Source organism: Nocardia sp. NPDC005978, assembly GCF_040614455.1.
Classification (GTDB): domain Bacteria; phylum Actinomycetota; class Actinomycetes; order Mycobacteriales; family Mycobacteriaceae; genus Nocardia.
Window position 1 is genome coordinate 1 of the sequence record NZ_JBEXUS010000073.1, and the last position, 40480, is coordinate 40480.

General features: G+C 69.3%; 38 protein-coding genes. 13 read left to right on the forward strand and 25 right to left on the reverse strand.

What is annotated here, in order from left to right; all coding sequences use genetic code 11:
• Positions 1-118 precede the first annotated feature (118 nt).
• From ABZ319_RS27430 to ABZ319_RS27440, 3 genes are all read right to left on the reverse strand, one after another.
• On the reverse strand, positions 119-529 hold the full coding sequence (locus ABZ319_RS27430; protein WP_354989372.1) for an RNHCP domain-containing protein: 411 nt from the start codon (positions 527-529) through the stop codon (positions 119-121).
• Between the two features lie 9 nt (positions 530-538).
• Positions 539-919, reverse strand: coding sequence for an RNHCP domain-containing protein (locus ABZ319_RS27435; protein WP_354989373.1), 381 nt, complete (start codon positions 917-919; stop codon positions 539-541).
• A 292-nt stretch (positions 920-1211) separates the two neighbouring features.
• Positions 1212-1556: an Lsr2 family protein gene (locus ABZ319_RS27440; RefSeq protein WP_354989374.1), complete on the reverse strand. Its 345-nt coding sequence runs from the start codon at positions 1554-1556 to the stop codon at positions 1212-1214.
• Between the two features lie 287 nt (positions 1557-1843).
• Here ABZ319_RS27440 and ABZ319_RS27445 point away from each other — a divergent pair, with 287 nt between their 5' ends.
• On the forward strand, positions 1844-2875 hold the full coding sequence (locus ABZ319_RS27445; RefSeq protein ID WP_354989375.1) for a fused (3R)-hydroxyacyl-ACP dehydratase subunits HadA/HadB: 1032 nt from the start codon (positions 1844-1846) through the stop codon (positions 2873-2875).
• A 173-nt stretch (positions 2876-3048) separates the two neighbouring features.
• Positions 3049-3381 (forward strand): DUF1330 domain-containing protein, encoded by a 333-nt coding sequence (locus tag ABZ319_RS27450; protein WP_354989376.1) that lies wholly within the window; start codon positions 3049-3051, stop codon positions 3379-3381.
• 70 nt (positions 3382-3451) lie between these two features.
• Here the strand turns inward: ABZ319_RS27450 and ABZ319_RS27455 are convergent, their stop codons facing one another.
• From ABZ319_RS27455 to ABZ319_RS27480, 6 genes are all read right to left on the reverse strand, one after another.
• Positions 3452-4321: a Bax inhibitor-1/YccA family protein gene (locus tag ABZ319_RS27455; protein WP_354989377.1), complete on the reverse strand. Its 870-nt coding sequence runs from the start codon at positions 4319-4321 to the stop codon at positions 3452-3454.
• Between the two features lie 155 nt (positions 4322-4476).
• Complete coding sequence (locus ABZ319_RS27460; RefSeq protein ID WP_354989407.1) at positions 4477-5403, reverse strand: LLM class F420-dependent oxidoreductase; 927 nt, start codon at positions 5401-5403, stop codon at positions 4477-4479.
• 66 nt (positions 5404-5469) lie between these two features.
• The gene (locus ABZ319_RS27465; protein WP_354989378.1) at positions 5470-6609 is read right to left on the reverse strand and encodes a methyltransferase; all 1140 of its coding nucleotides are present in this window, start codon (positions 6607-6609) and stop codon (positions 5470-5472) included.
• A 168-nt stretch (positions 6610-6777) separates the two neighbouring features.
• Positions 6778-8220 (reverse strand): MDR family MFS transporter, encoded by a 1443-nt coding sequence (locus ABZ319_RS27470; RefSeq protein ID WP_354989379.1) that lies wholly within the window; start codon positions 8218-8220, stop codon positions 6778-6780.
• A gap of 686 nt (positions 8221-8906) precedes the next feature.
• Positions 8907-10583, reverse strand: coding sequence for a DUF885 domain-containing protein (locus ABZ319_RS27475; protein WP_354989380.1), 1677 nt, complete (start codon positions 10581-10583; stop codon positions 8907-8909).
• 42 nt (positions 10584-10625) lie between these two features.
• Positions 10626-11543 carry a ribonuclease Z gene (locus tag ABZ319_RS27480; protein WP_354989381.1) on the reverse strand — a complete coding sequence of 306 codons (918 nt, stop codon included), beginning with the start codon at positions 11541-11543 and terminating at the stop codon, positions 10626-10628.
• Positions 11544-11665: 122 nt separating this feature from the next.
• Here ABZ319_RS27480 and ABZ319_RS27485 point away from each other — a divergent pair, with 122 nt between their 5' ends.
• Positions 11666-12283, forward strand: coding sequence for a hypothetical protein (locus tag ABZ319_RS27485; protein ID WP_354989382.1), 618 nt, complete (start codon positions 11666-11668; stop codon positions 12281-12283).
• Between the two features lie 92 nt (positions 12284-12375).
• Positions 12376-12999: a DUF305 domain-containing protein gene (locus ABZ319_RS27490; RefSeq protein ID WP_354989383.1), complete on the forward strand. Its 624-nt coding sequence runs from the start codon at positions 12376-12378 to the stop codon at positions 12997-12999.
• An 83-nt stretch (positions 13000-13082) separates the two neighbouring features.
• Here the strand turns inward: ABZ319_RS27490 and ABZ319_RS27495 are convergent, their stop codons facing one another.
• Both ABZ319_RS27495 and ABZ319_RS27500 read right to left on the reverse strand, forming a co-directional pair.
• On the reverse strand, positions 13083-13373 hold the full coding sequence (locus tag ABZ319_RS27495; RefSeq protein WP_354989408.1) for a hypothetical protein: 291 nt from the start codon (positions 13371-13373) through the stop codon (positions 13083-13085).
• A 162-nt stretch (positions 13374-13535) separates the two neighbouring features.
• Positions 13536-15065: an amino acid permease gene (locus tag ABZ319_RS27500; protein WP_354989409.1), complete on the reverse strand. Its 1530-nt coding sequence runs from the start codon at positions 15063-15065 to the stop codon at positions 13536-13538.
• Positions 15066-15450: 385 nt separating this feature from the next.
• Between ABZ319_RS27500 and ABZ319_RS27505 the strand changes: the two genes are divergently transcribed.
• Together ABZ319_RS27505 and ABZ319_RS27510 are read left to right on the forward strand one after the other, a co-directional pair.
• A complete protein-coding gene (locus ABZ319_RS27505; RefSeq protein ID WP_354989384.1) occupies positions 15451-16236 on the forward strand; it encodes a hypothetical protein in 786 nt (261 codons plus the stop codon).
• A gap of 96 nt (positions 16237-16332) precedes the next feature.
• Positions 16333-17265 (forward strand): alpha/beta hydrolase, encoded by a 933-nt coding sequence (locus ABZ319_RS27510; protein ID WP_354989385.1) that lies wholly within the window; start codon positions 16333-16335, stop codon positions 17263-17265.
• Positions 17266-17275: 10 nt separating this feature from the next.
• Here ABZ319_RS27510 and ABZ319_RS27515 read toward each other — a convergent pair whose 3' ends face one another.
• Positions 17276-18316, reverse strand: a complete 1041-nt coding sequence (locus ABZ319_RS27515; protein WP_354989386.1) for an NAD(P)-dependent alcohol dehydrogenase — start codon at positions 18314-18316, stop codon at positions 17276-17278.
• Positions 18317-18456: 140 nt separating this feature from the next.
• On the opposite strand from ABZ319_RS27515, the gene ABZ319_RS27520 reads away from it, so the two are divergent.
• Complete coding sequence (locus ABZ319_RS27520; protein WP_354989387.1) at positions 18457-19920, forward strand: NAD(P)/FAD-dependent oxidoreductase; 1464 nt, start codon at positions 18457-18459, stop codon at positions 19918-19920.
• A 7-nt stretch (positions 19921-19927) separates the two neighbouring features.
• Complete coding sequence (locus tag ABZ319_RS27525) at positions 19928-20857, forward strand: alpha/beta hydrolase (RefSeq protein ID WP_354989388.1); 930 nt, start codon at positions 19928-19930, stop codon at positions 20855-20857.
• 237 nt (positions 20858-21094) lie between these two features.
• Here the strand turns inward: ABZ319_RS27525 and ABZ319_RS27530 are convergent, their stop codons facing one another.
• The 6 genes from ABZ319_RS27530 to ABZ319_RS27555 all read right to left on the reverse strand — a co-directional run bounded on the left by ABZ319_RS27530 (position 21095) and on the right by ABZ319_RS27555 (position 28121).
• Positions 21095-21382, reverse strand: a complete 288-nt coding sequence (locus ABZ319_RS27530) for a chorismate mutase (RefSeq protein ID WP_354989389.1) — start codon at positions 21380-21382, stop codon at positions 21095-21097.
• A 233-nt stretch (positions 21383-21615) separates the two neighbouring features.
• Positions 21616-22185, reverse strand: coding sequence for a helix-turn-helix domain-containing protein (locus tag ABZ319_RS27535; protein WP_354989390.1), 570 nt, complete (start codon positions 22183-22185; stop codon positions 21616-21618).
• Between the two features lie 165 nt (positions 22186-22350).
• A complete protein-coding gene (locus ABZ319_RS27540) occupies positions 22351-23586 on the reverse strand; it encodes a cytochrome P450 (protein WP_354989391.1) in 1236 nt (411 codons plus the stop codon).
• 61 nt (positions 23587-23647) lie between these two features.
• Positions 23648-24781 carry a BTAD domain-containing putative transcriptional regulator gene (locus tag ABZ319_RS27545; protein WP_354989392.1) on the reverse strand — a complete coding sequence of 378 codons (1134 nt, stop codon included), beginning with the start codon at positions 24779-24781 and terminating at the stop codon, positions 23648-23650.
• A 130-nt stretch (positions 24782-24911) separates the two neighbouring features.
• Entirely contained in the window at positions 24912-27023 is a 2112-nt protein-coding gene (locus tag ABZ319_RS27550) for a glycosyltransferase family 39 protein (RefSeq protein WP_354989393.1), read from the reverse strand.
• Between the two features lie 135 nt (positions 27024-27158).
• On the reverse strand, positions 27159-28121 hold the full coding sequence (locus tag ABZ319_RS27555; protein WP_354989394.1) for a hypothetical protein: 963 nt from the start codon (positions 28119-28121) through the stop codon (positions 27159-27161).
• A 148-nt stretch (positions 28122-28269) separates the two neighbouring features.
• Here ABZ319_RS27555 and ABZ319_RS27560 point away from each other — a divergent pair, with 148 nt between their 5' ends.
• Positions 28270-28719, forward strand: coding sequence for an SgcJ/EcaC family oxidoreductase (locus ABZ319_RS27560; protein WP_354989395.1), 450 nt, complete (start codon positions 28270-28272; stop codon positions 28717-28719).
• A 183-nt stretch (positions 28720-28902) separates the two neighbouring features.
• On the opposite strand, the gene ABZ319_RS27565 is transcribed toward ABZ319_RS27560, so the two are convergent.
• The 3 genes from ABZ319_RS27565 to ABZ319_RS27575 all read right to left on the reverse strand — a co-directional run bounded on the left by ABZ319_RS27565 (position 28903) and on the right by ABZ319_RS27575 (position 32739).
• On the reverse strand, positions 28903-31521 hold the full coding sequence (locus ABZ319_RS27565) for an ATP-dependent helicase C-terminal domain-containing protein (protein ID WP_354989396.1): 2619 nt from the start codon (positions 31519-31521) through the stop codon (positions 28903-28905).
• Positions 31522-31626: 105 nt separating this feature from the next.
• Entirely contained in the window at positions 31627-32244 is a 618-nt protein-coding gene (locus ABZ319_RS27570; protein WP_354989397.1) for a PIN domain-containing protein, read from the reverse strand.
• 39 nt (positions 32245-32283) lie between these two features.
• Positions 32284-32739 carry a helix-turn-helix domain-containing protein gene (locus ABZ319_RS27575; RefSeq protein ID WP_354989398.1) on the reverse strand — a complete coding sequence of 152 codons (456 nt, stop codon included), beginning with the start codon at positions 32737-32739 and terminating at the stop codon, positions 32284-32286.
• Positions 32740-32875: 136 nt separating this feature from the next.
• Between ABZ319_RS27575 and ABZ319_RS27580 the strand changes: the two genes are divergently transcribed.
• On the forward strand, positions 32876-33178 hold the full coding sequence (locus ABZ319_RS27580; RefSeq protein WP_354989399.1) for a TetR/AcrR family transcriptional regulator C-terminal domain-containing protein: 303 nt from the start codon (positions 32876-32878) through the stop codon (positions 33176-33178).
• A gap of 166 nt (positions 33179-33344) precedes the next feature.
• Here the strand turns inward: ABZ319_RS27580 and ABZ319_RS27585 are convergent, their stop codons facing one another.
• The 3 genes from ABZ319_RS27585 to ABZ319_RS27595 all read right to left on the reverse strand — a co-directional run bounded on the left by ABZ319_RS27585 (position 33345) and on the right by ABZ319_RS27595 (position 35658).
• Positions 33345-33929, reverse strand: a complete 585-nt coding sequence (locus tag ABZ319_RS27585; RefSeq protein WP_354989400.1) for a hypothetical protein — start codon at positions 33927-33929, stop codon at positions 33345-33347.
• 149 nt (positions 33930-34078) lie between these two features.
• Positions 34079-34855, reverse strand: coding sequence for a helix-turn-helix domain-containing protein (locus ABZ319_RS27590; RefSeq protein WP_354989401.1), 777 nt, complete (start codon positions 34853-34855; stop codon positions 34079-34081).
• A 68-nt stretch (positions 34856-34923) separates the two neighbouring features.
• Positions 34924-35658 carry a hypothetical protein gene (locus tag ABZ319_RS27595; RefSeq protein WP_354989402.1) on the reverse strand — a complete coding sequence of 245 codons (735 nt, stop codon included), beginning with the start codon at positions 35656-35658 and terminating at the stop codon, positions 34924-34926.
• Positions 35659-35798: 140 nt separating this feature from the next.
• Between ABZ319_RS27595 and ABZ319_RS27600 the strand changes: the two genes are divergently transcribed.
• Both ABZ319_RS27600 and ABZ319_RS27605 read left to right on the forward strand, forming a co-directional pair.
• The gene (locus ABZ319_RS27600) at positions 35799-36236 is read left to right on the forward strand and encodes an NYN domain-containing protein (protein ID WP_354989403.1); all 438 of its coding nucleotides are present in this window, start codon (positions 35799-35801) and stop codon (positions 36234-36236) included.
• 247 nt (positions 36237-36483) lie between these two features.
• Positions 36484-38028 (forward strand): MDR family MFS transporter, encoded by a 1545-nt coding sequence (locus tag ABZ319_RS27605; RefSeq protein ID WP_354989404.1) that lies wholly within the window; start codon positions 36484-36486, stop codon positions 38026-38028.
• A gap of 15 nt (positions 38029-38043) precedes the next feature.
• Here ABZ319_RS27605 and ABZ319_RS27610 read toward each other — a convergent pair whose 3' ends face one another.
• Positions 38044-39540 (reverse strand): amidase, encoded by a 1497-nt coding sequence (locus ABZ319_RS27610; protein ID WP_354989405.1) that lies wholly within the window; start codon positions 39538-39540, stop codon positions 38044-38046.
• A 96-nt stretch (positions 39541-39636) separates the two neighbouring features.
• Between ABZ319_RS27610 and ABZ319_RS27615 the strand changes: the two genes are divergently transcribed.
• Positions 39637-40293: a TetR/AcrR family transcriptional regulator gene (locus ABZ319_RS27615; protein ID WP_354989406.1), complete on the forward strand. Its 657-nt coding sequence runs from the start codon at positions 39637-39639 to the stop codon at positions 40291-40293.
• Positions 40294-40480 lie beyond the last annotated feature (187 nt).

The following is a 40480-nucleotide window of genomic DNA, read 5'->3' on the forward strand; positions in this document are numbered from 1 at the left end:
ACCACCCCACACACACACCCAACCACCAATATATTATAAAGAATAATATAAATAACGAGATTTATGTGTTTGTGAATGGAGTTCAGACTTGTGATCTTCCGATAGGGCGGCACCTCCCTCACAGCGACCGCAGCGCCCTGACTCCCAGGCCGGGATCGGCCAAGGGGCGCAGGGCTATTCGCATCAGCGCCCGGGCGTTGTCGTCGCCCGCCGTGCGGTTCAGCTTGAGCGTTCCGCACGCCAGGCACTGGTGCACCAGCGACCATTCGCCGTTCGCACGCACGGTCAGGCCGACCGCGCGCATCCGGCCGCCACACGACGCGGCCCGGTCCCCCGGCATCCGGTCCACGTGCCGACTGCTCAGACAGTGCGGGCAGTGGTTGCGATGGGCGGTACCTGCCGCCGCGATCGGTACGTCGAGGCGGCAGCCGACGCAGCGGAACGCGTCGCCGAATTCGCCGCCGCGGCCGTGCAATACGGATTTCTCGCGTTGTCTGCGGCCTGGAGCCGCGGTATTCCTGCGTGGCATGGCCGGCGCCTACAGCTCGCCGAACACTTCGAGGGGGAACGGTGGCTCGGCCAGCGGGCGGACGGCCAGTCGCATGAGTATCAACTGGTTGTCGTCGCCGCAGACCGGGTGCAACGCCAGTTCGCGGCAGCGGGTGCAGCGATGCACCAGTGCCCATTCGCCGGTGCGCGACACCGCGATCGACAGCGGTGACATGCGGCCCTGACAATCGGAACCGCCGCCCTCGGCCTGATCGAGGGTGTGGCGCGAATGCAGGCAGCTGGGGCAGTGATTGCGCCGTTCGCCGCCGGGACCGAGCAGGGTCACGGTGAGCCCGCAGCGCATGCAGAGGAAGGTGGAGGTACGCAGCGCCGGGTGGGCGCCGCTGGAACGAGAGATGTTGTCCGACAACTCGGATACTCCTTGCCGTGAGCCGAAATGCTGGCAGGAAGCAGGCCGAGCGCGCCTGACGCCGGTGACTACCGGCAGATGTGGTGCGGGCAGCGATATGTCGTACCGAAGCAACACTCCGAGGCGCTACTCGGCGCGGGCCGGGTCATAGATCACTCCTCCAACCGACGATCGCGGACGCGCCCGATCGGGCGCGGCGGCAACCGTAGCAATGGCGAATCAGCGCTCGCCATCGATTTTTCGCGCAGGACCCCCGGCACAGCCGTGGCCGGGGGTCACCACGCCGGCTGTCTCAACTCGCGACGGCCCGATACGACTCCAGCACCTCGACCGGAATGCGGCCGCGGCTGGAGATCGGCAGGCCCTGGGCGCGAGCCCATTCACGGGCCGCGGTGCTCTCCTGCCGATCCGCCGACGAACGTGCCGGGGTGGCGGTGGCCTTGGTGCGGCGGGTGGTGCCGCGGATCTTGCGTGCGCTGGCGATCCACGGCGCGTACACCTCGCGCAGGGCCGCCGCGTTCTCACTCGACAGGTCTATCTCGTAGTCGATGCCGTCGAGCGAGAATAGGACGGCCTCGTCGGCCGTTGATTCGCCGTCGAAGTCATCAATGATGTTGACGACCACTTTCCGTGCCACGATCATCCCTCCGGTAGGTGCGCTGGCGTCCTCGAACGCGGATGTTCTTCGGGTCAGTTGTACACAGTCCGGTTTCGGGCGTTGATCTCAGGACCTCGCACGGCCCGCGCGCGCGCCGAATTCGCCGGGCTCGAGAAATGAAACGCCAGGTCACAGCCATTCGACTCGAGCAATGCCCCGGATCGCGTCGCCGCCGGGACGCTGTGTGAGAAGGTGGGTTTTCACTCGCGAATCCGGTTGGGGCGATTCCGGTTACGGGTGAGTAGCAATCCTGATGGAGGAGGAGTTTGGTGGAAGCAGCGTTCGACGTCGCCGGTCTGGTGGGACATCGCTACCGGGTCGAGGACTTTTACGAGGTCGGGCGGGAGAAGATCCGCGAGTACGCCCGCGCGGTGCAGGATTTCAATCCCGCGCACTGGAGCGACGCCGCCGCGGCCGAACTCGGATACACCGGGCTGATCGCGCCGACCACCTTCATCTCGACCACCGCGATGCTGGCCAATCGCAGGCTGCTCGACACCCTCATGAACGGCTACGACGTGGTCGTGCAGACGGATCAGGTGTTCGAGATGCACCGGCCGGTGCTCGCCGGCGACCGGTTGATCAGCGACGTCGAACTGTCCTCGGTGCGCCGCATCGCGGGCAAGGATCTGCTCACCATCACCAATACGTTCCTCGATCAGAGCGGCGACATCGCCCAGGTCATGCACACCACCGTGGTCGGGCTGACCGGTGAGGACGTCAACACCGACGTCAGCGACACCATCGACCGGGTGATCATGACCGGGCTCGACACCGCGTCCCGGGCCGGCGGCGTCACCGGCGACGACGGGATCGCCCCGCCCCCGGAAAACGTTGCCGGGCTGTCGGATGTCTCGCGCACCCGTGAGCCGCGCACCACCCTGCGCTTCGACGAGGTCGGCGTCGGCGACGAGCTACCCGCGCGGACCGTGCGCCTGACCCGCGGCGATCTGGTGAACTACGCGGGCGTCTCCGGCGACGTGAACCCCATCCACTGGCACGACGGCGTCGCCACCCTCGCGGGACTGCCCGACGTGATCGCGCACGGCATGCTCACCATGGGCCTGGGCGCGGGGTTCGTGACCGGCTGGCTAGGCGATCCCGGCGCGATGACCCGGTACGGGGTCCGGCTGTCGAATTACACGGTCATCGAGGCGGGTTCGGCGGGCACCGTCGAATTCACGGGGCGGGTCAAGTCGCTCGACCCGGAGACCAGGTCGGCGGTCATCGTGATCGTCGCGAAGTCCGCGGGACGCAAGATCTTCGGGCTGGCGACCGCGGACGTGCGCCTGTCCTGACCATGACGGCCGGACGGGGGCGCGCCCCCCCCCCCCCCCCTCACTTCTGCACAGCGCAGCCGCGCGACCGTCAGGTCGCGCGGCTGTTTTGTTTCTCATTCCCTATCTGGGAATCGACTAGCCGTCACGGGGCGAGAAGGCTGGGGAGAGCACGCATCCCATAAGGAGGCATCATGCCCGCTTACGCCGTTGCCCATCTGCACGATGTCGATGTGAACGCCGGCATCGTCGAGTATCTGAAGCGGATCGACGCCACGTTCACCGAGTTCGGGGGAAGGTTCATCGTCCACGGTGGAGAGCAGCGGGCGGTGGAGGGGCCGGCCGACAGCTACGTCGTGGTCGTCGAGTTCCCCGATTACCAAGCGGCACAGGCGTGGTACGACTCCCCCGCCTACCAGGCGATTGTCGCGCTGCGCACCGAGAACTCGGTGGGTGTGGCGGTGATCGCCGACGGGTGTGGTGCAGACCATGTCGCGACCGACATCCTCGGGCCCGCCGCGGGGTGAGCACACATGCGAAAACGACAGGGCGGGCACCGAATTCCGGTGCCCGCCCTGTCGGCGTATCAGCGATCTACTAGTCGTTGTTGAAGTACGACAGCAGGCGCAGGATCTCGATGTACAGCCACACCAGGGTGACGGTCAGGCCGAGCGCGACGCCCCAGGCAGCCTTCGCCGGAGCGTTGGCGCGGATGAGCTGATCGGCCGCGTCGAAGTCCAGCAGGAAGCTGAAGGCCGCGATCGCGATGCAGACCAGGCTGAACACGATGGCGATGGGGCCACCGTCACGCAGGCCCAGGCCGCCGTCCATGAAGAACGAGGCGATCAGGTTGCCGAGCATGAGGACGACGACGCCGATGAGGGCGCCGACGATCATGCGGGTGAAGCGCGGGGTCACCCGGATCGCGCCGGTCTTGTAGACCACGAGCATGCCGAAGAACACGCCGAAGGTGCCGAGCACGGCCTGCGCGATCAGCGCGGAACCGCCCGCGCCGCCGAAGGAGACGTTCGTGAACATGAACGACAGCGAGCCGAGGAACAGACCCTCGAAAGCCGCGTAGGACAGCACGATTGCCGGGTTGTCCTGCTTACGGCCGAAGGAGGCGACCAGCACGAGCACCAGGCCCACCAGGGCGCCGACGATCGCGAGCGGGGCCGCCAGCGCGTTGTTGGCGTGCACCAGCGCGTAGGCGATGATCGCCGAGATGCTGACGACGCCGAGCGTGATGCCGGTCTTGGTGACGACATCGTCGATGGTCATCGGCCGGGTGGCGGGCACCGGCGGCTGCTGGTACCCGTAGCCCGGGTACTGCGGCGGCTGCTGGCCGTACTGCTGGTTGGCGAACTGTCCGGCTCCAGCGGCAGCCGAGCCGAAGCCCGCGTAACCGCCGCCTTGCTGCTGCTGCGGCGACAGGTTCTTGAAAACCGGGTTCGAGGTGGTGCGCAAGGCGCTTCCCTTTCTGGAGTCGTGGCTCACGGTCCCCGTGGCCTCGTAACTACCGAGTCCAACGATCCGGGGACGGGATAGGTTCCCAACAACCCCGAATCAGACCAGTCGGACTTTACCCGAGCTTTACCGTCTCGCGCCTCCCCTGCGGCGTTCTAGCCCAGCTGACTCATCACCCGGGTGGCGATGAGCTCGAGGTGGTCGAGGTCCTGCAGGTCCAGGATCTGGAGGTAGATCCGGGAGGTGCCCGCGGTCGCGGCATAGGCGGAGATCTTCTCGACGACCTCGTCGGGAGTGCCGGCCAGGCCGTTCTCCTTCAGCTCGTCCACCTCGCGGCCGATGGCGGCGGCGCGGCGAGCGATCTCGGCGTCGGAGGTTCCGACGCAGGCGATCAGGGCGTTGGAGAAGGTGATCTCGGCGGGATCGCGGCCGATGTCCTTGGCGGCGCGGCGGACTCGTTCGAACTGTTCCGCGCTGGCCTGCGCGGACTGGAAGGGCGCGTTGAACTCGGCGGCGTAGCGGGCGGCGATGCGCGGGGTGCGTTTGGCGCCCATGCCGCCGATGACGACGGGGATCCGGTCCTGCGCGGGTTTGGGCAGCGCCGGGGAGTCGGTAAGGGTGTAGTGCTCGCCCGCGAAGGAGAACTTCTCGCCGGCGGGGGTGTTCCACAGGCCGGTGATCACGGCCAGTTGCTCTTCGTAGCGCGGGAACTTGTCGGCGGGGAAGGGGATGCCGTAGGCGGCGTGCTCGGCCTCGTACCAGCCTGCGCCCAGGCCGAATTCGACCCGGCCGCCGGACATGGCGTCGACCTGGGCGACCTGGATGGCCAGCACACCCGGATGCCGGAAGGTGGCGGCGGTGACCAGGGTGCCCAGCCGGATGCGCCGGGTTTCCCGGGCCAGGCCCGCGAGGGTGATCCAGGCGTCGGTGGGTCCGGGCAAGCCGTCGGCGTCGCCCATCGCGAGGTAGTGGTCGGAGCGGAAGAAGGCGTCGTAGCCGAGATCCTCGGTGGCCTTGGCCACGCTCAGGAGGGTGTCGTAGCTCGCGCCCTGCTGCGGTTCGGTGAAGATACGGAGATCGATTCGGCCCATGACCACATTGTGCTCATCGGTTGGTTCGGCGTGCCGGGCGGTGGCCCGGCACGCCCGCTACCCGTGCAGGCCGCGCACCGAACGGGTCACGGTGAACTTGCGATTGCGGCCGATGACATCGGTCTTGCCGACCATGCGTTCCATGACGCCGCGGTAGTTGAGATGGGTGTTGTACACGGTCCACAGCTCTCCACCGGGCCGCAGGACCCGACCCGCCTGCTGGAACATCTTGATCGCCGACCCGGTGTGCACGGCCGCGCCGACGTGGAACGGCGGATTGCACAGCACCAGATCGGCGCTGTTGTCCGGCAGCCCGGACATGGCGTCGTCGCGCAGCACCCGAATGCGGTCCGCGACCTCGTTCGCCGCGGCGGTTTCGCGGGTGGAGGCGATGGCCGCCGCGGACTGATCGGTGGCCGTGACCCGGATGCCGGGGCGGGCCTTGGCCAGCGCGACCGCGAGAATGCCGGTGCCGCAACCGAGATCGACGGCTTCGCGGGCATCGGGCTTCATCCGCCGCAGATGGTCGAGCAGGAAGCGGGTGCCGATGTCCAGGCGCGAACCCGAGAAGGCGGCCCCGTGCGCGACGACCTCCAGATCGTGCTCCTCGAGCCGATTGCGGATCGGGAAGCGGGGTTCGCCGATGGCTTTCGGCTCCGTGGCGAGCAGCACCCGCGACTTCTGCCTGCCCCGGCTGGCCTGGACCGAGCCGAAGGACTCGGCCAGGACGTCGTTCATGGCCGGGGTGAGGTACTTGTCCCGGCCGCCTGCGTAGACCCGGACGTCGGGCGCGGCGAAACGGGCGATGGCATCGGCGGTTTCGGCGAGACCGGCCAGGGCGCGCGGCAGCCGCCACAGCACCACCCGGACATCGGCGAGCAACCGCTCACCTAGCTCGTGCGATCTGTAGCGGTCGGCGAATCCGACGAGCCGGGCGTTGCCGGCCAGGGCGAGTTCGCCGGTGAGCAGGTCCTGGTGGACCCGCACGCCGTGTAGATCGTGCGCGGCGATGGCGCCCAGGGTCAGGGCGCCGTAACCGTCGTCGATCACCGCGACGCGATCATCGCCTGCGGCGGCGAGGAATTCGGCCGCCTCGTCGAGCAGCAATCGATCGGCGGCATCGACCGCGTAGAGATTCACCGCCTCTACATCGGGATACCGCCGCAATCGGCTCAATACATCCTCGACCTCAACCACGCCTACAGTGTGCTAGATCATTGCCGACCCGTCCCAATTGGCTCGAATCTCGTCATCGGGCCGAGCGATTCGCCGGGTTGCCCGTGCTTCGCGCGCCGATGACTCGTCGGCCGTGCCACGGTGTGGCGGAGTTCGCGCGGGTGGCGTGTCGGCGATCCGGTCGGCGGTTCAGTGCGCGGTCGGCTCGGGCGTGGCCCCGGCCGCGACCTCGATCGTGCGGCTCGGCATCATCGCCGCCGCCCCGACCATGACCACCGCCATGACCGCGACGCCGATGAAGACCACGTGGATGGCGGGTGAAAGCACCTCCGGCGCCGGATGATCCGTCTCACCGATGCGCGCGTTCACCAGCGCGCCGAACAGCGCCACGCCCAGCGCGCTGCCGAGCGAACGGGCGAACATGTTGGTGGAGGTGACCACGCCGCGTTCGGACCATTCGGCGCTGGCCTGCGCGGCGATGAGGGTGGGGCTCGCGACCAGGCCCATTCCCATGCCGACGACGAAGCAGCCCAGCGCCACGCGCAGTAGCCCGGAATCGGAGTCGACGAGCAGCAGACTGGCGGCGCCGATCGCGGCGAGCGAGCTGCCGATGACGGCGGTTCTGCGGAATCCGATGCGCAGGTAGATCTTTCCCGCCTGCGAGGCCATGAGCGGCCAGCCCAGCGTGAGCGCGCCCACGGTCAGGCCCGCCACCAGTGCGCCGGTGCCTAGGACGCCCTGGGCGAAGGTCGGCACGTACGAGGTCAAGCCCAGCAGGATCGCACCGACGAGCAGCGACACCAGGCTGCTGGCCACCAGCACCCGGCGGGTCAGCACCCACAGCGGCAGAATCGGATTCGCCGCGCGCCGCTCCACCAGGCCGAACAGGACCAACACGAGCGCGCCGCCGATGAACAGCGCCAGGCTGACCGGCGAATTCCAGGCCCACGCCTGCCCGCCCTCGAGCAGGGCGAGGATCAGCGCGCCGGCGCCGAGGGTGAGCAGCCCCGCGCCCGCGTAGTCGATGCGGTGGCTGCGCCGGGGCGCGACCTCGGTGAACTTGCGCAGGATCATCCAGCCGGCCACCGCGGCGAGCGGCAGATTGACCAGGAAGATCCAGCGCCAGCTGATGTATTCGGAGAAGACGCCGCCCAGCAGCGGGCCGAGCACCGAGGACATCGCCCACACGCTGGCCAGGTACGCCTGGACCTTGGCGCGCTCGGCCAGGGTGTAGAGGTCGCCCGCGATGGTGATGGACATCGGCCCGACCGCGCCCGCGCCGATGCCCTGCACCGCGCGGAAGATGATGAGCCCGAGCATGGAGGTGGCCAGCCCGCACAGCAGCGAGCCGAGTGCGAAGACCGCGATGCCGAAGAGCATGACGGGCTTCCGGCCCAGCATGTCGGCGAGTTTGCCGTAGATCGGCACGGTCACCGCCTGCGCCAGCAGATAGATCGAGAACAGCCACGGGAACTGCGAGAAGCCGCCGAGTTGATCGGTGATGGTGAGCACCGCGGTCGCGATGATCGTCGAGTCCAGCGCCACCAGCGAGGTGGCCAGCATGATGGCCGCCAGGATCGGCCCCCGCTCCGAACGCAACCCGATCGACGACTTCAACCCGGTAGCCGTCACCGACAACCCCTTTCGTTAGCCCAACTCACCACCTGAGTCGAACACCCCGCCCCACCCGCTATTCCGGTTTCCCGGAATGAACCGGCGGGAGGTGAACGAACGCACGGCTGGGCGACCACAAGCGCAACCCACGCACACGAAACGAACCGCACGCTCCGGCAGGTCGGCACGCCCGGCTCGTCGACGAGTCGCATCCTGCCCGCCCCCACGGCCACGAGACCACCCGTTTTCCACCCTGTGGAACAGCCCGCCCACGCAGAACCGTCACCGGGTCGCGCAACGCCGAGCCCGCCCGCCGAAGAATCGAGGACGACCGCCCCCGGACCCGCTGTGCCCTCGACCAATTCGAGTCCGCCCGAGCCCTCGCCCTCGACCCTGGTCCGAACGATGCGAGGCCCCGCCTGGTGCTTGCCACGCACGCGGCGTTCGTACGGCTCGGACCGCAGGCGCGAGGGCAGGTTGCGCCGGGCGCTCCAAGAAGAACGGGCCCGGACCGAGGTGTCCGGGACCAATCAAGGCCCGCCCGAGCCCTCGAACCGGCGGCACCGCACGCGAGCCCGGCAACGCGGGCAAGCCGGATGCCGAGCGGGCGTTCGCCGTTGGGGAACGCCGCTACTGCCGTCCGGACGTTGCACGGGCCGCTCCGTGCCTCGGCCGCCCGGCGGATATCGTGCGGGGACGGAGCGTCAGAGGGTCGAGACCAGGTCGCGGAGCACGGGGAGGCTTACCGAGCCGGAGCCGAGGACGCGGTCGTGGAAGGTCTTGATGTCGAAGGCGGGACCCTGGCGTTGTTCGGTGGCGGCGCGCAAGCGGCGGATCTCCAGCTGGCCGACCTTGTAGGCCACGGCCTGGCCGGGCATCGCGATGTAGCGGTCGACCTCGGTGCGGATCTCCTCCACGCCGACGGGGGCGTTGGCGACCATGAAGTCGATGGCCTGCTGACGGGTCCAGCCCTTGGCGTGCAGGCCGGTGTCGACCACCAGGCGGCACGAGCGCCAGGAGTCGGCGGCGAGCATGCCGATGCGGGTGAGATCGTCGGGGTAGAGGCCCATTTCATCGGCCAGGCGTTCGGTGTACAGCGCCCAGCCCTCGACGAAGGCGGTGTTGGAGAAGGACATTCGCTGGAAGCGCGGCAGCTGATCGAGCTCGTTGGCGATGGTGAGCTGCAGGTGGTGGCCGGGAATCGCCTCGTGGTAGGCGACCGACGCGGTTTCGAAGCGGTTGCGGCCCTTGGGATCATGCTGGTTCACGTAGTACGCGCCGGGCCGGGAGCCGTCCGCGGCGGGCGGGAAGTAGTAGGCCGGGGGCGCGTCGGCGGCCAGGAAATCGGGAACCGGCAGGATGTCGCAGGACCGGCGGGGCAGGCGGCCGAACCAGTTGCCCATTTCGGCCTGCGCGGCCGCCAGGCAGGCGCGGGCGTCGACCATGATCTCTTCGCCGTCGGCGTAGCGCAGCGACGAATCCTCGCGCAGCCTGGTGAAAACCTCGGTGAGCCCGGAGATTCCGAACAGGCGCGAGCCGACCTCGGCGTACTCCGCGCGCAGCCCGTCGAGTTCGTCGAGCCCGAGCTGATGGATCTCTTCGGCCCCCAGGTCGGGCAGCGTGGTGTGCTGACGCAGCAGGCGGCGGTAGATGTCGGCGCCGTCCGCGCCGAGCCAGCACAGGCCGGGCTGTTCGTCCGGGCGCGCGGCGGGCAGCAACTCCCCGGCCAAGGCGTCGCGATAGGCGCCGAAGGCCGGCCGGATCACCTCGCGGGTCACCTCGGCCAGGTCGGCGCGCCAGGCGGATTCGCCCGCCCAGTCCGCGGGGCCGGCGAAGGTGACGAAGGGATCGACGGCGATGTCGCTGGCCAGGTAGCCGTCGAGCTGGTTGAGCGAGCGTTCGATGGTGATGCGCGCCGGGGTGCGCCCGGCGTCCAGCCCGGCCCGGAATCGCTCGACCGCCTGGGCCAGGAACCCGCCGAACTGCCGGTACCGCAGCACCAGATTCGCGGCGTTCTCGGGCTCGGGCGCGTTGAGCTGCGGCGCCATGGTGAGCAGGCCGGCGTGCACGCCCGACATCTGATCGGAGGCGAGTTCGAGTGGCCGCCACTCCAGATGTTCTGCGGCGGTGATCAATTCATTGCGCAGCAGGCCGCGGGTCACCCGGTCCTGATCGTCCAGGCGCTCGGGATCCAGCGCGTCGACCGCGGTGAGCAGCGAACGCCAGGTGCTCAGCAGCCGCTGTTCGGCGGCCTCGGACAGATCCTCGATGCGATCGTCGAATCGCCTGTCCCCCAGCAGTGTTGCCTCACTGGGCGCGGCCTCCAGCGCGGCGTCCCAGTAGCGGTCGGCAAGAGCGATGAGTTCCTCGTGCGCATCCATGGCCCCCATCATGCCCGCCGCACCGCTGCGGCACGGCACCGCTCACAACCGATGCGGCACCGGGATTCGCATCAGATCCGCCGCCACCACGATCTCCCCGTCGAACCGCTCCCGCGCCTCGCTCAGATGATCGTCGAGGGTGCGATACCGCTGCGAGAAATGGGTGAGCACCAGCGTGCGGGCCCCGGCCTTGGCCGCGACCTCCCCCGCCTGCCCCGCGGTGAGATGCCCGAACTCGGTGGCGAGATGGGTGTCGGAATCGGTGAAGGTGGCTTCGATGACCAGCATGTCCACCCCGGCCGCGAGATCGTGCACCCCGTCGCAGAGCCGGGTGTCCATGATGAAGGCGAAGCTCTGCCCGCGGCGCAGTTCGCTCACGTCCTCGAGGGTGATGCGCCGCCCGTCCAGCACGACCTCGCCGTCGCGCTGCAATCTGCCGACCACCGGCCCGGAGATCCCGAGTTCGCGCAGCCGATCCGGCACGATGCGCCGTCCGTCCGCTTCGGTGAGGCGATAGCCGAAGGCCTCGACCGGATGCGACAGTTTCGCGGTGCGCAGCGCGAAAGGCGCGGCGTGCGCCGGTAGTTCACCGTCCTCGGCGATGGGATGCGGCCGCAGTTCGGCGGTCTGGTGATACGCCGTGGAATTACACAGTCGCTGGAAGTACTCCTCACCCGAGCCCGGGTAGTACACGTCCACCGGATGCGGTACCCGATCCAGGCTGATCCGCTGCACCACCCCGGCCAGGCCCAGGCTGTGATCGCCGTGGAAGTGCGTGATGCCGATTCGCGTGATGTCGGTGGCCGACACCCCGGCGTAGATCATCTGCCGCTGCGTGCCCTCCCCCGGGTCGAACAGCAGCCCCTCGCCATCCCAGCGCAGCAGATAGCCATTGTGGTTGCGCTGCTTGGTCGGTACTTGGCTGGCCGTTCCGAGGATGACCAGTTCGCGCTGTGACACGGCGTCAGGCTACCCGCCCGCACCGCCGAAGCCCGGGTCGCCGGCACCCGGGCGCGCCACGCGACGCAATACCAGCGGGGGGTATCGATCCGCGCGCGGTCCTGACCACATAGAATGGCCGCGTGATGGATGAACGGTCGCACGCTACCCGGCTCGCCCGGGCGTTCGGCCTGTTCACCCTGCTGGCCGGAATCGCGATCATGCACGCGCTGGTCATCGGTACTGGCCACGCCGCGACCCCCGATCACGCCGGGTCCGCGAGCCACTCGGCCGTACACGGCACGACCGCCGATCACACCCTGTCACCGGACCGGCTCGGGCCGATGGACCAGCCGCACGCCGCGAGCCCGGCCGGCGCAGATGCCTCGCCGCACGCGCAACTCGCGCACCCGGTCGGCGCGGATGCCGCGCATCACCCGCAACTCGCGCACCCGACCGGCACCGATGTCTCGCGCCCGTCGGATTCGACAGCCGGTCTCTTCCACGCCCAGGGCACCGCACCCGCGATCGACGTGCCCGATTGCGGCGGCGATTGCGGCAGCGGGCACGCCGGTCTGCACGGCTGCGTCTTCGTCCTGACCGCGCTACTGCTCGGCCTCGGCCTGGCCCTGCTGGCCTGGGTCGGCCTGACCCGCCCCGGCGGCATCCGCGAAACACCGCGCCAAGCCCGCGCGCAGCACGCCCGCCCACCCCCGTGGACGGTCCCCACCCTGGCCGATTTGGCGATCCTGCGGATCTGATGGGCGCCCCCGCCGCCGCGTATCCCGCACGCGGAGCCGGGTTCTCGCATGCCCTTTTCCAGATTTCGAGCTGATTCCCAAGGAGTACAGCCATGTTCAGTGCCACCCGCACCACGTCCGTCATGATCGCCGGCGCCGCCGTGATCGCCCTGGTCACCGCCGGTTGCGGCAGCGATGACGACTCGCAGGTCACCGCGGCGAGTTCCACCGCGACCACCCTCACCTCGGCGCCGGCCGCGACCCGCACCGATTTCGACGAGGACGATGTCAGCTTCCTGCAGATGATGTACCCGCATCACGCGCAGGCCGTGGACATGGCGGCCATGGTGCCGTCGCGGTCGCAGAATCCGGAGTTGATCGCGCTCGCCGCGAGCGTCGAGCAGGCCCAGACGCCGGAGATGCAGCAGATCACCGCGCTGCTGACGGCCTTCGGCAAGGGCGCGCCCAGCGCCACCGCGGGCGGGCACGCCGGTCACGGCGGCATGAGCGGCATGATGACCGAGGCGCAGATGACCGAGCTGCAGGGGCTGACGGGCGTCGAGTTCGACCGCATGTGGATGCGCATGATGATCGAGCATCACGAGGGCGCGATCACCATGGCCAACGCCGAGCTCACCGACGGGGTGAACCCCGACGCGAAGGCGATGGCCAAGGCGATCGTGACCGGCCAGCAGACGGAGATCGATCAGATGCGCACGATGCTGGGCCAGAAGTAGCGGCGATCATCGAGCTACTGAAATAGCAAAGGGTGCACCGGCTTTCCGGCGCACCCTTTGCTGGTGGTTCACTGCGGTCGGCGTCAGCTGCCGATGACCGTATTCATGATCGTTCCGGCACTGGTGGCGGTGGCGCCGCCGATCATGGCTCCCGCCACCATCTTCGGCGATTCGAGACCGCCTCCGCTCCACTTCTCCCAGGCGAAGCGGCCGCCGCCGTAGGTGATGGCGGTGACGCCGGACAGCATGGTGAACCAGGTGAAGTAGCGGACCAATTTCATCAGCTTGTCCGCCACCGGCGGGGTCTCCGGTGTCGGATTGCCGATCTGCGCGACGACTGTCGTGTACGTGTCGTGCACGGCGGCGAGGAGCATGCTCACGATCGGTTCCTCTCGAATGCTGAGGTGGTGCTGATGGCGAAACCTGTGGCGCAACTCTCACTAATAGGTGCAATTACACCTCGAGCCACAGGTTGCCGCCGGGACGACACACCACCCGAACCGAACTCGAGCAGCCGACCAGCTACCCCGCCCCGGTCACTCCGGCGTGGCGCGCAGCAGCGAGTGTTTGCGGCCGTACAGGTAATAGACGACGAAGCCGAGCGCCATCCAGACCAGGAAGCGCAGCCAGGTCTCGACCGACAGGTTGAACATGAGCCACGCGCACGCGATGACCGACAGGATCGGCACGAACGGCACCAACGGCACCTTGAAGCCCCGCTCGAGATCCGGGCGGGTGCGGCGCAGCACGATCACGCCGATCGACACCAGCACGAAGGCGAAGAGCGTGCCGATGTTGACCATTTCCTCGAGCGTGCCGAAGTCCACGAAACCGGCAAGCAGCGCGCAGATCGCGCCGACGATGTAGGTGATGCGGACGGGCGTGCCCTTGGCCCCGGTCTGAGCCAGCTTGCGAGGCATCAGACCGTCGCGGGCCATGGCGAACAGCACCCGGGTCTGCCCCAGGAACAGGACCATGACCACGGTGGTCAGTCCGGCGAGCGCGCCGATGGAGATGATGTTCTTGGCCCAGGTGACGCCGTTGATCGCGAAGGCGGTGGCCAGGGTCGCGTCGTCGCCCTGCAGATCCTTGTAGGACACCATGCCCGTCAGCACCAGCGACACCGCGACGTACAGCACGGTCACGATGGCCAGCGAGCCCAGGATGCCGCGCGGCACGTTGCGCTGCGGATTCTTGGTCTCCTCGGCCGCGGTGGCGACGACGTCGAATCCGATGAAGGCGAAGAACACGATGCTGGCCGCGGCGAGCAGGCCGTACCAGCCGTAGGTGGTGTGCCCGCCGCCGGTGACCAGTGAGAACAGCGACTGGTGCAGCGTTCCCTCGGCGCCGCCCTCGACCGGCTGCGACTCCGGGACGAACGGTTTCAGGTTGTCGACCTTGAAGTAGGTAGCGCCGACCACGACGACCAGCGCGATGACCGCGAGCTTGATGGCGACCGCGACGGCCGAAACGCGCGAGGAGAGCTTGGTGCCCATGGCCAGCAGCACGGCCAGCACGGCGATGAGCAGGACGGCGCCCCAGTCGAATGTGACGTCCCAGTGCCAGCCGCCGATGTCGATCGCGCCCAGGTTCAGCACCGGGCTGTGCCCGCCCATGACCACGCCGAGGTACTGCGACCAGCCCTTGGCGACAACGGCTGTGCCCAGGGCGAATTCGAGGATGAGGTCCCAGCCGATGGTCCAGGCGACGAGTTCGCCGAAGGTGGCGTAGGAGAAGGTGTAGGCGCTGCCCGCGACCGGCACGGTGGAGGCGAACTCGGCGTAGCAGAGCGCGGCCAGACCGCAGGCGATGGCGGCGAACACGAAGGCCAGCGAGACCGCGGGTCCGGCGTAGTTGCCGGCGGTGCGCGCGGTCAGGGTGAAGATGCCGGCGCCGACCACGACCGCGACGCCGAAGACCGTGAGGTCCCAGGAGGTCAGATCCTTGCGGAGTTTGGCGTCGGGCTCGTCGGTGTCGCGAATGGACTGCTCGACGGACTTGGTGCGCCACAGCGCGCTCCGGCGTCCGGAGGCGGGTCCGGTCCCATCCCGCTGGGGGTCCGATATCGCCACTGTGTCTCCTATGTCTGGCTTCTCGGCAACAATGCAGTTCAGCAGCGAGCGGTCACCACGCGGTTCGCACTCGTGCCTGTTCTCTTGCCATCGCATGCAACCGGCAGACAGAAACCCTGGTCCTGCCCCGGTGCTGCGCTCGGCCTCGGGGCGAGACCTGAGTTGTCGGCGTCACATCGCACCGTATCACCAACTGGTACGAACCAGTTCAGCAACCAGACGGACAACATTCACCCGATTGCGTGCTGAACGAGGCCGGGGCCACGATGGGCGGACTCACTTAGGGTGGGGTATGTCGTTCGGGGACGAGTCCGCCAGAGGTGATCGTGATGCCCTGGATCGGGTGCTCGTAAACGCGCGCGGGGTCAGGGTTCACGAGATGCGGGGCGATTCCACGCCGCTGCTGACCGAGCGCGATCCGGTTGCGGTGCGGGCACTGCGCACGGCGCTGCGCATCGCCGATCTCCCCGGATTCGTGTGCATGTGCTGGGGTGACGTGGCCCTGGACTTCCTGGACGACCGGGACGCGGCCCTGACCCGGGTCACCCTGCACCACGGGTACTCGGTGCGCTGGGAGGGCTGGCGCGAGGACGCGGTACTCGCCGCGGGCGAGCTGTCGCTGGAGTGGCTCGCGGTGCGCGGGGTCACCGGCCCGCTGCGTGAGTTCCGCGCCGCCGAACGCCGTGCCGCCGAGGCCGAACGCGTCGAACGACTATGGGCGGCGGCCGTTCCCGAACCCCTCGAGGTGTACACCCCGCTGTTCCTGGACACCTCGCGCACCGGCGGGCGCCTCCCCGGGTCCCAGCTCGCCGAGATGTGGGAACTGCTGTGCGCCGCGCATCCGGACGCCGTCGCGCGTGTGCTGCGGCTGCTCACCTGGTATTCCGCGGGCACCGGCGCCTACTCGGGTTATCCGGTGCACGAGGGTATTCCGGCCCAGTTCCTCGATTGCGAGACGCCGCGCGATTTCGCTCGCGCGGTGGAGCGGGCCGATCAGCGGGCGCTCGCGGGCGCGGTCCGCTACGTCATCGGCTGGCATACCCGGCATCGGGTGGACGGCCTGCTGATGGCGCTGTCGCCCGCCGCCCGGCAGCGACTGCTCACGCACACCCGGGACACGGAGACGCGCGGCTGGCTGGCACGGCGGATCGCCCGTTTCGACTAGGAATTCGACCGGGCATCGGCGGGCCGGCTCGCTCGGCGCACCCGGCCCGGACCGGTGCTCGTTGATAGCCGCGGATTGGACGGGGATGCTGGACCGGTGAGCATCGTCGAGTTCCCCGAACACAATGTGGGCCCGAAATGGAAGGGCGAGCGCGTCGGATACTTCCGCGACGCGGCCGGGTACGCACGCTACCGCGACGCCTACGGGGCGGGTTTCGAGCTGCTGCCCGCGCCGAAGGAGACGGTGGACGTGCCCACCGACCGGGGCACGGTGCGGGCCTACCGTTTCGGATCCGGGTCCGGCACGCCCCTGGTGCTGCTGCCGGGGCGGCAGTCCGCGACCCCGCTGTGGGTGTCGAATCTGCCGGGTCTGCTCGCGCTCGGGCGGCCCGTGATCACCATCGATCTGCTGGGCGAACCGGGCGCGAGCGTGCAGAGCGCGCCCATCGCCGACGGCCGGGAACAGGCCGACTGGCTGGCCGCGGCCCTGCTCGCGCTGGAACCCGGCCCGGTTCATCTGCTCGGGGTGTCGATCGGCGGCTGGTCGGCGGTGAATCTCGCGGTGCACCATCCGGATCGGGTGGCCTCGCTGGCGATCCTGGACTCGCCCTTCGTCTTCGGCGGCGTCAGCCCGAAGATGATCGTGGTGTCGCTGGGCTCGGTCCTGCCCGGCATGCCCGAGTCCTGGCGGGACACCCTGTTGAGCTGGATCTCCGGCGGCGCGCGCACGCCGCGGGATTCGCCGGAGGGCAGGCTCATCGCCTCGGGCATGCGCGATTTCGCGGCCTTCCTGCCCATGACGAAAAAGCCCGATCGGCAGCAGCTTTCGGCCCTCGGGAAGCCGTTCCTCGGCATCTTCGCCGGGCGCAGCATCGTGCACCGGGCGAACCGCATCGCGGCTCGGGCGCGAAAGTTGTTGCCCGCCGCGCGGATCGAGGTGTGGCCGGAGGCATCCCACGCCATCAACGGCGAGTTCCCCGATCGCATCGCGACCCGCGTCGGGGAGTTCCTCACCGAGATCGACGGCTGAGGCCCGGCGGTCAGGGCACCAGGACCGCGCGCCCGCGGATGTGACCCTGGTCCAGGCGCTGCAGGGCATCCGGGCCGTCCACCAGATCGAAGCGCTCGACCTCGATGCGCAGCTTGCCCGCCTGCGCCAGGCCGACGCAGTCGTACAGGTCGGAGCGGGTGCCGCCCAGCGACTTCCGGACCGAGGCGCCCCAGGGCAGGCCGGGCCCGCCGGCCGGTCCGGCGTTGATCTCGGGGATGCCGTCGCCGATGCCGACCATGCGATAGGCCCCGTTGGGGGCCACGGTCTCCACGGACAGCTTGGCGGTGGCGTTCACGCCGACGAAGTCGAAGACCGCCTCCGCGCCGCGGCCACCGGTGAGCTCCAGGATCTCCTTCGCGGTGTCCGGCCCGGCGATCAGTCCGATATCCGCGCCGCAGGCGGCCGCGAGTTCCAGCTTCTCGGGCGCGACGTCCACGGCGATGACCCGCACACCGGCGATGGCGTCCAGAATCTGCAGCGCCACGTGCCCGAGCCCGCCGATGCCGATGGCCACGGCGGTGCCGCCGGGCCGAAGCGCTTCGCGCGCACCGCGAATGGAGTGGTAGGTGGTCAGCGCCGCGTCCGCGATGGGCGCGGCCTGCAGGAAGTCCAGGTCGCCGATGGGCACGAACGAGGTGGCCGGGATCCGCACGTACTCGGCCATGCCGCCCTCGATACTCAGACCCGGGCACGGCGGCATGGCCACGCGCCCGGCGGCGGCGCAGACGTTCTCGTTCCCGCTCATGCACTCGCGGCAGACGCCGCAGGTCCAGAACAGGTACACCAGACCGCGTTCACCGATATCGCGGCCCCGCACCTCGGATCCGACGGCCTCGATGGTCCCGGCGATCTCGTGGCCGAGGGTGAGCGGGTCCTCGCGTATGCGGTACGGGAAGTTGACCAGGGTCAGATCCGAATGGCACACACCCGCCGCGCCGACCTTCAGCAGCAGGTCGTTGGGCCCGATGTCGGGGACCGGGATGTCATTGATCGCGACCTTCTCGGGGCCGGTCCACTGCAGTGCTCGCATTCTGACTTCCTTGGTTCGAGCTTGTGATCCGGCGCACACGGTAGCATTCGCTATACACCGCGTCTAACGAATGACAGAATGTCTACCGATATTCCGGAAATCCTCCCGGCCCCCGGGAGGCGAATCTAGGCTGCCCACCCATGAACGAACCGCGCATAGCCGTCATCGGCGCCGGAATCTCCGGTATCTGCATGGGGGTCGCCCTGCGGCGCAATGGTTTCCGGCACTTCACGATCTACGAGAAGGCCGCCGGGTACGGCGGGACCTGGCACGCGAACACCTATCCGGGCCTCACCTGCGATGTGCCCTCGCGGTACTACCAATTCACCTTCGCGATGAATCCGGACTGGTCGAGGCTGTATTCGGCGGGATCGGAGATCAGGGACTACCTCGCCGCGACGGCCCGGGCACACGGGCTGCACGAGCACACGATCTTCGGCGCCGAGGTGACCGCCGCGGAGTTCGCCGACGACGGGTGGACCCTGACCACCTCCGGCGGCGCGGTGGAACGCTTCGATTTCGTGCTGTGCGCGACGGGCTTCCTGCACCGGCCCCGGCGGCCCGACATCGCCGGTCTGGACGACTTCGCGGGGGTGCTCGTGCACTCCGCACGCTGGGATCACGGGGTGGACCTGACCGGAAGGCGCGTCGGGGTGATCGGAACCGGCTCCACCGGAACACAATTGGTGAGCGAGCTGGCGGGCCGGGTCGCTCGCGTGGTGATGTTCCAGCGCACGCCGCAGTGGATTCTGCCGACCGTCAATCGCGCCTACTCCGACCTGACCAAAGGGGTGTACCGGCGCTTTCCCCGCCTCGGCGGCCTCGCGTACCGGATGAATCGCGCTGTCTTCGGGATTTTTTCGCGGGGACTGACCCACCCGGGGCGAGTGCGCCGGCTCATTCAGTGGGTGGTGCTGCGCAATCTGCGCACCGTCCGCGACGAGACGTTGCGCGCCAAGCTCACCCCCGACTATCAGGCCATGTGCAAACGCCTGGTGGTCTCGGATCGGTTCTACGAGGTCGTGCAGCGGCCGGACGTGGAACTGGTGACCGAAAGCATCGACCACGTCCAAGATTCCGGGGTGGTCACCGCCGACGGGACGCTGCACGAACTCGACGTCCTCGTGCTGGCAACGGGTTTCGACTCACACGCCTACATGCGGCCGATGACCGTCACCGGCACGGCCGGCCGCACCCTGGACGCGGCCTGGGCCGCGGGTCCGCGCGCTTTCGAGGGCGTCATGCTGCCGGGCTTCCCGAATCTGTTCATGCTCATCGGACCGCACAGCCCCTTCGCCAACCATCCGCTCACCGCCGTCGCCGAGGCGCAGGCGGCGCGCATCGTGAGCTGGTTGTGCCGTTGGCGCGCAGGCGAATTCACGACCGTCGCGCCGACCGCGGCGGCCACCGACAGGTTCAACGCCCGGATGCGGGCGGCCGCGCCCGACACCGTGTGGACCACCGGCTGTCAGAGCTGGTACCTGGGCAAGGATGGGCTGCCGGAGCTCTGGCCGTGGAGCCCGTCCGCCTATGAGAAGCTCATTCGCAGCGCGCCGGACCCCGTCGATTACGAACTGGGGCCGCCGGTCCCGAGCGAGAAGTGAGAGCGCCGTGCCGAATTCGACCGTACGAACCGCGCTGCTGCGCTCGACGTCCCGCCTGATCGGCCGCTGGTGGTTCGACGCCGCTCCCGACTGGGACCGGGTCCGCCGCCGGGAGGCCGCGGGCACGCGATTCGCGCGCGCACCGCGCGGGGTGCGAGTCACCGCCGGCGAGCTGGGGGGCCGCCCCGCCGAGATTCTCACACCCGCGGGGGCTCCGGCCGATGCGGCGGTGCTGTACCTGCACGGCGGCGGCTTCACCATGGGCACCCCGCAGATGCTGCGCCCGATCACCGGGCTGCTCGCCGCCACCATGGGCACCACCGTGTACGCGCTGGACTATCGCCTCGCGCCCGAGCACGTGTACCCGGCCGCGATAGACGACGCGGTCGCGGCCTACCGGGCGCTGCTGGAGCGCGGTATTCCCGCCGAACGCATTGCGGTGGCGGGTGATTCGGCGGGTGGCGATCTCACCATCGAGGTCGGCCTCCGGGTGCGCGACGCGCAGCTGCCCGCCCCCGCGGTGCTGGGCGCGATCTGCCCGGTACTGGATTTCAGCGACGGGTCCGCCGCCTTCGACTGCGACCCGTCCCGCGAACCCCTGCTCTCCCCGGAGGTGATCGCGCAGTTCACCGACGCCTATCTCCCGGGCGTAACCCAGGAGCGGCGGCGCGAGATCTCCCCCGCGTACCGCGACATCACCGGCCTGCCGCCGATCGTGCTGCATTCGGCAACCGATGACCCCCTCGCCGGCGATGCGCGCCGCTTCGCCGATCGGGCGGCGAAAACCGGTGCGCCCCTGCGGCATAGCGAGTATCGAGGGCTGTGGCACGTGTTCCACGCACTGCCGATGCCGCAGGCACGTGAGGCGGTACGCGACCTGGCGGGCATGCTCGCCGAACGGATCTACGGCCGCAGCGGATACCGGGCAACCGCCTGAAACCCGCTGGCGGCCTGACGACCTCGTCCGAGTGACCGGACGCGCCTGCGAGCGCAGGGCGCGTCCACAGGGCCGGGCAGGTCCGCAGCGCCGGACACGCCCCCGGGCCAGACACGTCCGCAGCGCCGGGCACGTCCCCGGGGCCGGGTACGTCCCCGGGAGCAGTCACGTCCGGTTGGCCAGGCACGAAATCTCGGACGCCACAACGGATATGGCGCGGGTCGGACGAGCCGCGCTCTACCGCTGGGCTGCGTGGGCGTCCAGCTCGAGGCGGATGAACGCGCCGATCATCGCGCGCCAGACCGCCTCCGCCACAGCGGGTTCGAGTCCGGCGGCGACCGCGCGGCCGCGGGCCAGCTGCACGACCTGCTCCACGCGGTCCGGGGCGCGCACGGCCTGCTCGTCCTTCTTGAAGCCGGCCGCGGCGCGCACGAGTTCCTGCCGATCGGCCAGCAGTCGAATCAATTCACCGTCGAGGGCATCGATACGGGTACGGACCTCGACGAGCGATTCTGGAGCAGACACGCTCCAGACTGTAGCGCCCGGCACGTCCGGCATATGACACCGGCGCGGAGATTCGCCACGGCACGCGGGCACGCCGACCGGCGGAAACCGCACGGGGAGACGGCCACGCCGACCGGGCTCGAATCACCGTGGGCGGTCCGAACCTTCGTCCGCGATCGAGGTCACCGCCCCGCGGGTGAGTCGGCGACCGCGATTCGGGACGCCGCCCCGCGGTTCGAATCAGCAGCCGCGGGTCAGGTCAGCACCCGCTCGACGACCGGCGCAACGAACTCCTCCAGCATCGCCCGCTCGTCGTCCGCGTCGCGGCCGGGTGAGGACAGCAGCGAGACGATGATCCGGGTCAGCCAGCGGGCCAGCCTGCCGCGTTCGGGGTCGCTGAGCCCGTTCGAGGTGAACAGTCCGGCCGCGATGGATTCGATGACGTCGGAGTCCTGGCTGATGCGCCCGGCCGGGCCGGACTCCCCGGCGCGGAACCAGGCGATGAGCATCGGGTCGGCGCGCACCTCGGTCACCGCGCCCAGCATGGCGGTGATGATGCGGTCCGTCGGATCGCCGATGTCGCGCACCTGATGCACGACTCGCGCGGCGATACGGCGGGTTTCGCGATGCACGAAAGCCAGCCGCACCGCGTGCCGATTGTCGAAGTAGCGGTACAGCGTGGCGCGCGAACAGCCGGCCGCCTTGGCGATGTCGCCCATCCCGACCGCGGTGACGCCGCGCTCGGCGAAGAGCGCGGCGGCGGCGTCGAGTATGCGTTCGGCCGCCAGGTCGGCGCGATCGTCGGACAGCCAGTCCCGGCTCATGCCCGCTCACCCGCCGCTCGCGTGCCGCGCTCCTCGGTTGTACTCCGCAGCCGCCGCCACGCCTGACCGCTCACTTCAGATCTCTCCCCAGCTATTCGTCGATCGCGCCGAGACTACCCGCGCGGCTGCTCGCGCGCCGGTGCTCGCGGGTGCGGCCCGGCCGGATCAGGCGACCGCGCGGAACGGCACACTCATCGGCCAGCGCACGTAATTCCCGTTGGACCAGGTGACCTTGTCCAGATCGACGGTGAAGTCCGGGCAGCGGGCCAGCAGTTCCTCCAGCGCGATGCGGGCCTGCATGCGCGCGGCCGCCGCACCGAGGCAGTGGTGGTTGCCGTGACTGAAGGTCATGATGCGCTTGGGATTGCGGCGCACGTCGAGTTCGCCCGCGGTGGGCCCGAATTCCCGCTCGTCCCGGTTGGCGGACCCGTACAGCAGCAGCACCCGGCGGCCCTCGGGGATGACGGTGCCGTGCAGTTCCACGTCGCGCGTCGCGGTGCGGGCCAGTCCCTGTACCGGCGAGGTCATGCGCAGGAACTCTTCCACCGCACCCGGAATGAGCGCGGGGTTCTCGATGAGCAGCCGCCGCTGGTCCGGGAAGCTGGTCAGCAATTGCGCGGCGCCGCCGAGATTGCCGGTGGTGGTGTCGTTTCCGCCGGTGATCATGGTGAAGGCGAAGCCGAGCATCGACAGCAGCCCGGCGGTGTCGCCCTCCTCGCCCAGACCGGAGGCGAGCATGTGCGAGATGGTGTCGTCGCCGGGTTCCACGCGGCGACGGGCGATCAATTCGGTGAAATAGGCCATCATTTCGCCGACCGCGGTCATCACGCCCGCGCTCATGGCGGAGATGTCCCCGGCCGAGATCGCCCCGCCCACGATGGCGAAGGTCCATTCGTCGAACTTGGCGCGATCGGCCTCGGGGACGCCGAGGTAGTGCGCGACGACCATGGTGGGCAGCGGTTTGAACAGATCGGCGACGATGTCGCCCTCCCCCGCTTCGCGCAGCCGCTCGATGCGCTCGACCACGAAGCGCCGGACGGCGGGCTCCACCGAGTTCACCTGTCGCGGCGTGAATCCCGGGGAGACCCGGCGGCGGAACTCGGTGTGGTCCGGCGGATCCATGAAGACGAACGGGCGGACCATGCCCACGGGGGTGGTGGACAGATCCACGTAGTCGACGGTGAGCCCGGAAGCCGAGGAGAAGGTTTCGGGGTCGCGCGCGGCGGCGTAGGTGTCCGCGTGCCGGGAGAGCACGTAGTAGTCGTCCGATTCGCGACCCTCGGGCACCGCGCGGTGCACCGGATCATGTTCGCGCAGTGCGGAGTACATGGACCAGGGGTCGCGCCAGGAATCCCCGGACCGGGGTATGAAGCTGACCGGATGAGACGACACTGAACTCATGAACCGACGGTAAGACAAATGCTGCGATATGTCTAGAACCCGTTTCAGTTCATTCGCGCTGTCAATCCCGCTTCCCGGCGCGCACCAGGGTGAACACCAGCTCGGTGTCCCCGATCCGCACCCGCGCACCGTCGGCCAGGATCATGCTGTCGACCACCCGGGCGCCATCGACGTAGACGCCGTTCGAGGAGGCCAGATCCTTCAGGACGTAGGTCATGCCGTTGTCGACGATCAGCGCGTGATGGCGGCTGACCCGGCCGTCCGGCAGCGCGATGTCGTTGTCGGACAGCCGCCCGATCCGCGTGGCCGTCCCCGCGATCGGGTACACGTTGCCGTCCCGGTCCTTGAGGATGGCCTGCGGCTCGTGCCAGCTCCGATCGACGATGGTGGTGGCCCGGGTGGCCGAGGCCGCGCCCACCGAGCGCACGCTCAACGGGTCCTGGCGCAGCATGCGCGCTTCCAGTTCGCGCAGCCGGTGACCCGGGTCGATGCCGAGTTCCTCGGCCAGGGTGGAACGCACCCGGCGGGCGGCTTCGAGCGCGTCGGACTGCCGCCCGGCCATGTACAGCGCGGTGATCAGCTGCTCCCACAGCGATTCCCGCAGCGGATGCTCGCGCACCAGCAGCGCCAGCTCCGCGATCACCGCCTCGGCGCGGCCCTGCGCGATATCGGCTTCGGCGCGGGCCTCGATGACACCGATCCGCTCGTCGTCGAGGGCGACCGCGTAGGCGTCGGCGAAACCGAGCCCGCGCAGATCCGAGAGCACCGGCCCGCGCCACTGCGCCAGGGCCTCGGACAGCGACTCGGCCGCCTGGCCGAAGCGCCCGGCGGCCAGCGCCCGCAGGCCGTTCTCCCGGCGGGTCCGGAACCGGAAGACGTCGCAGGCGGCGTCGTCGACCACGATGCGATAGCCGGTGCCCATGTGCTGCAGCACGGTGCGGGCGTCGATACCGCCGTCGCGCAAGGGTTTCCGCAGATTGGAGATGATCGCGTGCAGGCTGACCCGCACGTCCGGCGGTGGCGTCTCCTCCCATACCGCCGCGGCCAGGGCGTCGACCGAGACCGGGCGGTTGGCGTTGATTGCCAGGTAGGCCAGGACAGCACGCTGCTTGGGACCGCCCAACTGCTGGGGCGTCCCGTCGATGGTGAGTTGTACCGGACCCAGCACCCCCACCATTGCGCGCACCTCGGCCATCGCCGAACTCCTCACGACCGCCCCGCGACTCTCGGTCGCCACTGTAACTTTTTCCTCGTCGCACCGCCGGTGTCCGTTACCGAATACTGTCCAAATAAGTACCGACTGATCGGATTTCTGCGCGTTCGGACTAGCCGGTGAGTTTGAAGACCTCCAGGTCGCCCAGGACGGTGACCGGGAAATTGGCCCGGACCCACGCCGTGATCGCCGCGGAGTCGGACTGCTCGGCGGCGGGGCGTGCGGGACCCAGACGCTCGCGGGTCATGGATTGCGAACCGCCCATGGCGGATTCGGGGCCGGGGGCGTTCTCACCGGCTGCGCCCGGGCCATGCGGCGCGGACCTCTCGACACGGTTCATCCGCGTCCCGCCCGCACCGTTCCCGGCTGGACCGGCCGCGTTCGCCGCCTCGGAGCCCTCGGCGTCACCGCCGTTCCGCCCGCGCTCGTCGCCGCCGCGCTGCCGGACCAGGTAGTAGCCGATCTCGTTGCCGGCGACGTACCGCTGGAACTGCGCCAGGGTCGGTGCGCCGTCGTGGCCGCTGAAGCCGCCCACGGCCAGTAGCGGTGCACCGGTGCGCAATTCGATCGCGCTGACATCGGAGGCGCCGACCGCGGCGGCGGCCCAGCGGGTTCCGGCCGCGGTGAGCAGGTCGTCCAGGAGCGGATCGGTCGCGGGAGCCGCGCGCATCGGGCCGCGGGCCGCGCGCGGCGGGCCGGCCAGCGGGCTGCCGCCCGAATGCGGTTGGGCGACGGTCTCGACCGCGTAGGCGGTGGGACCGAGCAGACCGGTGATCACCGCGGCGGCGCCGATCACGATGCCCGCGCGGCGGAATCCGGCGGCGCTCAGCAGGGCCGCGGCCGTCAGCGCCGCGAGGGCGAGCAGGCTCCAGCGCAGCCAGGGCAGCCAGTCGGGGGTGCGGTCCAGCAGATGGAAAGTCCACAGGCCCGTGCCCAGCGCCATCGCGGCCAGGGTGAGCCGCGCGGCGAAATCGGCACGGCGCGACCACAACAGGGTGACGCCGATCCCGCACAGCGCGCCGATGGCGGGTGCGAGTTCGACACTGTAGTACGAGTGGAAGCTGCGGCTCATGTAGCTGAGCACCGCCGCCGTGATCAGCAGCCAGCCGCCCCAGAGGACGAGCGCGGCCCGCTGCCGGTCGGTGCGCGGCGCACGCCTGGTCAACCACACCCCGGCGACGAGCGCGAGCAGCGCGGCGGGCAGCAGCCAGGAGAACTCGGTGGCGAGTTCGCCGGTGAACAGGCGTGTCAGACCGGCCTGACTGCCGAATCCTTGGAAGCCGCCGGCGAATTCACCGCCGGCGGGCGGACTCGGCATCGCTGGGCGCGCCCCGCCGTTTCCGAAGACGCGGCCCAGACCGTTGTAATCCATGGCGAGTTCCCACAGGCTGTTGTCGCTGGAACCGCCGATATACGGCCGCGAATCCGCGGGCCACCACGCCACGAGCGCCACGTACCACCCGGCGGAAAGCACCACGGCCGCAGCGGCTGTCAGCAGTTTCAGCAGCCGCGCGACGAACCCGCCCGCCCCGGCGACCAGCACCACCAGCGCGAGCCCGGGCAGCACGAGGAAAGCCTGCATCATCTTGGTCAGGAAGCCCAGGCCCATCAGCACACCCGCGGCGGTGAGCCAGCCGGTGCTCGCCGAGAACCATTGCACGCCTTCGGCATCGATCGCGCGCACCGTGCAGTACGCCGCGGCGACGAGCAGCAGGGTGAGCAGCGCGTCGGGGTTGTCGTAGCGAAACATCATGGCCGCCACCGGGGTCAGCGCGAGCGCCAGGCCCGCCAGCAGCCCGGCCGCGGGTCCGGACCAGCGGCGGACCGCGGCCACCAGCAGCCCTACCGCCGCGACGCCCATGAGGGCCTGCGGCGCGAGCATCGACCACGAACCGAAGCCGAAGAGCCGGCCGGACAGGCCCATCACCCACAGTGCGGCGGGCGGTTTGTCGACCGTGATGGCGTTCTGCGGATCGAGCGAGGCGAACAGCAGCGCCTTCCAGCTCAGGGTGCCCGATTGCACCGCGGCCGCGTAGTACTGGTTGGTCCAGCCCGCGCCGCCCAGGCCCCACAGGTACAGCACCGCGGTCCCCGCGAGCAAGGCGGCCAGGGCGGGACGCTCCCAGCGCGGACTGCCCTCGGGGGTGGAAATCATTGCTGCCCAGCGGGACTCACCGCTGTCGGGCCTCGCGGCCACCTCCGCCCGCACGCCGGTCTCCGTCATGCCCACAGCCCTTCCCCGATCGCTCGGATTCGCATTCGGCCCAGTTCGACTCGCGGAGCCTAGATCCGCCGGTTGTGGCGAATCTGCGGCTCGGCTGCGAGTTGGCTGTGAGTGCGACGGCGACGAGAACGGGGGTCAGGGCCGGCGGGCAGGGAGGGTGAAGGCGGCGGTGCGGACGGTGTCGCCGTGCTTGAAATCCAGGAAGAGCCGGTAGGTTCCGGGACCCGGGACGACGGTGTGGAAGGTGATGTCCGGGCCGGGTGCTGTCACGCCGTCGCCGGGCGCGCCGTTCGGGTGGACGTGGATGTAGGCCAGATCGCCCGCGCGCAGGATCACCAGGTGCCCGAAGGCGGCCAGGTAGGGCTGTAGATCGGTCACCGGCTCGCCGCCCTTGCGCACGGTCAGCGTGAGCAGTCCGCCCTGCTCGGGTACGAGGTCGCCGTCCAGGGTGACGGTGTAGTCGTCGATCACCGCGACGCGATCGGGCTCGGGCACCGGCAGCGGTTCGTAGGCGCCCGCGACGGCGAAATCCGCGCCGAGGGTGATGGTCCGGCCCAGGGCACGCGGCTCGACATCGGTGAAAGCGCGGTAGGCGCCGGCCTCGGGCAGGGTGATCCGCACGGCCCAGGTGCCGTCGGGGTCCAGGGTGGGGTGCACGTGCCAGAAGCCGGTCAGCTCGCGGCGCGCGACGATGAGGTGCAGCTCGCGATCGTGGATCGGGGTGTAGTCGGTGACGGGGCGGCCGTCGGGGCCGAGAATCCGGAAGCGGAGGTCGAATTCGCCCTGGCGGACGATGGTTTCGGCCAGGTCCAGGGTGTAGCCGTCCTGGGTGATCTGCAGGCCGCCGGGCAGGCCACCGCCGTGGGCGGCGTGCGCGCCGTGCTCGGCTGCGCCCGCATGGTTGGCATGGGCTGCGTGGGCCTCGTGTTCCGTGTGGGCCGGGGGTGCCTGGTGGCCGGCGTGACCCACGTGGGCGGCGTGGTGGTCATGGCCCGCGTGGGCGGCGTTGTCGCCGTGGGCAGCGTGCGCGCCGTGCTCGGCATGCGCGTTGTGAACAGCGGGGGCCTGAGTGTGGTTGGCGTGTTCGTGGGTGGTCATGATCTCGGCCTCTCTCAACGTTCTCGGTGTTCCTACACCCAAAAAGTTAATACCCCCTGGGGGTATATGCAACCGTCGATAGAGTGACTCGGCTCACTCATCAAATCCTCTTGACCTCAACATAAGTTCAGGTACCAAGATCTTTCTCATGAGTACCGCACCCGCCACCGCCCCGGTCATCGAAGACATCGGCGCCGACCACACGGCCGATATCGCCGCCATCGAGCAGATCATCGCCAACGCGCAGACGGCGTTCAACAGCAATGACGCCGATCTGCTCGCGGCCGATTTCGCGGCGAACGCCGCGGTGGGCAACGCGGTCGGTCGCGTCATGCACGGCATCGACACCATGCGCGAGGCATCACGCGCCGGGTTCGCCGGATTCCTGAAGGACGAGTACGCGCGCTACGACGTCGCCGACATCACCTTCGTCCGGCCGGATTTGGCGCTCGCGCACAAACTCGCCTACGAGACCACTCCCACCGGCGAGCTCATCCATCCCGAGCCCGCCATGGTCGCCCTGTACGTCCTGGTCAAGGAGAACGGCCGCTGGTGGACGGTCGCCCGCCAGAACACCCTGATCCCCCGGGCCGAATGACCCGGGCCGCGCCCCGCCGAGCCCGTACACCCCTCGGCGGGGCGCGAGAACCTCACCGGGCCCGCGTCGCGCGTCGACGCGGGCTCGGCTCGTTGTTCGCCACTGTGTTTCGACTCCGCGCCGAGCCGATCCGGTGCGCGGGTACGGAATCGGCACACAACGCTTCGAAAAACTTTGTCGGGCTCAGGAATTGGCGCGGCGGGCGGTGCCGCGATGGGCGGACACCGTGGACGGGTCCTCGGGCCAGGCGTGTTTGGGGTAGCGACCGCGCAACTCCGCGCGGACCTGCGGCCAGCCGGTGCGCCAGAACGAGGCCAGGTCGGCCGTGACGGCGATGGGTCGCTGCGCGGGCGAGAGCAGGTGCAACAGGATCGGCGCCCGGCCACCGGCGAGCCGCGGCGGTTCGGCCCAGCCGAAGATCTCCTGCACCTTGACCGCGAGCACCGGCACGTCGGGGGCGTAGTCGACTCGAATCTTGCTGCCGGAGGGCACTTCCAGCCGCTCGGGCGCGAGCTCCTCGAACCGCGCCGCCGCCGGCCACGGCAGCAACCGCCGCAGCGACTGTCCCGCGTCGATCCGTTCCAGATCGGCACGCCGGGTGGCGGTGGCGAGCTCGGGTCCGAGCCAGGCTTCCGAATTCTCGAGCAGCGCGGCGTCTTCGACGTCCGGCCACGGTGCACCCAGTTCGCGGTGCAGGAATCCCATCCGCTGCCGCAGCCCGAGCGCGTCGGCGTTCCACCGCAGCATGCCGAGCCCGCCGGCCGCCAGCCCCCGCCGCAGCGCGGCCGTCACCAGCCCGCGATCCGGATTCCGCAATCCCTTCTCCGACAACACGATCGCCCCGAGCCGCAGTACGGTCCGCGCGACCACGTCTCCGTCGACCCAGTCCACTTCGTCCAGGGTCCGCACCAACGACGGTGCGGCCCGCCGAGCCAGCTCCACGTCGGCCCCCGCGGCCAGCCGGACCACACCCTCGGCCCGCCCCGGATTCCGCGCGGCCCCCGCCACCGCCAGCCATTCCGAGTCCCCCAATCCCGATCCCGCCGGCAACACGACCGCCGTCCCGCCCGCCATCAGGTAGCTGGCCGATCCGACTCCCCGCCGCCTCGCCAACCTCTCCGGATAGGCAAGCGCCACAACGAAAGCCGGGTCGTCTCCGAGCCCCGATCGCCGCCCCCGCACCGATCCCCCGTCGACGAGACGGGTCAGGCGATCGACCTCGCGCTTCCAGCGCGGCGGCGGGTCGGCGCGCAACGTCCGGATCGCCGCCACCAGATCGGTTTTCGGCGCGAGGGTGTCGTCGTCGAGCAGTGCTACGACTTCGGCGGCCGTGCGCGCCCCGACCTCGGCGGCGCCGTCGAGCAGGGCGCGGGCCAGGCGGGGGTGCAGGCCCAGGGCGGCCATGTCACGACCGCGCGGGGTGACCGCGCCCCAGTTTCGAACTGTGTCGACACTCGGGCTTGCGTCGGACGAATCGCGTTGTTCTATAACGCTTTCGGATTCTGCCTCGGCATCGACGGCGGGAAGATCGTCCGACGCGAGCGCCAGTGCAGCCGGCAGGTTCGGTTGGGTATCGGCCGATCGCACCGCCGGCTCGACCGCCCCGAGCGCGCGGAGGGTTTCGTGGCCGACGGTCAGCGCCCCGACGGGCGGTGCGTCCCACCAGGGCAAACCGGTGCCGTCCGGTGTTCCCCAGCAGGCCAATTCGAGGGCCAGGCGGGTGAGGTCGGCGGTGCGGATCTCGGGTTCGGGGTATGCGGGCAGGGTGGCGTGCTCGTATTCGGGCCAGCAGCGCCACGCGCGCCCCGGAGCCTCGCGACCGGCACGGCCGGCGCGCTGTTCGGCGACCGCCGCCGAAACCCGCACCGTGGCAAGGCCGGAGAGCCCGCGCCGGTGATCCACGCGCGGCACCCGAGCCAGTCCGGAGTCCACGACCGCTCGCACCCCCGGCACGGTGAGGCTGGATTCGGCCACGGCCGTGGACAATACGACCCGTCGTCGCGCCCCCGGCCGCAGCGCCGCGTCCTGCGCCCCCGCCGCCAGCCGCCCGTGCAACGGCACGACGTCCACGTCCCCCAGCCCGCTCAACAGCCCCGCAGTCCGCCGAATCTCCGCCGCCCCGGGCAGGAACACCAGCACGTCCCCGTCTCCGCCGGCCAGCGCCGCCCGCGTGGCCCGGGCCACCTGCGCCTCGATCCGTTCCCCGGGCAGGGCTGGAACATATTCCAGCCCAACCGGATACGCGCGCCCGGTCACCTCCACGACCGGCGCGCTCCCGCCGTCCCCGCCCAGCAGGGCCGCCAGCCGATCCGCGGCGACGGTCGCCGAGGTGGCAAGGACTCGCAGATCCGGCCGCAACCCACCCCGCGCGTCCAACAGCAGCGCCAACAACAGATCCGCGTCCAAATGCCGTTCGTGACACTCGTCCAACACGACGGTCCCCACCCCCGCCAACTCCGGATCCCCCTGCAATCGCCGCACCAGCAACCCGGAGGTGACAACCTCCACCCGGGTCCGCCCCGAAACCCGCCGGTCCCCCCGCACGGAATACCCGACGCTCTCCCCCACCGGCTCCCCCAGCAACGCGGCCATCCGCGCGGCCGCGGCCCGCGCCGCCAGCCGCCGCGGCTCCGCCACCACGACCCGCCCACTGCTCCCTGCCGCCAAAGCCAGCGGCACCAAGGTCGTCTTCCCGGTCCCCGGCGGCGCCACCAACACCGCGGCCCCCGCGGCCCCCAGCGTCCCGACGATCTCGTCGAGCGCGCCCCGCACCGGCAGTTCAGGAAGTTCAGGAAGTTTCATCCCCACCAGTCTCCAACCCCGCCCCTACCGCCTCATCACCCCCTCTCCCCACCGTGGTTCCGACCCCGAACCGACTGTGCACGCACCACTTGCTGTCTACCGGGGCTAGAAATCGTCCTCGGCGCTGAGAATCCGTTCGATATCGGCAGACTGCAAATACAAACGGATACGCTCTGCAAACCCGGGCGCCTGAGCTGCACGCAGAGCCTCCGGGAGAGACTTGCCCTTCTTGGGGACCCAGTACCGCAGCTGCTCCTCCATGACAGCGGCGACAACCTCAGGCTGCGAGTCATCAACGAGCTGGAAGTAGTCATCCGCGCTGTAGACCTCGTAGGGCAGCTCATCGAGGTTATCGAATTTGAACCCTTCGGTATCCGCTGTCAGCAGGATGTCGACGCGTCCGTGGATCGCGGCACAGTGCACATGCGCATCGAAAAGGTCGGGGTATGAGCAGGTCTTGTCGATGCTGTACCCGGTGATCGCGTTGTGTTCACCGAGCGCGCCCACGATTCTTCTGCGCGTCCCGCCGACCTGGTGGTCCCCGTAGTGAGGGTTCTTCTTGCGAAGGTGATAGACCGTTTCCGCCATGATGTCCTCGGTCCAGCAGACCGTGAACATACTGCCCTCGCTGTGCTGATGAAGCAGACACACCCAGTCTCGTAATGTCCTCGAGTACAAGATGTTTGCGTCCGCAAGAACTCTCTGCACCCGCCCGCTGGCCATCCGATGATGATAACGGGCGGGCTGATCACCAACGAGGGATCAGTCGAGAGCTCCCCACTCTTCCTCCAGCGCGCGCAGCTCACGAAAAGCCTTGCGTTGCCGTTCGAGCTGCGCCCGACGGTAAGCCAGCACATCCTTGCTGTAAAGGCGAGTGTGCGATCCGACCTTGTGAGACGGGATGAGCTGCTCGCGAACAAGTTTCATCAAAGATGGCCGCGATATGTCCAGCATGCCGGCGGCCACGGTGGTCGTGACCTCGGCCGGGATGCTGCCGATCGTCACAGTGCAACCGCGACCGACGAGATCCACCAGCTTGACGACCAGCTCGGCCAGCTCCCTCGGCATCGCCAGGGTCTCCTGTGCGCCGACCCCGACGGTGATCGCGGTCGGCCCCGATTGGTGTTCGCCCAGGAAGTCACGGACGGCGCGTGCCTGTTCTGCCTCACGTGGGCTCACGGCCACGGTGGCTCGAGCACCTCGCTGTAACGCTGCCACGGTTCACTCCTTTCGGACAGCTCAGAGTTATGCCTGGTAGACACCCAGACTACTCGAGTTGCACTTATAAGTGCAACGATCTCCGGTTGCAAGTGGATCACACGGCGGTCTGCGGTTCTACCAGCGCGGGTTCCCCATGATGGCCTCGATCGCCGCGCAGCCCACGCCGATGGCATCCACCCGCGACGGCATGCGCGCATACGACGCCGGACCGCACGCACCGGTCGAGAACTTGGCCGCCTACCTGCGCGCAGAGCAGGACCTAGGGCGCGTCAGCGCGGACACGGACGCCGACGCCATCGCCGCGCTCCTGATGAGCGCCTGCTTCCAGCAGGGGTTCCTGCGCTATGTAGCCGACGATCCCGAAGCCCCCCGATCCGCGGCGGTCGCCCTGGTGCGCCCGCTGCTCGCGCACGTGGAACAACCTCCGGCCCGATGACATCCTCGTGATCGGCAGATCGGCAGTTCACGGTGAGTCCGCCGAGGACATTTCGCGTTCGGGCGCGATCACCCGAAACCACCTCGGCCCCGGCGAGTCCGAGCCCGCACAGCACAGCGCTCCCCGCCGATCAGGCGGGGAGCGCGGACTTGCGGACCGGGACCGGTCAGAACAGGGACTGAGCCTCGGCAGCGACCACGAAACCGCGGCCGCCCGTATCGCAGCGCACCCCCGACTCCATGGAGGTGCAGGCCGTTCCGCGCACGATGATCGTCTCGCCGTAGCGCAGGATCTTGCCGCCGCCCTTGTTCGAGCCGTCGGTCGGGCTGCCCACGAACATCCCCTGGCTCAGGCAGCGGAAGCGGGGGGCGCCGTTGAAGATCTCGGCGGCCACCTTCTTGTTCTCGGCGTAGCCGCAGCCGGGGAGGTCCGCGGGGACCGAGGTGACCTGGGCCAGCTGGCAGCCCACGCCGATCCCGCCGGTGTTGATGAAGCCGCACATGATGTTTCCGCTGGGCGACTGGAAGTAGAACTGGTCGCCCTCGGCGAAGTCGCGGGCGTCGACGTTCGCGTCGTCGCGGGTCGGCAGCGTGGTCGCCGCCGCCGTACCCGGGGCACCGGGGGCAGTCGCCACGGTGGTCGGGGCGGTACCGCCCGGTGCCCCGGCGGGCACCTGATCATCGTTGCAGCCCGCGATGCCGCCCACCGCCGCGACGATCGCCAGTGCAATAACTACTGCTCGCATCTTCATCTCCCGGATTCGTTTCCACAACGACGAACACTGTTGTCTATATAGCGGGCCGAAGTGGATCGTTAGCGCCGGGCATGCCCCTGAAAATCGGGGCGGCAACGGGCGGATACCGCTGGTACAAGCTGTGTTCCGGCGGTACCGAACCGGGACTACCAGGCGAAGATGCCCGGCAGCGTCTCGTGCAGATGCGGGAAATCCTCGTCGTTGCGGATCGTCAGACTGAACATCTCGATGTCGCGCCACGGGTGCGCCCAGCGCAGCGAGTCCATCTGGAAGTAGATGTCCTCCCCGTCCGGCGAGCGCACGATGACCGTGTCGTCGTCGTAGGTCGCGGGCGGCATGGCCGTGTCCCACATCCGATCGAACAGCGGATTCGACTGGCAGGCTTCGCGGATCGTGGCGATCTGGGCCTCCGGCACGATGCCGAGCGAATTCTCCTTCAGGATGTAGACGAGCCGGTGCACGATGGTGCCCCAGTTCACCAGCATCTCCCGGGCGCGCGGGTCGGTCATCATCTGCACGATGACGTTGACGGGCTGCTCGGGTGTGCCCAGGGCGGGGTCCAGCCACGGAAACATCTCGATCGCCATGGCATTGGCGCCCAGCACGTAGTACTCGGGCACCCGGTGCAGGAACGCCGGACCGGGCATCCGGTTCATGAGGTTCAGCTCGGCGGCGGTGACCGGTTCCAGGGCGCCGGCCGCGACCGAGAGGTCCTCGCCCATGACGATCGACCACACCTTGCGGCGCTTGTACCGGGGCAGACCGAGCGCGGTGCACCAGGAGCGTACGGTCGCCACCGTCGGCACCCGCTGCCCGTTCTCGTACTTCTCGAACCCTGAGCTCGACATGAACAATCGGGCGGCCACCTGCGCCTGCGTCAGTCCCTGCTCGAGCCGCTGACGCTGCATGTAGCTGCCCAGCATCTTATGTTCACTTCCGCCGGAATCGGCCGGAACGGCTCGCATCGCGTTCCCCTGTTCTTTCTCTCGTATCAGCTTTGAATACGTTGGCGCGCAATGGAACACGAGTCCTCGGCCAGCCCGTGAGCCAGCTCCAGCACCGCATCGGCCGTGGCGGCCAGCCGCAGCGCGTCCGCGTCCGGGCTCGCCACCCGCAGCGCCTCGCGCACCGCGGATCGAATCAGCAGCGCCGCTTCGACCAGGGTGTCGGCATGGGTCGCCAAGCGCATGCGCGAAATCTCTTGCGACCCTTCGACGGTGTCGTACTGTCGCGGTACGACCCGCACAATCTGCTCGGCCAGCGCGTCGGCTCGAATCAGCAGGATATCGAGATCGTCCCAAACCCGTCGCCGATCGACGGCGGTCGGATCGGGCGGACTGATCTGATCCGATTCGCGCACGATCCGGCGCGCCAGCGCGAGGAAGGCTTCGATCTCGCGCAGCCGCAGGGTGCCCGGCAGCTCGTCGGTGAGGCTGGGATCGAGCTCCCACACCCCGACGACGGTGCGACTGTGCCGCAGTAGCGAGGCCAGTAGGTCGACGACCCGATGCCCTTCTCCCGCAACGGGTCCCACGGTCAAACGAATCGCCATCCGGCGTTCGATGGCAACACAGAGCGCCGCACAGTCCCGCTGCGTGCCGCTCGCGCCAGCCATCATGCGCGCCAGCGTGCCATGCGCGGATATACGACGACTAAAGCCCAACACGGGGGAAGAGGATACGCGTTCATGCGCGCACGCCAAGTGGACACTAAGACGTAGTGCCATTTGTTCCGATTCTGCAGCACCGGGACTCGGCCCGCAGCCCGGGAGCCCACCCAAGTTGGGCGGGTCCGAGAATTTGACACATCATCGAAATCGGCGTCGGAGACAACGTCGTTCACTCGATCGCGCACACTGTCCGAGTGATGACGAACGGGCCCGCGCTGATCGTGGTGGACGCCGCCAACGTGGTCGGCTCCCGGCCCGACGGCTGGTGGCGCGATCGCGCCGGCGCGGCCCGGAGGCTGCTGACCCGGATCGCCGCCTACGCGCCGCACGAGCCCGCCGCGATCACCGTGGTCCTCGAGGGCGCGGCCAAGGCGGCCGCGGATTCCGCGTTCCCGGGTCAAGAGTTCCCGGGCATGGACATCGTGACCGCTTCCGGCTCCGGCGACGACGCCATCGTCGCCGCGGTCGCGGCGGCGCGCGCCGCCGACGCACATCGATCCATCACCGTAGTGACCGCCGATCGCGGATTGCGCGAGCGCGTAGCCGAACTCGGCGCGCGGACCGTCGGACCGGGCTGGCTGCGCGAGCGCATCGACCCCGGCGCACCGGATAAGGACACCCGCCCGGCATCGTGACCTGGGCCACCTTTCACCCCTCACCGCCGATAGAAAGCGCTGGTGAGCATGAACTTCCGAGTGTGCTGAAGATCAGCTGACGCGGAAAACCGAGTGATTTCTGTCGGTGTGACCCGGAATACTCGGGCCCAACCGATCAGTTGAGCGAACAGTCCCCGTCTCATCTGATGTGGCGCCGGAGCGGCAGACCCCCTCGTTCCCGGGCCACCTGCCGCTCCATTGATCACGAATACCCGGAGGTACCCGCATGCCCGCCGCTTCATCCGTCCCAGCGACCAGCGGGCGGACTCCCACGGTCATCCGGGTGCTCTCGCTCGCCACCTTCGTGGTCATCCTGAACGAGACCATCATGGTCAACGCGATTCCGCGCCTGATGGGTGATCTGCACGTCACCGAGCGCTCGGCGCAATGGGTTTCGACCGCGTTCATGCTCACCATGGCGGCGGTCATTCCGGCCACCGGCTGGTTCCTGCAGCGGGTCACCACCCGCCGCGCCTACTCGATCGCCATGGGCGTGTTCCTGTTCGGCACCGCGCTGTCCGCGATCGCGCCCACCTTCGCGATCCTGCTGGTCGGTCGCGTCATCCAGGCGGGCGGCACCGCGGTCATGATGCCGCTGCTGATGACCACGCTGATGACGGTCGTGCACGAACACGATCGCGGCCGCGTCATGGGCAACGTCACGCTCGCCATCTCGGTGGCCCCGGCCATGGGCCCGGTCATCTCGGGCCTGGTGCTGCAGATCGGTTCGTGGCGCTGGCTCTTCGTGCTCATGCTGCCCATCGCGGGCCTGGTGACCTGGCTCGGCCTGCGGCAGCTGGAGAACATCGGGGAACCGCAGACCGGCGCGCTCGACGTGTCGAGTGTGGCGTTCGCGGCGCTGGGCTTCGGTTCGCTGGTCTACGGCCTGAGCAAGTTCAGCCCCGACGACGTCACCGCTCCCGCGCTGACCGTGCTGGCCGGCGTGGCGCTCATCGTGATCTTCGGCGTCCGCCAGGTGAGCCTGCAGCGCAAGGGCACTCCGCTGCTGGACCTGCGCGTCCTGCTGGTCGGCACCTACGCCAAGGCGCTGACCCTGATGGCGATCGCGTTCCTGGCCATGCTCGGTTCGATGATCCTGCTGCCGCTGTACCTGCAGAACCTGCGCGGGCTCACCCCGCTGGAGACCGGTCTGCTGATCATGCCCGGCGGTCTGGCCATGGGCCTGCTCGGACCGACCGTCGGCCGGATCTTCGACCGTTTCGGCGGCCGGCTGCTGGTGATCCCGGGCGCCATCGGAATCACCGCCGCGCTGGCCGGATTCACGCAGATCTCCGCGTCCATGCCGTACTGGCAGCTGCTCGCGCTGCACGTGCTGTTGATGATCTCGCTGGCCGCGTCGTTCACCCCGGTCTTCACCCTGGGCCTGGGCGCGCTGCCGCCGCAGCTGTATTCGCACGGCAGCTCGATGCTGGGCACGCTGCAGCAGGTCGCGGCCGCGTTGGGCACCGCCCTCGTGGTCACCGTGATGTCCGCGCGCAGTACGTCATTGATCGAGGACGGCGCCGATCCGGTGTCCGCGCAGCTGGATGGCATGCGCCTGGCGTTCGGCGTCTCGGCCGCGCTGTCCCTGCTGGTGATCGTGGCCGCGGTCCTGCTGCCGAATCGCTCGGCCGATCCGCACGGCCACGGTGGCCCGGACGGCCCGGATGCCGAGCCTGACACGTCCGGCGTCGACGCCCAGTCGGTCGCCGACGGGGCCGAGGCGATCACCGCCCAGGCGGCCATCGCCCCGCAGCTCGTCAAGGACTGAGCGCCGAGGCTCGATTCAGCGAACGCGCGGCACGTCGTTCGGGGTCTTCCCGAACCACGGCCGCGCGTTCTCGATTTCGGCGGCCAGTTGCAGCAGCAGGTATTCACTGCTCGGCGGGCCGACGAACTGCACGCCCAGCGGCAGACCCGATTCGGTCCAGTGCGTGGGCACGCTCATGGCGGGCCGCCCGGTGATGTTCGCGAGCTGGGTGAACGGCACCGCGGACAGACTGGCGGTCACCAGATCGATGTAGAAGTCGATGCGGGACAGGATCTTTCCCGCGCCCAGGCGCAGCAGCGGGGGCAGCAGCGTCTCGGCGATGACGGGCGTGCGGTTCTGCCCGATGAGCAGCGGCGGCTCGGCCAGCGTCGGGGTGAGCAGCAGGTCGTACGTGCTGTGGAAATCGCCCAGCGCGCGGGTGTAGTCGTTCCAGCGCGCGTGCGAGGTGATGAGTTCGTGCGCCGGAATGGCGCGGCCGACCGCCGCCAGCACCTGGGTGTCGATGTCGAAATCGGCTGGGGAAGCGCCGCTGACCGCGCAGGCGTTCTGTAGTTCGGCCGCGGCCAGCGCGGTCCACACCTTCATGAAATCCAGGGCGAGCTGGTTGCCATCGATGGCCGGGGCCGCGGGTTCCACGGTGTGCCCGAGTTCTTCCAGCAGCCGGGCCGCGTCCTGCACCGCTTGCACCGCCTCGGGGTCCACCGGTGTGCCCATGGGGGATTCGTGGGTGAACCCGATGCGCAGCCGTCGCGGCGGCTCGGAAACCGCGGTGCGGAAAGGGTTCTCGGGCCGGGAGATGGCGAAGGCCCCGCCCGGGTCCGGCGGTCCGAGGATGTCGAGCATGACCGCGGTGTCGCGCACGCTGCGTGAGAGCACCCCCTCGGAGACCGCGCCGAACAGCGGGTCGACGTAGTTGGGCCCGCTGGACACCAGGCCGCGCCCGGGCTTGAGCCCGAACAACCCGGTGCAGGCGGCCGGGATTCGAATCGAACCGCCGCCGTCGCTGGCACCGGCCACGGGCACGATGCCCGCCGCCACCGCCGCGGCCGAACCGCCCGAGGAGCCGCCCGGGGTCCGCCGGGGATCCCAGGGATTGCGGGTGGCGCCGAAGGTCCGCGTCTCGGTGATGGCCTTGCTGCCGAATTCCGGCGTGGTCGTCTTGCCGAAGACGACGAGTCCGGCGTCCAGCCAGCGCTGCACGGCGATGCTGTGCCGGGCCGCGCGGACCTTGCGCAGCGGGCCGGTGCCCGCGGAGGTCGGATACCCGGCGTAGTCCTGCACCAGGTCCTTGAGCAGGAACGGCACCCCGGCCAGTGGTCCCGTGCCGACGGGCCGCTCGGCGAGTTCGGCGCCGACCTCCGGCATCAGCAGGCTGATCACGTTGAGTTCCGGGTCGACCTCGGCACAGCGGTCGAGTGCGACGCGCAGCAGCTCGGCGGGCTGCACCTCGCCCTTGGCGACCAGTTCCGCCAGGCCGACCGCATCGTAGGAGCGGTATTCGTCGAACCTCATTGTTTCTTCTCCTCGTACACCCTGGGACCGGACCGCTCCGAGAAGAATAGCCGTACCGACCGGTTACGTAACCGGTTGGAACGGTAAACTTTCCCCATGGGCGATGCGGATAGGCTGCCGCGTGATGAGCGAGATGACGCGCCGGTGAGCGGCAAGAAGGTGGACGGCCGGGCGCTGCGCTTCCAGCACCGCCGCCCCGAGCTGCTCGCGGCAGCCACCGAATATGTTCTCGACCACGGCATAGGCGATCTGTCCCTGCGTCCGGCGGCCCAGGCCCTCGGTGTCAGCCACGCCACCCTTATCCGGCACTTCGCCACCAAGGATGCCCTGATCGCCGAGGTTCTGGAGCACATTCGGGACGACTTCGAACAGCGCCTGCTGGCCGGGGAGATCCGCGATATCGATTCGCCCGCCGATCGGCTGCGCGCGGCCTGGCGGCATCTGTGCCGGCCGCGCGAACAACGCCAGTTCCTGGTGCTGTTCGAACTGGTGGCCACGGCCGCGCGCACCCCGAGCCGCCCGGCGGCCCGGCTGGTGACCGACTGGCTCACCGTCATCGAACGCGAACTCGCGCGGCTGGAGTGGCCCGCCGAGACCACCACGCGCACGGCCACTTTCATCCTGGCGCAGGTACGCGGGCTCCAGCTCGATCTCATCACCACCGGCGACAGCGCCCGGGTGAACGAGGCTTTCGAGGCGACGGTCGACATGCTGACCGCGAGCCTGCCCGGGCGAACCCCGAGAAACCCCTAGTACCAGGGTGGTAGCCGAAAACAGCTCCCCGGTTCGACGCCGATCATGGGTCCGAATTCCTACCGTTGATTCATGCGCACAAGCGAATTCGAGTCCCCCGCCCGCACCGCTTCGACCCGTCCCCCGTGGCTGCGCGGTGCGGCGGCAGTCGTCGCCGCCACCGCCGCGGCCGCGCCGATGAAGCTCA

What these genes read in the sequence shown, in the direction of transcription:
- ABZ319_RS27430 (WP_354989372.1), bottom strand. Translation starts at nt 529, where the DNA reads ATGCCACGCAGGAATACCGCGGCTCCAGGCCGCAGACAACGCGAGAAA.
- ABZ319_RS27490 (WP_354989383.1), top strand. Translation starts at nt 12,376, where the DNA reads ATGTTCAGTGCCACCCGCACCACGTCCGTCATGATCGCCGGCGCCGCC.
- ABZ319_RS27590 (WP_354989401.1), bottom strand. Translation starts at nt 34,855, where the DNA reads ATGCTGGGCAGCTACATGCAGCGTCAGCGGCTCGAGCAGGGACTGACG.
- ABZ319_RS27535 (WP_354989390.1), bottom strand. Translation starts at nt 22,185, where the DNA reads ATGAGCCGGGACTGGCTGTCCGACGATCGCGCCGACCTGGCGGCCGAA.
- ABZ319_RS27595 (WP_354989402.1), bottom strand. Translation starts at nt 35,658, where the DNA reads ATGGCACTACGTCTTAGTGTCCACTTGGCGTGCGCGCATGAACGCGTA.
- ABZ319_RS27540 (WP_354989391.1), bottom strand. Translation starts at nt 23,586, where the DNA reads ATGAGTTCAGTGTCGTCTCATCCGGTCAGCTTCATACCCCGGTCCGGG.
- ABZ319_RS27585 (WP_354989400.1), bottom strand. Translation starts at nt 33,929, where the DNA reads ATGAAGATGCGAGCAGTAGTTATTGCACTGGCGATCGTCGCGGCGGTG.
- ABZ319_RS27450 (WP_354989376.1), top strand. Translation starts at nt 3,049, where the DNA reads ATGCCCGCTTACGCCGTTGCCCATCTGCACGATGTCGATGTGAACGCC.
- ABZ319_RS27615 (WP_354989406.1), top strand. Translation starts at nt 39,637, where the DNA reads ATGGGCGATGCGGATAGGCTGCCGCGTGATGAGCGAGATGACGCGCCG.
- ABZ319_RS27515 (WP_354989386.1), bottom strand. Translation starts at nt 18,316, where the DNA reads ATGCGAGCACTGCAGTGGACCGGCCCCGAGAAGGTCGCGATCAATGAC.
- ABZ319_RS27495 (WP_354989408.1), bottom strand. Translation starts at nt 13,373, where the DNA reads ATGCTCCTCGCCGCCGTGCACGACACGTACACGACAGTCGTCGCGCAG.
- ABZ319_RS27565 (WP_354989396.1), bottom strand. Translation starts at nt 31,521, where the DNA reads ATGAAACTTCCTGAACTTCCTGAACTGCCGGTGCGGGGCGCGCTCGAC.
- ABZ319_RS27520 (WP_354989387.1), top strand. Translation starts at nt 18,457, where the DNA reads ATGAACGAACCGCGCATAGCCGTCATCGGCGCCGGAATCTCCGGTATC.
- ABZ319_RS27570 (WP_354989397.1), bottom strand. Translation starts at nt 32,244, where the DNA reads ATGGCCAGCGGGCGGGTGCAGAGAGTTCTTGCGGACGCAAACATCTTG.
- ABZ319_RS27555 (WP_354989394.1), bottom strand. Translation starts at nt 28,121, where the DNA reads ATGACCACCCACGAACACGCCAACCACACTCAGGCCCCCGCTGTTCAC.
- ABZ319_RS27580 (WP_354989399.1), top strand. Translation starts at nt 32,876, where the DNA reads ATGATGGCCTCGATCGCCGCGCAGCCCACGCCGATGGCATCCACCCGC.
- ABZ319_RS27610 (WP_354989405.1), bottom strand. Translation starts at nt 39,540, where the DNA reads ATGAGGTTCGACGAATACCGCTCCTACGATGCGGTCGGCCTGGCGGAA.
- ABZ319_RS27545 (WP_354989392.1), bottom strand. Translation starts at nt 24,781, where the DNA reads ATGGCCGAGGTGCGCGCAATGGTGGGGGTGCTGGGTCCGGTACAACTC.
- ABZ319_RS27505 (WP_354989384.1), top strand. Translation starts at nt 15,451, where the DNA reads ATGCGGGGCGATTCCACGCCGCTGCTGACCGAGCGCGATCCGGTTGCG.
- ABZ319_RS27475 (WP_354989380.1), bottom strand. Translation starts at nt 10,583, where the DNA reads ATGGATGCGCACGAGGAACTCATCGCTCTTGCCGACCGCTACTGGGAC.
- ABZ319_RS27600 (WP_354989403.1), top strand. Translation starts at nt 35,799, where the DNA reads ATGACGAACGGGCCCGCGCTGATCGTGGTGGACGCCGCCAACGTGGTC.
- ABZ319_RS27605 (WP_354989404.1), top strand. Translation starts at nt 36,484, where the DNA reads ATGCCCGCCGCTTCATCCGTCCCAGCGACCAGCGGGCGGACTCCCACG.
- ABZ319_RS27550 (WP_354989393.1), bottom strand. Translation starts at nt 27,023, where the DNA reads ATGACGGAGACCGGCGTGCGGGCGGAGGTGGCCGCGAGGCCCGACAGC.
- ABZ319_RS27560 (WP_354989395.1), top strand. Translation starts at nt 28,270, where the DNA reads ATGAGTACCGCACCCGCCACCGCCCCGGTCATCGAAGACATCGGCGCC.